Genomic DNA, 50,357 nt, shown 5'->3' on the forward strand with positions numbered 1-50,357 from the left:
GGCCTGACTGGAACTGGAAACGATTCTTCACGGCAGCCTCCTCGGATGGAATGTGCCGTGATTATATGAACCACCTACGACGTAATATGTCGCGCTTGTCTTCCAGCGGAAGATTGGCGCTAATCAGGTATTAGAAAAAGCGGGCCTACATTAAAATATACGCCCGGCGCTAATCTTTCCCCGGCACCTCAGCGACCCGAACTACGGCTTCAGAACCAGCCCTCACCCCGTCTTCGGCCACCCTCTCCCCCGTGGGGGGCTGTAGCTCTGCCCATCGATGCTCTCGAGCACGTACTTGGAACCGTAGAGGATGGAGAGCTGCTGCTTGAGCCCCTTGAAGTTCAAGTTCAGGTTGTTGACCACCCGCCGGTCGTCGACATCCGAGGAGGTGACCGCGGCTTGACATTTGCCGATTTAAAAACAAAATAATTAACATACTCTCAACAGGTTACGACATCCCCTACCCTTCCCTGGACGCGGTAGCCGCCAGCCGCGGAGAGGTATCTGCGCGTTCATGCCACGGATTTACCGCCGGAAGCCGTTCCGGCACAGGCTGCCCGCACTGCGGGACGAAGACACGAGGTCACTATGGACGGTTCCAAGGTTTACGGCGTCTGCCCCCCATCTCTCTTTTCGACCAGGAGCCGAAGTTCGGGACCGGTAACGGAAGGGGACCGCTGGCTGCTGCGGACGCTGGTACGGGGAATGGGGCAGCCCGCCATCAGGGCGACCCTGTGGGACGACAAGGATATCGTCACCGGTTCCGGCCCCCGCCTGGTCATCAACAACCGCCTGACGCTCTTTCGGCTGATGATCAACCCCACCCTCTACTTCGGCGACGACTACGCGGCGGGGAACATTACGGTCGAAGGGGGGCTGATCCCCTTCCTGGAAGCGGTCAACCGCGCGGCATCTCGCCCCGGCGAGGTGCGTCGCCGCTCCCCGGGCCGCCGCGGGCGGGGCACCATCAACTCGCTCGCGCAGTCCCGCGACAACATCCACCACCACTACGACCTGGGAAACGAGTTCTACCGGCTCTGGCTGGACGACGAGATGCTCTATACCTGCGCCTACTTCCCGCGCCCCGGGCTCTCCCTGGAGGCGGCGCAGCGCGCCAAGATGGAGCTCATCTGCCGCAAGGTGGGGCTTCGCGGAGGGGAACGGGTGATCGAGGCGGGATGCGGCTGGGGGGGGCTGGCCCGCTACCTCGCCAAGTGCTACGGCGCCCGGGTGCGGGCCTTCAACATCTCGAAGGAGCAGGTCGCCTATGCCCGGAAGCAGGCGAAAAAGGAGGGGATCGAGGGTGTCGAGTACATCGAGGACGATTACCGCAACATCACCGGGGAGTGCGACGTCTTCCTCTCGATCGGCATGCTCGAGCACGTCGGTCCCGCCAACTACCGCAGTCTCGGCGCGGTGATCGACCGCACCCTCACCGACCGCGGCTTCGGCCTCATCCACTCCATCGGCCAGGACGTGCCGGAGCCGATGACCGGCTGGATCGGCAAGAGGATCTTTCCCGGGAGCTACCCCCCGACCATCCGGGAGATGATGGATATCTTCGAGCCGTGCGGCTTCTCGGTGATCGACGTCGAGAACCTTCGGCTGCACTACGCCCGCACCCTCGAGCACTGGCTGGAGCGCTTCGAGCGGCACGAGGAGAAGGTCGCCGCGCTGTTCGACGAGAACTTCGTACGTGCCTGGAGGCTCTACCTCTCCGGCTCCATCGCCGGGTTCAGCACCGGGTTGCTGCAGCTGTTCCAGCTCCTTTTCACCCGGCGCGGCAACAACCGGGTCCCCTGGACCCGCGATCATCTCGCCAATTGCGGCGATGACGATGCAACGGTGTGAGGTACTGGTGATAGGGGGCGGCCCCGCCGGCTCCAGCTGCGCCCGCTTCCTCGCCAGCGAGGGGGTATCGGTGCTGGTCATGGACCGGGAGCGTTTCCCCCGCGACAAGCCGTGCGCGGGGTGGATCACCCCTGAGGTGCTGGCCCTTTTGGGAATCGATCCTGTCGCCTACGGCAGCGGAAGGCTCCTGCAGCCGATCCGCGAGTTCCGGACCGGCCTCCTGTACCGGGACGAGGTGGTGACCGATTTCGCCCACACGGTCAGTTACGGCATCCTGCGCAGCGAGTTCGATCACTACCTCCTTTCGGCCGCCGGTTGCCCCACCCTGCTCGGGGAGGCGGCCACCAAGATGGTGAGAAAGGAAAACGGCTGGCTGGTGAACGACCGCATCGAAGCGGCCATCATCGTCGGGGCGGGAGGGCACCACTGCCCGGTGGCGCGCGCCATGGGGGCGGTACCGAACCGGGAGTCGGCCATCCTCGCCATGGTGGCGGAGTTCCGGCTCCCCGAGCGGGAGCTCTCGGTATCGTATCTTCCGGCTGGGTGCGTGGAGCTCCACTTCACCCCCGACCTCTCCGGCTACGGGTGGCTCTTCCGCAAGGGGTGCTACCTCAACGTGGGATTCGGGGTCTATCCCGGCTCCGGAGTGCGGCTCCAGAGCCAGGACTTCTGCGCGCACCTGCAGCTGCGGGGGGATATCCCGCTGGATCTGGCTCCGCATCTCAAGGGGCACGCCTACCTCCCCTACCGCAGGGTGGGGGGACGCGAGGTGGTGGCCGACCGCGCCATGCTGGTAGGTGACGCCGCCGGTGTCTCCTCACCCCAGAGCGGGGAGGGGATCCTGCCGGCGGTGGAGAGCGGAAGGATGGCGGCCCGCACCATCCTGGAGGCCGCCGGCGACTACCGCCGGGAGCGGCTGGAGCCGTACCGGACCTCACTCAGGAAGCGCTTCGGCGCCCACCGCGCGGACGCACCTTCGGCCCCGGCCACCCTCAGGAAACTGGCGGGGGCCGCCATCCTGTCCAACGGCTGGCTGACCCGCCACCTGGTCCTGGACCGGTGGTTCCTGCACGCAGACGAGACCTAACCCGGGGGGTGCGATGAAAAACCTGGCCCGCTTCGCCGCTGCTGCCGCCTTGACACTGGCCCTTCCCCTGCCGCTTCACGCCGGCGGCACCTACTATCCCTACCAAACCTACGACGACTACTACAAAAAGCACTCGGTGGATGCGCCCCCACCCCAGCCCGCGCCGCCTCCGCCGGCTCCCCTCCCGGAGACCCCCGCCTCGCGACCGCAACAGCCGATCATCCTCCGGGAGCCCCCCGAGTTCCTTTTCCCTCCCGGCCTGGGGTTCGGGGTGGCGGTGGCGGTTCCCTACGAGCTCTTCTACCTTCCCAAGGAATACTACCTGCTGACCGGCGGGACCTGGTACCGCGCCCGCTCGTGGCAAGGGCCCTGGCTCGCCACGCCGGCGGGCCACCTCCCCCCCGAGATCCGCAAGCAGAGCCTCTCCAAGATCCACGAGCTGAGAAACAAGGAATTCAAGAAGTACTGGAAGGATAAGGAGCACTACCAGGGGAAACGGTACCGCCCCGGGGAGGAGACCCGCATTCCGACCAGGCACGAGAAGGAAAGGGAGAAGAAATAAGGCCCCCCTCTGGACTGCTCTCCCCGCCTCGGAGGGCGGGCGGGAACTCCATATTCCCTCGCCCTTTTTGCGGAGCAGGCATCAACACCCCCTCGCCCTCCGGGAGAGGGGCGGGGGTGAGGGAGGGGTCAAAACCGCCCTCACCCGGCCTCCGGCCACCCTCTCCCCTAAGGGGCGAGGGTATATTAAGGAGGGCCTACGGCCCCTGAGGGGGCGAAGGTATGAGAGGAGGGGCCTGCGGCCCCTGAGGGGAAGGTGTAATCAGAAGGGGCCTGCGGCCTGAGGGTGCGAGAGCATATCGAGGATGGTATTTGCTGGCCTAACTGGCCACGATGCTGCCGCCTCAGGTGAAGCCGGAGCCGACCGTGCAGGCGTAGCAGTGCTCGCCTACCGGTATCGGAGTCCCCGGGAGCGGCAGCTCCACGAATTCGGAGATCAGGCCTGCCGCGCCGCCGTGGGGGAGCTCGGCCGCCAGGTTGAAGTCGCAGTCGTAGAGCCGCCCCCGCCAGTCGACGCAGATCTGGCTGCGGCACATGAGTCCTTCCACCGCGCAGGGGTTGAATCCCCCGGAAAGCCGGGAAAGGTAGCCCTCGAGGTTGCCGGAGCGCTCGAGAAAGTCGCGGAAGCGTCCCAGGGGGACGTTGGCGAAGGTGTAGAGCGAGTTGAACGATACCCCGGCCTTGCGGGCGAGGTCGGCGCGAAATTTCTTCTCCGCCCCCCCCTGCGGGGCCGGCAGAAAGGCCCCCGCCGGGTTGGAAACCAGGTCGAGCTCCAGCCCGCTCCCCTCCACACCGTACCCCAGGGCATTGAGCCTTTTCAGTGCCGCGAGGCTTCTCTCCCACACCCCGGCTCCCCGTTGCGCATCGGTCTGCGAGGCGTTGGAGGCGGGAAGGGAGGCGACCAGCACCACCTTCAGCTCCCGGTAAAGTTCCACCAGGGCCGGGGCCCGCTCTAAATCGAGGAGGTTACTCCGCACGATGAGGGTCGGGGTCAGGGGGGCCAATGAGGAGACCAGGTAGTCGAGACCGGGGACCAGCTCCGGTGAGCCTCCGGTGATGTCGATTACCCCGAAGGAAAAGCGCCGGGCGCAGGCCACCACCTCCTCCATGGTCTCCCGCTCCATGACCTCGCGGCGGTTCGGCCCGGCCTCCAGGTGGCAGTGGGCGCACGACAGCCCGCAGGCGAGGCCGACGTTGACCTGCAGGGTGCGGGTCGACTCGCGGGTGAGTTGGAGCCCGTTTCGTTTCAGGGCCTCCTGGAACGGCTCCACGGCGGATCTTTTATGGACGACGGTCATTCCTTCCGCCCCCTACAGCGACAGCTTCTCGGCGATCTTGCGCATCTGGACGCCGTGCACCAGCGAGGCGCCGCCCCGAATGGCGTTCACCACGTGGACCGCCTCGGTCATCTCGCCCAGGTTCGATCCCTTCTCCAGGCAGGCCCGCGTGTAGGCGTCGATGCAGTAGGGACACTGCACCGCGTGGGCCACCGCCAGCGCGATGAGCGCCTTTTCCCGCTCGGTCAGCTCCCCTTCCGCGAACACCGCTCCGTAATAGTCGAAGAATTTGGCCGCCAGTTCCGGGGCGTCCTTGCCGATTTCGGAGAATTTTCCGAGGTCCTTGGGATCGTAATAGGTTTCCATGTGAGTTCCTTAGAAGAAGACATGCCGCCCGGCAAGGGCCGGATGGATCTAGGGCCGTCCAGATTTCAGGCGCAATGGTAGTCGGCTGTGCCGCCAAGATATCCAAATCGGCGCTTCAGGTAAAGCTGAATCCGTGCCCGGAAACCACGGCCGCCTTCGGCAGCCGCGCGGCTCAATTTACTCTCATACTTTTCGGGCATCAGTATCAACGAGTCTCAACCGGCCACCTATGACAATCGCGAATTTTCCATTGTCAGCTCACAACTTGCCAGGAACTCTCCCGGGGCCTGGGACGAAAAACTTGTCTATCGGGTTGAAATCATTGTGAACCCAATTATACTTTTGCGGAACCTTGAGTCATTACCGGGAGGAGATATGGAGAACGAAAGCAGGAGAAAATTCCTCGGGGTCTGCGCAGCCGGGGCCGCGGTGGTCGCCGCGGGGGGCGTCGCCTATCCGGTGTTCCGCTACCTGGCGCCCAAGGCCGGCGAAACAGGAACGGAAAAGGTGGTCTTCGCCGAAACCGACGTTCCCGAGGGGGAAGCCAAGTTCTTCCAGTATGCGGGCTCCTCCGCCGTGGTGGTGAGAACCAAGGCCGGGCAGCTCATCGCCCTCTCCGCGGTATGCACCCACCTCGGCTGCATCGTCCAGTGGGAAAAGGAGCAGCAGGATTTCCTCTGCCCCTGCCATGCCGGACGTTACACCCCCGACGGCACCGTCATCTCCGGACCGCCCCCCAAGCCGCTGGCCAAGCTCCCGGTCGCCGTGGCGGAGGGAAAAATCACCATCGGCTGATCTGCCGACAGCCAATCCAACGCACCATCCTGAAGGATTTGGAGGTTACATGCCCCTTTTAAAACGGGTGTACGACTGGATCGACCTGCGCATCGGCGCACGGGAGGTCGTGAAACAGGAACTGACCGGCTATCTTTTGCCGCGCAACATCAACGAGTGGTACTCGCTGGGGAGCGTGCTGCTGGTGATCTTCGCCCTGCAGGTGGTGACCGGGATGCTCCTTTTGGTCTACTACGTGCCGGACGCCGACAAGGCGTTCAAGAGCGTCTCCTACATCATGAACGAGCTCCCCTACGGCTGGCTGATCCGGCTCTGCCACGCGGTCGGCTCCAACATGATGGTGGCGGTGCTCTTTCTGCACATGCTCTCCACCCTCACCATGGGGAGCTACAAGAGCCCCCGCGAGCTCAACTGGCTGACCGGCTTCACCACCTTCGCATTGGTGCAGGCGATCTCGCTGACCGGCTACCTCCTCCCCTGGAGCCAGCTCTCCTTCTGGGCCACCACGGTAGCCACCAACTCGGCCTCGGCCGTCCCGGTGATCGGCCCCTACATGGTGGAGTTTCTGCGGGGAGGGAAGCTCGTCGGGCCTCCGACCCTGGGGCGGTTCTTCGCGCTCCACGTGGCGGTCATCCCGGTGGTGATCGCGCTCCTGATCGCCCTGCACCTGTTCGTCTTGAAGCGGACCGGGATCTCCACTCCCCCCTTCGGCTCCAAGGAGCCGACCAAGACCTGGCCCGGCGACGTCTACCGCTACGAGAGCCACCCAGGCGGGATCCCCTTCTTCCCGAACTACGCGCTGACCGACTTAAGCTCGATCTCCATCTACTTCGCGCTCTTTCTGGCGGTGGTCTTCTTCGCCCCCAACCTCCTTTTCACCCCCGACTCCTTCGTGCCGGCCAACGCCTTCAAGACGCCGGCCCACATCAAGCCGGAGTGGTACTTCCTGGCCAACTACCAGACGCTGAAGATCTTCCCGAGCGAGCTCTTGGGGATCTCCATCCAGGCCGCCGCCGGGACCTTCCTGGCGCTGCTCCCGTTCATCGACCGCGGCCCCGAGAGGCACCCCCTGCGGCGCCCGATCTTCCTCGCCTGCGTGATCGCCGGCATCCTGCTCTGGTTCGGACTAACCATATGGGGGCACTACTCATGATCCGGAAACTACGTGAACTCAAACCGGCCCTCTTCGCCGCCGCCCTGACCGGGCTCCTTTTCGCCGCCGCCTTACCCGCCGGGGTCCGGGCCGAGACCGCCCCGACCCCTCCCCCGACGCCGGAGACGGTCTGCATCCAGTGCCACTCTTCGCTGCCCGACCGGCTGGGGGCACCGGTGGCTCTCTGGAAGCAGAGTATCCACGCCGAGAACGGGATCTCCTGCAACGGCTGCCACGGCGGCGATCCCAAGAACGCGGCCGACGCCATGAACCGCGCCCGCGGCTTCCTGGGGGCACCCAAGGAGGAGAACATCCCGGCCTTCTGCGGCCGCTGCCATGTCGGGGTCATGAAAGACTACCTCGCCAGCGCGCACGGCAAGAGGCTCGGCAAGGGGGGGCCCCACTGCGTCACCTGCCACAGCAACCACAAGGTACTGAAGGCGTCGCTCGACATCATCAACGAAAAGACCTGCACCCAGTGCCACACCTTCGAGCGGGCCGCCGCCATCAAGGCCGCCATGCAGCAGACCGAGGGGTACATCGTGCAGATCGACCGCCGGATCGGCGCCCTGACCGCGGTGGGAGTCGACACCGAGACCCTCGGCAAGAGCCTCTTCTCCCAGCGTAACCGTTTCCACACCCTGTTCCACGATGTGGACGTCAACCGGGTGAAGAGCGAGTCGACCCAGATCAACGCGGAACTCGGCAAGATCGACAAGCAGCTGAAAGCGATCGAGGACCAGCGGGCCGGCCGTAAGGTGATCGGAGCCTTCGCCGTAGCGGTGGCCCTGGTGCTGGCCGTCCTCTTCCACCTGCTTCGGAAAACCTACGACTAGACGCTGGCCGAAAACCCGGCCCCCCATGACCTCCACCGGGTCCACCAAAAAACCGAACGGGGAGCGAGACATCTCGCTCCCCGTCTTAGTTAATACCCCCTCGCCCGGTGGCCGAAGGCCCACATAAATATCCCCTCGCCCCTTCAGGGGGTGGCCGAAGCCGCCCATCATACCCTCGCCCCTTCAGGGGAGAGGGTGGCCGAAGGCCGGGTGAGGGCAGATTTTCAAAGCCTCCCCCCTCCCCTCCCCCCCGGTGGAATCTTCCTGAGCCCGAAGAGAAACTTGTCGTACTGCACCTGCCCCTCGCAGGTAAGGGGCCGGGTGATCTTGGCCAGTGGCAGCGGCGGAGGGGGCCCGTAGAGCACCCCCGGCGGCACGTTCCTGGTCACCACGCTCCCGGCCACCACCACCGCCCCCTCCCCGATGGTCACCCCGTTCAGGATGGTGCAGTTGGGGCCGATGAAGGCCCCCTTCCCGATCACCACCTTCCCCACATCGTCGTCCGAGTAGCGGTCCCCCAGGTAGAAATGGGCGAAGATGGTGCAGCGCAGCCCGATGGTGACGTCGTCCTCGATCACGATGCTCTCCGGATGGATCTCGTCGATGTAGACGTACTGGCTGATCCAGACGTTCTCCCCCACCTGGACCCCCCGCTTGCGATGGAGCCACGGGCGCAGGGAATAACCGCCGGGGGCGATCATCGCGAGCTTTCCCAGGAGCCTTTTCAATAACGCCGCGGTCACCGGTGTCCCCCGCCGCTAGGGCGCCCCCGACGAGCTTCGCAGCTTGTCCTCGACGAAGGTGGTGACCCGCCGGATGCTGTCCAGGTTCTCGGGAGTCAGCTCCTCGTCCTCCACCGAGATCCGGTACTGTTCCTGGATGAAGGAGACCAGCTGCATGATCCCGGTCGAATCGACGATCCCCTCCCTGATGAAGGAGCTGTCGTCCTTCAACCCCGCATCCTCCCCGAAGAGGAAGTTTTCCACTACGTACCTGCGAATCTCTTCCTTCAGACTCATCTCCATCCTCCTTTAATTGCGTGACGCTCGTCCCCTCCCCTTAGTCGTCCAGGGTGACCGCCTCGATCAAGAGCGGGGGGAGGTGCAGGTAGCGCGTTGTGGTCCTCTTGGTGTCGATGTCCCGGTAGACCATCTCCACCTGCGCCGCGGTCAGCTCCAGGCAGTGGGCCACCCACTCCGCGGGAATCCCGTGGTTGCGGGCGAAAAGACAGAGGTCCATCTTCTCGTAGGGGAGCGCGAAGTAGAACTCGTCCTGTCCCTGGGCGAGCGAATAGGTGTCGGTGGTCGGCTTTCTGCGCCGGATCTCCTCGGGGATCCCGAGGTAGGCGGCCAACTGGTAGACCTGCGATTTGTACAGGTGCGCGATCGGCTTGATGTCCGCGGCGCCGTCACCGAGCTTCACGAAGAACCCCTGGTCGTATTCGAGGCGGTTGGGGGTCCCGGCGACCGCGAAGTGCAGACGGTCGGCGTGGTAGTACTCGAGCATCTTGCGGACCCGTTGCTTGAAGTTGGTGGCGGCCACGATCTCCAGGTAGGGGGTGATGGGAAGCCTCTTCCTCATCCTCGTCCCCTCCGGGGATTCCGCCACCAGGTGGAAGGCGTTGATCCCCGCCCCTTCGCTGATCCCGGAGATGACTATCTTGGACTTCCACCCCTCGCTGTACTCGGGAAGGACCATCCTGACCGCTTTGTCGTAGCGCTTGTAGAAGCCGACCGCCTCGAGGATGCCGGAGATATCCTCCCGGACCGTCTCGATCCCGAGCGAGGAGGCGAGGAGGCCGCTCAGCGTGAGCGTCTCGTCCGCCGAATGGCGCTCCGGCATCTCGAGGCCTAAGACCCGCTCCTTCCCGAGGGCGCGGGCTGCGAGGGCCACCGTCACGCTGCTGTCGATCCCCCCCGAAAGCCCCACCACGAGCCCCCGCCTCTTGACCCGGGACAGCATGAGCTCCCGAATCCTGGCGCAGATCCGCTCCGTCTCCAGCTCCGGATTAATCCTGAGCACGTCCCGCGAAAACCCACCCGTAGCGCTCATCGCACCCCTCCACGAGGTATCGCCCTCTCACCTCACACCTTCCCCCATACTCCCCCTGAAGTACCTTAGGGTGGGCACCCCGTGCCCACGCGGACCAACAGGAAAATGGCGGGCAGAGGGCTGCCCACCCTACGATTGATCCCCTACCCCCGGTTTTGCGCCGTCTGCCGAGAGCCCTCTGCGCCACCGAGGATCGCCAGGCACCTCCCACGGTCGATCTTGCTGCTCGCGTACTTCGGGAGCGCCTCGACCATCTTGATCTCAGCCGGGAGCTTGTGCCGGGGGAGCTTCCCGAGGCAGAAGGCGAGCACCTGGGTGGCGGTCGTCTCCCGGCTCAGGGGAGCCGCCACCGCCACCAGCTTCTTGCCGAGCAGCGGGTCGTCCACCCCCATCACCGCCACCTCCAGCAGCAGGCCGGTCGCCATCAGGGCGTCCTCGACCTCCTGGGGGTCGATCCGGTGCCCACCGACCTTCACCAGGTCGTCCTTGCGTCCGACCACGAAGAGGTAGCCGTCGTTATCCTGGTAGCCGAGGTCGCCGGTATGGTAGCCGTGGTGGTCGAGGGCCCGCTCGGTGGCCGCCGCGTCCTTCCAGTACCCCAGCATGATGTTGGGACCGGAGGCGACCAGCTCCCCGAGCTCCCCGGCCGCCACCTCGCGCCCGTTCTCGTCCAGGACCCGCATGGTCACGCCGGGAATGGCACGGCCGATGGACTCGATCTTGTGGGGAAGGAGCTCAGGCTCCACGTAGGTGAGCCGGGCCGCCGCCTCGGTGGCGCCGTACATGACGTAGAGCTTGGTGTGGGGAGGAAGCGCCTCAAGGAGCTGTTCCTTGATCTCCCGGGACATGTGACCGCCGGCCTGGGTGCAGTAGCGAAGCGAGGAGAGCCGTTCCCTGAAGGCCAAGAACGGTGAGCGGTGCAGAAGGTAGGCGTAGGTCGCCGGCACGCCGGAGAAGCCGGTTACCTTCTCCTCGGCCATCTGCCGGATCACCGAGGCGGGATAGGCGAAGTTGTTGTTGACCACCACCGTCCCTCCCACCGCGAAGTGGGTGTTGAGCAGCGACTTACCCATCACGTAGAAGAAGGGAAGCACCACCATCTGGATGTCCTTGTGGGTGAGGTGCAGGTATTGGACGATGGAGGAGGTGTTGGCGACGATGTTCTGGTGGGTGAGCATGACCCCCTTCGGCTTCCCGGTGGAACCGGAGGTGTAGATGATGCTCGCCAGGTGGTGGGGGGCGACGGCAAGAGCCGGGTTTTCCGGGCGGCCGCGGCGGATCAGTTCGTCCCAGGAGGAAACCCGGACCCCGGTGGACTCCCAGGGGCGGGTCGGGCTCTTCACCAGCATGAGGGGGATCTTGAATTGGGCGGGACCCAGGTCGTGTAGAAGCTGCTCGCTCTTCGCGCCCGACACCAGGGCGGCGGGCTTTAGCTCGGTCAGCACCTCGGCGAGGCTCTCCGGCCGGGTATCCGCGTTGAGCGGGACCGCCACCGCCCCCGCCTTCAGAATCCCATAGTAGCTCACCACGTACTCGAGGCTGTTCTCCAGCAGGATCACGATGCGGTCGCCCCCCTTGATCCCCTGGTCGAGAAGCCAGAGGGCCAACTGGTTCGCCATCTCGTTGATGCGGGCGTAGCTCACCCGCTCCTCGTCCTGGATGAAGGCGATGCGGTCCGGGTAGCTGACCGCGCTCATCTCCAGGAACTTATGGACTGCCTGAACGTGAGAAAGATCCATGGCGGAGCCCCCCTTTGGCGATGGCATTTCCATAGACCACCCGATCCGGGGCGACCGGCACGACGGGACGTTGGGAGTCGCGGGCCACGAACTGGCGGTGCAAAAGCTGGGTCGACAGCGCGCCTACCAGGGCCATGTTCTGGAACTCGCTGGAGAACTCGGCTCCGGCCTGGCGGAATTTCGCGTAGAGGCGGCTGATCTTTTTGGCGTTGAAATAGCCGGTACCCCGCAGGCTCTCTTCGGAAAGGAGGTCGTCGACGTAGTCGATGGGGGCCCCCGGAACGAAGAGTTCCCGGATGGGCGCCCGGTACGGCTGCTTCGGACGGTGGGTGATCCTTTCCGGGATCATCCCCTTGAAAGCCCGCTTCAACAGGTACTTTTCGTTGAGGGCGCGGATCTTCCAGCTGGCCGGGAGCCGGAAAGAGAAGTCGATCACCCGGTAATCCAAAAACGGGTGACGCATCTCGATGGAATTGGCCATCCCCACCCGGTCCCCCTGGGACGAAAGGAGGAAGTTCGCCAGGAAGATCTCCATCTCCAGCACCTGCGCCCGGGCCAGGGGGTCGCGGTGCCAGAAGGATGCCGGCAGCAGAGTGGCCAGATCGTCGAACGGATCGTACGAGGAGAGCGCCGCGCTGCACTCCTCGGAAAGGAAGCCGAGATTACGGCGGCCCCCCTCCCACCGGACCCGGTGCGAAAAGAACGGATCGTCCAACTCCTCGGGCTTCACCGCGAAGAACTCCTGCAGGAAGGCGCCGCCCCGGGAGGGATTGGTGAATACGTACGGATACAGGCGCTGCAGCAGAAGCGGGCGCCGGACGGAAGCCGGATGGCGTCCCCAGTACTGGCGGATCTTGGCCTCCTTGTAGATGTTGTAGCCGCCGAGGATCTCGTCCGCCCCCTCCCCCGAGAGGACCACCTTGTACCCTTCCGAGCGGACCAGCCGGGAGAGGATGAACATGGGGACCGGCGAGGTGCGCAAAAGCGGCTTCTCGCAGTGCCAGACGGTCTGCGGGAAGAGGCTGCGGATCTCGCCGTTGCCGATGGTCACCCGGCGGTTGTCGGTCCCCAGGTAGTCGACCAGCTCCTTTTGGAAGGGGGTCTCGTCGAACCCTCCGGTCTCGAAACCGAGCGAGAAGGTCTTCAGGTGGCTCCTGCACAGGCGGGAGATCAGCATGGAGATGATCGACGAGTCGAGGCCGCCGCTCAGGTAGGCGCCGACCGGGACGTCCGCCCTCAGCCTAAGCCTCACCGCGTCGGCCAAAAGCTCACGCAGGTGCTCCGCCGCCTCCTCGAAGCTGAAGGAGGGGCGCGGAAGCGGGTGGAACGGGATCTGCCAATAGGGGCGGTCCAGCGTCTCGCCGGCGCGGTAGATCATGTAGTGCCCCGGGGGAAGCTCGCGGATCCCCTTGAACACCGTCCTGCCGGGAAGCGTGCTCCAGAAGACGAAGACCTGGGAGAGCGCCTCGAGATCGATCCCGCGCGGACCGTCCACGGCGGTAATGGCCTTGATCTCGGAGGCGAAGATGAGCCCACCTCCCCAAAGGGAGTAGTAGAGCGGCCGGATGCCGACCCGGTCCCGGGCCAGGAAGAGCTCCTTTTTCACCGAGTCCCAGATGGCGAAGGCGAACTGGCCGTTGATCATCTCCAGCGAGGCGGGGCCGTACTCCTCGTACAGGTGCAGGAGGACCTCGGTGTCGGTCTCGGTGGTGAAGCGATGTCCCTTGGCGACCAGGTCGGCCTTGAGCTCGATGTAGTTGAAGGCCTCGCCGTTGTAGACGATCCAGAGGGTGCCCGTCTCGTTGCAGATCGGCTGGATGCCGCTGTCGATCCCGATGATGCTCAGGCGGGCGTGCCCCAAGGCTACGTCGTCGTCGAGATAGACCCCCGACTGGTCAGGTCCGCGGTAGCGGAAGGCGGAGATCATGGCCGTGATGCGGGTGAGCGGGTCCGGCTCCCGGACCGAGACATTGACGATACCGGCAATTCCGCACAAGGGAGCGCTCCTTTCCTTGCCTTTGAGGAGGAAGTTCCTGTTCGGTTGCAGCCGTAAGATTAACCCCTTGCGGGGCGACATCGGGGGAACGGTGAGAGTATACCAATGAATTAGAGGATTCCAATCACTAAAAACATTAAATGTCCCGCCCCCTCCAACAAATATCAAATGGCGCCAGGAAGGTGTCGGCCTGCCGTTTCCCTCCCCTTCAAGCCGTAGGTGTGGACAAGAGTCGTAGGGTGGGCCCCCCGTGCCCACGCGGTGCCGACAAGCGATGGTGGGCAGGGGGCTGCCCACCCTGCGAATCAAGGTGTTGGTGTCGATGGGGCCGCCTCAGCGCGCGAGAAGGCTTATTAGGTGACGACCGTCACAAACCCAATACACCCTCCCGTGCTAAGGTCTCCAAAACTCGAAAACCGAATCCGATAGCCGACAATACTAAAACTTTCGCGAGGAAGTGACGGAAAGCCTACAGGGTCTCACCGAGACAGCCGGGTCGCCGAAATATCAACCGATATCCAGGCCCCGGCTTTTTTGCGTCTGGAACCTGGGGACCGAACGCATCCGGAGCGGGCGGCGCCCCAAGCAGTCGAGATCGCCAAAGTGGCGTCGAGCCACCGGCGGACTATGAGGAGGAAATATCGAAGATGAGTCAACGAGGCGAAGTAAACAGTAACGCGCTGGTCCGGCGATGGGGGAGCTTCTTGCTGGTCCTTCTCACCCTGACCGCGGCCACCCTGCAGTTTGGTGCCCGCCCTGCCGAAGCCGCCCAGGCCACCCTGACCTGGAGCGCCCCCACCACCAACACCAACGGCAGCACCCTTACCGACCTGGCCGGCTACAAGGTTTACATAGGCTCGGCCAGCCACGGCTATCAGCAGAAGATCGACGTAGGCAAAGTAGCGAGCTACACGGCAAGTAACCTCACCGCGGGAAGCACCTACTATTTCGCCGTCACCGCCTATGACACCGCAGGGATCGAGAGCAGCTACTCCAACGAGGTAAGCAAGACCGTTGCGGTCTCCACCTACACCGTCACCGCCACCTGCTACGCCGGCGGCACCCTCACCGCAGTCGGCAACAGCAATGTCAGCACGGCCACCAACGGCACCACCACCATCACGAGCGTCACCGTACCGGCAGGAAGCAGCCAATCCTTCACCATCACCCCGTCCAGCGGCTATGCCATCAACGGGGTGAGTGTCGACGGCAACGGTATCGGAGCGGTAACCAGTTACACCTTCCCCTCGGTCAGCGCCAACCACACCATCGCCGCAAGCTTCGTGGCGGCCAGCACCTCCACCGGATCCACCGGATCCACCGGCTCCACAGGCGGCGTGGTCTTCGCGGTGAACAGCGGGGGAGCGAGCTACACCAACTCCTCCGGGCTCACCTACAGCGCCGACACGGCCTACAGCGGCGGTTCCCCCGGCGGGACCACCGCCACCATCAGCGGGACCACCGAAGGGACCCTCTACCAGACCGAGCGCTACGGCACCAACTTCTCCTACAACATCCCGGTCGCCAACGGCACCTACAACGTGACCCTCAAGTTCGCCGAGAGCTACTTCACCGCCTCCGGCAAGCGTATCTTCTCGGTCGCCGTCAACGGCACTACCGCGGTGAGCAACCTCGACATCTACGCCAAGGTGGGGGCCAACGCCGCCTACGACGTCACGGTCCCGGTCAGCGTCACCAACGGGGCGATCAACGTCGTTCTCACCGCCTCGGTCAACAACGCGGAGATCCGCGGCATCAAGGTGGCCACCGCCACCAGCACCGCCCCGGCCAGCGGCACGCTGGCCTTCGCCACCAACGCCGGCGGATCGAGCTACACCAGCGGCAGCACGGGGGTTACCTACCAGGCCGACGCCGATTACAGCGGCGGCACCGTAGGCGGGACCACCGCCACCATCAGCGGCACCAGCGACGGGGCCCTCTACCAGACCGAGCGTTACGGCAATTTCAGCTACGCCATCCCGATGGCCAACGGCAACTACAACCTGACCCTGAAGTTCGCCGAGAGCTACTTCACCGCCTCCGGCAAACGCGTCTTCAACGTCACCGTCAACGGCGCCACCGTGCTCAGCAACCTGGACATCTACTCCAAGGTCGGGGCCAATGCCGCCTACGACGTCGTCATCCCGGTCTCGGTCACCAACGGGACCCTCAACGTCACCTTCACCAGCGTCATCAACAACGCCGAGGTGAGGGGGCTCCTGGTCAAGACGTCCTAACCCCTCCCGTCGTCCCATAGTCCCCCCTCCCCCTGCGGGAGGGGGCGGAGGCTACGTTCCCCCTCCCCTGGAGGGAGGAGGGCAGGGGTTGGGGGAAGCCTCCAGGGAGTACCGGAGGCCGCCCATCCCCCCGTGCAAAGCCGACGCTGCCGGCTCAACGAAACGACCGATTGCCGATGCCCAGCATCAGGATAGACAAGGAAGGAATTACATGAAAAAAGGCACTAATAGCACCCTGCACCATTGGCGGGTGATCATCTTCACGGCCCTGGTGGCGCTGACCGCCTACGCCACCGTCTCCCACGCCACCTACTCGCTCCCCAGCGACCGCTCCTATCCCTGGGCGGGGAACGTCGGCGTGGTGGGAGACATCCCCAACCGCACCACCATCTACACCACCCTCTCCCCCTCGGGGGGGGATGACACCTCCGCCATCAAGAGCGCCATCTCCAACTGCCCGCCGGGCCAGGTGGTCCTATTGAAGAGCGGCACCTTCATGATCAGCAGCCCGGTCGTGGTCAAATCCGGCATCACCCTGAGAGGGGCCGGCATGGGCTCGACCATCATCAAGGGAGCCTCCGGGATGGGGGGCGCCTACCTGATCGGCTTCAGCAACGGTGCGGGCTACGGCACCTCCTATTCGATAGCCGCCGGGATGGGCAAGGGTTCCACCACCATCACCACCTCCTCCGCCCACGGCTGGAGCGTCGGTGACGTCATCCAGATCGACCAGTTGAACAACGCCTCCGGCAACCCCGTCGTCACCAACGTCGGCAACAACGGCACCTGCAGCTGGTGCGGCCGTGCGAGCGGCACCCGTTCGCTGGGGCAGTTGGACAAGGTCGTCGCCGTGCCGAACTCCACCACCGCGACCCTCGAGATCCCGCTCACCTGGAACTACTCTGCCAGCCAGAGTCCCCAGGCCACCAAGATCAACGGGACCACCAGCAACGCCGGCATCGAGAACCTCACCGTCGACAACAGCGCGAGCGGGTCGAGCTCCCAGACCAGCGACGGCGGCACCATCGCCATGTACGGCACCACCAACTGCTGGCTTTTGCGCGTGGAGGCGATCGGCTCCTACGAGACCATGGTGAGGGTGAAGCAGGCGTACCGTAACACCGTCCGCGGCTGCAAGTTCCACGAAGGAGTCCCCGCCCTGCCGAGCAACGGCACCGGCTATGCGACCAGCAGGGCCTACGGGATCTGGATCGGCCCCGGGTCCGGGAACCTGTTCGAAAACAACCAGCTCTACCACCTGTTCATGCCTCACAAGCTCGACGGCCCGACCTCCGCGAACGTATTCGCCTACAACTACATCACCCAGCTCTACTACACCAATACCAACTGGAACCTGGGGGTGTTCGAATTCCACGGGGCCCATCCGTCCATGAACCTCTTCGAAGGGAACTATGGCGACGGTCGGCTCTTGGCCGACGACGTGTGGGGAAGCTCCAGTCACAACACCTTCTTCCGGAACCGTCAGACCCTCTCCCCGGGCAAGACCGGGGCGGGTTGGGACATGGACCTGCAGAAGAACGCGCAGTACTACAACGTGATCGGCAACGTGATGGGGAGCGGGGTTGAGAACCTGTACGAGGCGAACAACATGACCCTTTCCGGGCAGCTCTCCATCTTCCGGTTGGGCTACACCGGCGACGGAGACGGCGACGCATCCGGCAACGACAGCCAAGTAGCCGCCACCTTGCTGCTGCACGGGAACTGGGACAGCGTGAACAAGACCGTCATGTACAACGGCTCCAACGACACCGTGTTGCCGCAGAGCCTGTACCTGACCGGCAAGCCGGCCTGGTGGGGGACCATGCAGTGGCCCGCCATCGGCCCCGACGTGAGCCCGATGTACCCGAGCGCCCCCGGTGCCGGCAACGGCACCCCCTGGGGCGACAACGCCAACGGCACCAGCAACGCCACCCCTTCCGCCCCGACCGCCCTGGCCGTGCAGTAGGCGAGGCAGACGTTATGACCCAAAAAGCCGCCGGGGAAATCCCCCGGCGGCTTTTTCTGATGACTGTAGCGACTAGTATGAATAATTTGGCGCTGGCGGAATCGAGGACGTCGACTAAATAAAAAATTTGGTTCCGACGGAACCGGGATCGTCGATTCGAGAAATTGCTCGGCGACGCCAAAACCGAAACAGTCTAATAAAAATGGGCGGGTGATCGAAACGGTCATGGAGTGGGGAAGCAGAGCCGCTCCAGGCCGTCGAAGTCGAGGCCGCTCTCGGCCAGCGACCGGATCAGGGCGAGCTTCTCGGCGTCCTCGGCGGTGATCTTGGAGACGTCCTCGCTGATCATGTTGTGCAGTTCGGTGGTGGTGTGGCTCTGGGTCCTCAGGTACGGGATCCGGCTCGCGTCGAGGATACGCTCGGTGATCTCGCTCATCGGGGCGATCCCCGGGACGATCAGCCCGACGATCTTCTCCCTGAATTCCTTCATCTGGTAGAGGTTCGCCAGGGTCACCAGCAGTTCGTCGCGGCTGGAGGTGACGATCAAAAGCGAGGAGTCCTTCAAAAGCTCGGTGACCCGCTGGGTGGAGGCGGCCCCGATCTGGACGTGGTTGATGATCCTCCCGGCGTCGCGCCGGTTGCCGTGCAGGGGGAGATCCAGCAGGTGGGAGATCCTCCTCAGGGTCGGGTTGGCCAGGGTCGGCTGGTAGTCGAAGCCGGCCATCACCCCGAACCCCTCCCCGTCGAAGGCCCTCCGCAGGTAGTCCAGGGTAGTCTCCCTCTTGTCCGCCCTGATCTTGTTGACCAGGAGCGCCCTGACCGCCACCTCCTCCTGGCGGAAGAGGGCCAGGTTCATCTGCACGTTGTCCACCACGTTCCCGAGCCCCCCGCCGGTCACCATCACCACCGGCGCGTCCACCAGCCGCGCGATGCGGGCGTTGGAGAGCTTCATGATGGAGCCGACGCCGGGATGCCCCGATCCCTCGATGACGATGAAATCGCAGCGCTTCTCCAGCTCGGCCAGCGCGGCCTGGATATCCTCCGCGAGCCCCTCGACCCGGATCTCCCCGTCCACCACCTTGCGGGTGGTCCCCGGGTGCACCACTACCGGGGACATGAAGGGGAGCAGCCGCGTGAGCCCGAAGACCCGCGCCATCAGCACGGCGTCCTTGTCGTACCAGCGCCCCTGGTAGAGGGCCGGCTTGGGCCCCATCGGCTTGAGGAACCCGATCCGGGGGTACTTGCTGCGGGCCAGGTGCAAAAGCGAAAGGCTGGTGGTGGTCTTTCCTACGTTCTGCCCGGTCGCCGCGATGAAGATCTTCCTTGCCATCTGCTCCCTCACACTTCGATCCTGAACTGCGCCCCCCCCTCGACATTGGCCGCCGTGAGGGTTCCCCCCATACCCTTCTCGATGATGTTCTTGGCGATGAAGAGCCCGATCCCGGTCCCCTTCCCGAGCTCCTTGGTGGTGAAGTAGGCGTCGAAGACCTTGCCGATGATCCCGGCCGGGATGCCGCCGGCGTTGTCGGTGATGGTGACCACCGAACGGCCGTTTTCGGCGAAGACCTTCACCTCGATCACCGCCCCGTCCGGGGGGTGCTCGCCGAAGGCGTCCTTGGCGTTCATCAGGACGTTCAGGAGCACCTGCCGGTACTCGTTGGGATACCCCTTGATGCTCGGCCCGCCGTCCTTGGCCAGCCGGACCTCGATCCCGCGGTAGCGGAAGCTCTCCTCCACCAGCGACAGGGTGCGGGCCACCGCCTCCCCCACGTCGAAGACGACCTTCTCGCGGTCTGGAGAGGAGAAGTCCCGGAAGTCGTCGATGGTCTGGGAGAGGTGGCGGACCACTTCCATGCATTTGGCGATGTTGCCGTCCACGAACTCCTTGGTGCAGATGCCGTGCTCGAAGCCGAGCCCGATCTCCTGCACCTTGAGCCCCAAGACGTTCAAGGGCTGGCGCCACTGGTGGGCGATGTTGTTGAGCATCTCCCCCATGGCGGCCAGCCGGCTTTGCTGGATCATCATCTGGTCCTTCTGGCGCAGCTCCTCGGCGGTCTTCAGCCGCTTTTCGGTCTCCCGTTCGAGCTCCCGGTAGGTCTCCCGCAGCCGCGCGTTCTGCTGGGCGAGCTCGTTTTGCACCCTCGTCAGCTCGAGCCGCTGGCGGTAGAGATCGCAGAAGACCTGGACCTTTCCCCTGAGGATGGCCGGCTCGATCGGCTTCATGAGGTAGTCGACCCCGCCCAGCTGGTACCCCTTGAAGAGGTGCCGCTCCTCCTTCATCCCGGCGGTGACGAAGATGATGGGAAGCTGCCGGGTGCGGGGGTTGCTGCGCATCAGCTCAGCGGTCTCGAAGCCGTCCATCTCCGGCATCTGCACGTCCAGCAGGACCAGGGCGAAGTCGTGGTACAGGGTCTGCCGGAGCGCCTCGTTGCCGGAGTTGGCCTTGACCAGGTCGAGCCCCATGTCCTTAAGGAGCGCCTCCAGTGAAATCAGGTTGTCCGGTCGGTCGTCCACGATGAGGACCGGCACCGTCTCGTTTCCATTCATGATCGCTTCGCCTCCGAGAGGTTTATCAAAAGCTGGGGAAGGGCGGCCAGGGTGACCAGGTGGTCGGGCGCCACCGCCATGAGGGCGGCCTGCGGCATGGCGCTCGCCACCGCGTCCGCCGGCTCCTGGATCACCGCGAGCCCCCCCTTGTCCTTGATCCGCCGAAGCCCCCGCGCCCCGTCCTCCCCGGCCCCGGTCAAGACGACGCCGACCAGCTCCTCCCCGTAGGCGTCGGCGGCGGTCTCGAACAGGACGTCGACCGAGGGGCGCGCGAAGTTGACGGGGGGGTCGGTGGAGAAACCGAGCCGCCGGTCCGGCTCCACCAGGAGGTGGTAGTTGGGGGGGGCCAGGTAGACCGTCCCACCCACCGGGATATCCTGTTCGTCCGCCTCCTTCACGTGCAGGGCACAGATCCGGTCCAACAGCATCGCGAGCCGCGCCCCGCTGTCGGGGCTTACGTGCTGCACGACGAGGATGGGGAGCCGGAAGTCGGCCGGGAGCGCTCCCAAAAGGGGCTTCAGGGTGGTCACCCCGCCGGTGGAGATCCCGATCGCCACCGCGTGGTAGCGAAGGCGTTCGTCAGCCATACCGTTTCCTGTAGATCCGCGTCTGCGGCTCGACCTCGAGGTAGTGCGGCCCCTGGGGATAGCCCTCCAGGGTCTCCTTGGTCCCCAGGCAGAGAAAGCCCCCCGGCGGGACGCAGGAGTCCAGGAGAGAGAGCACCCGCCCCTTTAACTGCCGTTTGAAGTAGATCAGGACGTTGCGGCAGAGCACGAGCTGCATCTCCCCGAAGGCGGCGTCCACCCCGAGGTTGTGGGAGGCGAAGACGATCTCCTCCCGCAGCGAGGGATCGATCAGCGCCCGGTCGTACCCCGCGGTGTAGTAGTCGGAAAAGGAGCTCCTGCCGCCGCTTTTCTGGTAGTTGCCGGTGTAGCGCCTCATCTCCCGCAGGGGGAGTACCCCCTCCTTGGCCTTCTCCAGCACGTAGGGGTTGAGGTCGGTGGCGTAGATCCGGTAGTGCCCGGCGAGCCCCTCCTCCCGGAAAAGGATGGCGAGCGAGTAGGCCTCCTCGCCGGTGGCGCACCCCGCCACCCAGGCCTTCACGAAGGGGTAGGTCTTCAGGTGGGGGACCACCAGCTCGCGGATGGCCCGGAATACCCAGGGGTCGCGGAACATCTCGGAGACGTTGACGGTGAGCCCCCGCAAAAGCCCCTCGAACAGGTGGGGCTCCCGCAACAGCCGCGGCTGCGCCTCGGCAAAGGTGCCGAAGGGGGAGTCGGCAAGCCACTGGAGCATCCGGCGCCTGAGCGAGGCCTCGGCGTAGCCGGTGAAATCGTAGCCGTAGACCCGGGCGACCCCCTCCAGGAGGAGCTCCATCTCGATACCGGTCAGATCGTCGCGTTCGCTCGCCATCGGATTCCATTCACCCCTGGTTGTAGAGCCAGACCCTCAAAAGCGACAGCAGGCGGTCCAGGTCCACCGGCTTGGTGATGTAGTCGCTCGCGCCGGCCTTCAGGCAGGCCTCCCGGTCCCCCTTCATCGCCTTGGCGGTCAGCGCGATGATCGGGAGCCTTCCAAAGCGCGGGTCCTGGCGGATGCGGCGGGTCGCCTCGTAGCCGTCCATCTCCGGCATCATGATGTCCATGAGCACCACGTTGACGTCGGTGTTCTCCTCGAGCCGCTCCAGCGCCACCTTGCCGTTCTCGGCCTCCACCACCCGCATCCCCCGCTCGGTGAGGACGCTCGAAAGCGAGAAGACGTTGCGCATGTCGTCGTCCACCAGGAGCACCTTCTTGCCGACCAGGAGGCTCTCGTTGTCGAGGGCGGTGCGGATCATCCTCTGCTTGTCGGGGGGAAGCCGGCTCTCCATCACGTGCAAAAAGAGGGTCACCTCGTTCAGCAGGCGCTCCGGGCTCTTGGCCCCCTTGATGATGATGCTCTCCGCGTACTGCTGGAGCCGATGGGCATCCTCGCGGCTCAGCTCCTGGCCGGTGTGGATGATGACCGGGACCCGCCGGCTCTCCTCCATGGTGCGGATATGCTCGAGGAGGTCGAAGCCGGACATGTCGGCGAGGCCGAGGTCCAGCACCACGCAGTCGACCGGCTCGGCGGTAAGGAGCCCGATGGCCCGGGCGCCGGAGTCCGCCACGGTGATCGCCACGTCCCGCTGCTCGAGAAGGGTCACCAGCGCGGCGGCTTCCCGCTCGTCGTCCTCCACGATCAAAAGCTTCCCCACCGTCCGGTCCACCGCCTCCTCGACGGCCCCCAGCACCTGGTCGAGCTGCTCGCTTGTCACCGGCTTGGTCACGAAGCCGATGGCCCCCATGGCAAGCGCCTTCTGCCGCTCCTCGAGGCAGCTCAGGAAATGAACCGGGATGTGCCGGATCTCCGGGTCCTCGGTGATCCGCTGCATCACCCCCCAGCCGTCGGTGCCGGGAAGCATGACGTCGAGGAGGATGGCGCTCGGATGATAGCGCCTGGCAAGGGCCAGCGCGGAGTCGCCGTCGGCCGAGACCAGGGCGGCGAATCCCCGTTCCCTGACCCGGTCGGCCAAAAGCCTCGCGAAGATCGGGTCGTCCTCGACGATGAGGATGGCGCGGTCGCCGGCGTTCATCTGCTCGCGGTCGTCGGGGACCGGGGGCGCCGCTGGGGGCAGGCTCCGCTCCTCTGCTGCCGCGGCAAGGTGCGGGTAGCGGGGGGGATACAGGCCGTGATCGGCCGGCAATCCGTGCGCCGCCGCGGTCGGGGGAGAGAGGGGAAGGTAGAGGGTGAAGACGCTCCCCTTCCCTTCCTCGCTGGCGATCAGGACCTCACCCCCCATCCCGCGGGCGAGCTGCCGGGAGATCGAAAGCCCCAGCCCGGTGCCGCCGAACTGGCGGCTGGTGGAGCCGTCGGCCTGCTGGAAGGCCTGGAAGATCAGCTCGTGCTTGGCGGGGGATACCCCGACCCCGGTGTCGGCCACCTCGAAGGCGAGCGCCGGGGTGGCGAGCGGGCTGTCGGGGCCGGGGAGATAGGTCCGCAGCCGGACCGCTCCCTCGCGGGTGAACTTGATCGCGTTGGAGAGGAGGTTCTTGACGACCTGGAGGGTCCTCTGGCTGTCGAGGGTCACCGCGGCGGGGACCCCCTCCTCCACCGTGATGCTGAAGCCGAGCCCCTTCTGCTCGGCCATGGGCCGGAAGGCGGCGCAGAGCTGGTCGCAGAGTTCGACGGGACTCGAGGGCTCGTAGAGGAACTCCAGCCGTCCCGACTCGATCTTGGAGAGGTCGAGGATGTCGTTGATCAGGTTGAGGAGCTCGGTCCCGGCGGCCTGGATGGTCGAGGCGTACTCCACCTGCCGGGCGGTCAGGTTTCCCTCCTTGTTCTCCCGGAGGTTGCCGGAGAGGATCATCAGGCTGTTCAGCGGGGTCCTCAGCTCGTGGGACATGTTGGCCAGGAACTCGGACTTGTAACTGGAGACCTGCTCGATCTCCCGCGCCTTCTTGGCGAGCTCCCGGGTCTTTTCCTGCATCATGCGGTTCTTGGCCTGGATCTCCTCCCGCTGCTGCTCGAGCAGCTGGGCGCGCTCCTCGAGCTCTTCGTTGCTTTGCTGGAGCTCCTCCTGCTGGACCCGGAGTTCCTCCTCCTGGGAGCGGCTTTGGGCGAGGAGCTCGTCGATGAGGTGGCGGGCCTGGCGGCTGGAGATGGCGATGGCCAAAAGCTCGCTCGCCTGGTCCAGGAACTCCCGCTCGCGGGAGGTCAACTCGTGCAGGGTGGCGAGCTCGATCACCCCCACCAGAGTCTTGTCGTGCACCAGCGGCAGGGCCGCCAGCGCGCGGGGGGTCGCGGTCCCCAGGGCCGATCCCACCTTGAGGTAGTCGTCGGGGAGCCCATCCCGGTAGATGGCCCGCCGCTGGCGCCCCGCTTCCCCGGCCAGCCCTTCTCCCAGGGCCAGCACCCGGTCGGGAAGCCAGCCGCCGGCGAAGGCGTAATCGGCGGCCGGGCGGAGGGTGCGGCTCTCCTCGTCGTAGAGATGGAGTACCCCCGCGCCGGCCTTCAGGTAGTCGGCCAAGAAGGCGAGCGAGGCGGAGAGCAGCTCCTCGAGGGGGCGATCGGCGATGGTGCTCCGGCTCAGGTCGCTCAGGCCGCTCTTGATCCAGTTCTGGGCCCGTACCCGGTCCTGGGACTCCTGGAGTTCGGCGTTACGCTCGAGGAGGTCCTCCTCGGCCCGGGTCCGCTGGACGACTTCCCGCCTCATCTGGCCGAAGATCGCCAGCAGGATGACGGTGGCAATCAGTCCCCCCGCCTCCATCACGTGCATGGTGTTACCCATCTCCGCCTGTTTCCGGGCACCGCGCTCGCGCAGGAGCTGTTCCTCCTCCCCCTCCATCTGGGCGATCATGGCACGGATGTTGGTCATCGGGTTGTTGGCGAGATGGGTCATCACCATGGGAGTCGCCGCCTCGAGCCCCTTGCTCTTCCTCGCCGCCACGGTCTCGTCCAGCTGGGCCAGCTTCCGATCGATCATGGGATCCATCATGTCGAGTCTCATCTGCTGGTTGCTGTTGTCCTTGGTGAGGGTTCTCAAGAGGGAGCGCTTTTCCCTGATGGTGGAGAGGGCCTTGCGGTAAGGTTCGAGGTAGGCGGGGCTTCCGGTGATGAGGTAACCGCGCTGCGAGGTCTCCGCCTCGGTGAGGGCGGCACCCAACTGGTTGACCTCGGCAATGACCGTGTAGGTGTGGGTCACCCAGTAGTCAGAATCTTGGAGACCTCCCATGCTGAGTGTAAAGAGATAGCCGATGCCGGCAAAAAGGCCTAAGGCCACGGCAAGACCTATGTTGACGAACCACGCTCTAGTTTGACCCGGCATCCGTACTCCTGGAGATTCAGTCGGCGGTGACTTTCAGACAGATCCCTATTATACACGAAAAATCATTGAGGAAATGCCGGTGACGCTCAGAGCGAGAGAGCCGGAAGGGGAACCGCGATTTTCGTCGAGAATGAGTGGTGGAAGAAACGGAAGCGGCGGGGAGGATTCCCGGGACGGCGCTGGCCCGGGAGAGCGTCGGGGGAGTACTCGGCAGGGACTACTCGGCGGGTTGCACCAGCATCCCGGTCTTCTCCTTCTTCACGATGTCTCCCACCTTGACCTTCCCCTTGGTGATCTGCCCTTCGAAGTAGTGCTGACCGACGAGACGAAGGACCTTGACCTCGCCGACCTTCATGACCACCTCTCCCTCCTTCTTCCGGGCCCCTTGGGCCATCAGCGGCAAGGCTACCACGGTGAGGACGAGGACCAGCAGGGTGACTAACGTGACGGTACGCTTCATGACTGCCTCCTTTGCTTTTGATGTTGGTTGCTCACGGACACGGCGGACGCATGTTGGCATTTTCAAATTTTTGTATGCCGGCTCCCTTTGGCAACCGCCCAACCGCTCCTAAAAGTCACCCCCTGAAACGGAAAAAGGGCCGCCCGGAATCTCCGGACGGCCCTTTTGTTTTTTACAGGAAAGAGGATCTTAGATCCCCGCCTTCTCCCTGATGATGGCGGCCTTGTCGGTCCGCTCCCAGGTGAACTCGGGGAGCTCGCGGCCGAAGTGGCCGTAGGCGGCGGTCTTCTTGTAGATCGGACGGAGCAGGTCGAGCTGCTCGATGATGGCGCGCGGGCGGAGGTCGAAGACTTCGCGCACGATCTCGGCGATCCGCTTGGAAGAGATCTTGCCGGTGCCGTTGCAGTCGACCATGACCGAGACCGGCTCGGCGACGCCGATGGCGTAGGCCACCTGCACCTCGCACTTTTCGCAGACGCCGGAGGCGACCAGGTTCTTGGCCACGTAGCGCCCCATGTAGGCGGCCGAACGGTCGACCTTCGAGGGATCCTTGCCGGAGAAGGCCCCGCCGCCGTGGGCGCCGTGCCCGCCGTAGCTGTCGACGATGATCTTGCGGCCGGTGAGGCCGCAGTCGCCCATGGGTCCGCCGAGGACGAAGCGCCCGGTCGGGTTGATCAGGAAGCGGGTCTTGGCGTCGAGCAGGTTGGCCGGGATGATCTTCTTGATGACCTCCTCGATGATCCCCTCCTTGATGGTCTCGTAGGAGACTTCCGGGGTGTGCTGCGAGGAGATGACGACGGTGTCGACGTGAACCGGCTTGTCGTCGATATACTGGATGGAGACCTGGGACTTGGAGTCCGGGCGGAGGAAGTCGAGCGTGCCGTCCTTCCTGACGTCGGCCAGGCGGGACACCAGCTTGTGGGCCAGCAGGATCGACATCGGCATCAGCTCGGGAGTCTCGTTGCAGGCGAAGCCGAACATGAGCCCCTGGTCGCCGGCCCCCTGCTCCTTGAACATCCCCTCGCCCTCGGTCACGCCCTGGGCGATATCGGGGGACTGTTTGTCGATGGAAGTCAGGATCGCGCAGGTTTCCCAGTCGAAACCCATGGCGGAGTCGTTGTAGCCGATCTCGCGGATGGTCTCGCGGACGATCTTGGGATAGTCGACGATGGCCTGGGTGGTGATCTCGCCGGCAATGACGGCCATGCCGGTGGTGACCAGGGTCTCGCAGGCCACGCGGGACTTGGGATCCTGGGTCAGGATGGCGTCGAGGATGGCGTCGGAAACCTGGTCCGCGACCTTGTCGGGATGGCCCTCGGAAACCGACTCGGAGGTGAAGATGAAGTCCTTCATTTCCATGTGGTGAAACCCCCTTACAAATATCTCCAGCGGTTTTATACGAAGCTTGGGACTATATAGAGCTTCCCCATCTTTGTCAATAATTAAATAGAGCCAATCAGGGCACTTGGTACGGAAAAAACCGAGACGGGATCAGGCGGGAAGGAAACGGCGGGACCCCCAAAGGGCGGTCCCGCCGGCGCCGGATTATTCTTCGATGAGACGAGCGGATTTGATGACCACCGGCTCCACCGGGACGTCCTGGTGGCCACCCTTGTTGCCGGTCTTGACGGCACGGATCTGGTCGACCACATCCATACCCTCGACCACCTGGCCGAAAACGGCATAGCCGAAACGGTCCGGGGTCTTGCCGCTGTTGTCGAGGAAGGCGTTATCGACCACGTTGATGAAGAACTGGGAGGTGGCGCTGTCGACCATGTTGGTGCGGGCCATGGCGAGGGTGCCGCGCTTGTTCTTGAGACCGTTCATCGCCTCGTTCTTGATGGCGAACTTGGTCTTCTTCGGCTGAAGATCGGCGTCGAGGCCGCCCCCCTGGATCATGAAGTCCTTGATGACGCGGTGGAAGACCAGGCCGTCGTAGTACTGATCCTTGACGTAGGAAAGGAAGTTGCGGGTGGAGATGGGGGCCTTGTCCTTGAAAAGCTCTATGGTGATGTTCCCCATCGAGGTTTCCATGAGGACCTGCGGGTTCTTCTCTTCAGTCATTATTCGCTCCTTTTTCTACCTTAGTTGATTCATTGGGATTACCATTTAGAATCTTCATTATCATACCTCGCCAGCGAGGTGAATCAAATTTTCCAACGATGTCAACCGTTACCGCCAGGAGTTACCGATGAGATTGCCGAAGCTGGCCCTCGTGGCCGCACTCTGTTTCACCGTTTTCATGACCGCTTCCGCCCGCGCCGAATCACAGAACCGCTTCGCCAAGGTGGGCGAGCGGGCTCCCTACTTCGCCCTCGACGCCCTGGTGAGCACCGAGCCCGGGAAGGAATTCAAGAAACTTTCCATCGACGACTACCGGGGTAAGTGGCTGGTCCTCTTCTTCTACCCCATGGACTTCACGGTGGTCTGCCCGACCGAGATCCGCGGGTTCAACCAGGCGGCGGGTGAATTCAGAAAGCTCAACGCCGAGATCCTGGGAGCATCCATCGATACCAAGTACACCCACCTCGCCTGGGTCCAGCGCGGCGACCTCGGGATGCTCCACTTCCCGCTACTCTCCGATGTCAAAAGGGAAACCGCCCAGGCCTACGGCTGCCTCGACGATAGCGAAGGGGTGGCGCTGCGGGGGCTCTACATCATCGACCCGGACGGGGTCCTCCAGTACCAGCTGGTGCAGAACATGGACGTCGGGAGAAGCGTCGAGGAGACGCTGCGGGTCCTGCAGGCGCTGCAGACCGGCTCCCTCTGCCCGCTGGGGTGGAAGCCGGGGGAGAAGACGATCAAGAAGCCATAAAACCGAGGAACAAGTTCTAGGTTCTATGTTCTATGTTCTACGTTCCAGGTTGTGAAGCCATTCAACTCTGAAAAGCGCAGGGGCCCGGGTTAGCCCATCATGGCGCGCATCTTCGCGAAGAAGCCCTCGGCACTTTTCGCCTCCTCATCGGGGGAGGCCTCCTTCACCACGCCGCTTTGCTGCACGTTCAACACCGAGGCGGGGATCTCCTCCAGGAAACGGGAGGGGATCCTCTCCTGGAGCTTGCCGTACTTCTTCCGGTACAGCGTGCGGGTCATGACCAACTGCTTCCTGGCCCGGGTGATCCCCACGTAGCAAAGCCTCCGCTCCTCGTCGACCGTGAAGTCCTCGTAGATCGCCCGCTTGTGCGGCAGGATCTCGTCCTCCATCCCGACTAGGAAGACGAAGGGGAATTCGAGCCCCTTGCTTGAGTGCAGCGACATGAGGGTCACGGCGTCCAGCCCGTGGTCCTTCTTGTCTTTTCCCGAGAAGCGGTCCTCGTCCATGAGCGACACCTTCTCCAGGAATCCCCCCAGCGTCGGCAGCGGCACCCGCTCCTCGTAGGAGGCCATCGAGTTGATGATCTGCTCGACGTTCTCCACCTTGCGCCGGGCGGCCTTCTGGTCGTCGATGGTGCGGTAGATCTCCTCCTCGATCTTGAGCCGCTCGAAAAGGGCCTTCCCCTTCTCGGCGAGCCCCCCCTCCTCCTTGAAGGCCACCGCCGCATCCAAAAGCGTCTGGTGGAAGGCCAGCACCTTCTCCTTGATGTTGTCGGCGATCCCCTCGATCTCACCCACCCGTGCGAAGGCCTCGAAGAGGGGGCACTCCTTTTCGATCGACCACTGGTTGATGCGGATCACGGTAGAGTCGCCGATGCCGCGCCGGGGGAAGTTGACGACCCGTAGAAGGGCCACTTCGTCCAGGGGGTTGGCGATCACCTTGAGGTAGGAGATGGAGTCCTTGACCTCCTTGCGCTCGAAGAACTGGGTGCCGCCGACCAGCACGTAGGGGATGTCCTCGAAGCGGAGCTGCTCCTCGAAGGCGCGGCTTTGCGCGTTGGTGCGGTAGAGGATGGCGAAGTCCGAGTAGGAGAGGTCGTGCTTGAAACGCTCGAGCTGGATCCGCTCCACCACGCTGGTCGCCTCCTCCTCGTCGTCCTGCACGATGCAGAGGTCGATCGGCGGCCCGTCGCCGGAGGCGGTCCAGAGCTTCTTCGCCTTTCTCACCTTGTTGTTGCGGATGACGCTGTTGGCGGCCTCCAGGATGTTGCCGGTCGAGCGGTAGTTCTGCTCCAGCTTGATGGTGCGGCACCCTTTGAAATCCTTCTCGAAGTCGAGGATGTTCCCGACGTCGGCGCCGCGCCAGCCGTAGATCGACTGGTCGTCGTCCCCCACCACGCAGAGGTTTCCGCACCCCTTGGCCAGGAGGTTCACCAGCAGGTACTGGGAGGAGTTGGTGTCCTGGTATTCGTCGACCATGATGTGGCTGAAGCGCTCCTGCCAGTGTTGGAGGACCGGCGGGTGGTTCTGCAAGAGGTCGGCGGTCAGCATGATGATGTCGTCGAAGTCGATGGCGTTGAAGGCCTTCAAGGCCGACTGGTAGCGGGGATAGACCAGGGCGGCCATCATGTCGACGTCGTCCAGCGGGCTCGGGATGTAGCGTTCGGGGGGAATCAGCTTGTTTTTCGCCCCCGAGATGCGCCAGATGATGCTCTCGGCGTCGTACTTGCGGCCGTCGGTGTTCACCTCGCGGACGATCTGGCGCACGAGCCCCACCTGGTCGGCGGTCGAGTATATGGAGAAGTTCTTCTTGTAGCCGAGCCTCTCGATGTCGCGCTTCAACACGCGCACGCCGAGCGAGTGGAAGGTGGAAAGCACCACCCCCTTGGACTCCTTGCGTCCCACCAGCGCTTCCACCCGCTCCTTCATCTCCTTGGCGGCCTTGTTGGTGAAGGTCACCGCCAGGATCTGGTCGGACGGCACCTTCTTGTTGAGGATCAGGTGCGCGATGCGGTAGGTGATGACCCCGGTCTTCCCGGAGCCGGCGCCTGCCAGCACGAGGAGCGCCCCCTCGGTATGCTTCACCGCGGCGAGCTGTTCGGGATTTAATCGGGAAAGGTCCAGCATCTAAAAAGCCTCTTTGGTTCGAAAATGACCGCCCATTGTTACCAAATGCTCCCGTCCAAGGCAAGGAGGCGATTACCATGCCATTTCATTTGCCCCCACCCTGTGCTATAAAAGCTGACCGCCTTCTAATCGTCATCCACCGCAAGGAGTTTACCAAAGATATGGACGCCACCGCCGCAGCCCGCCGGATCAAGGAGCTCTCCAAGGAGATCGAGCGCCACAACCGGCTCTACTACGAAAAGGACATGCCGGAGATCACCGACGCCGAATACGACGCCCTCTTCCGTGAGCTCCAGCAACTGGAGACCGATTTCCCCGAGCTGGCCCTCCCCGACTCCCCCACCCGCCGCGTGGGTGGACGCGCGCTGGAAAAGTTCGCCCAGGTCCGCCACAGCACCCCGATGCTCTCGCTGGAGAACGGCTTCACCGAAAAGGATCTCACCGACTTCGACGACCGGGTGAAACGCTTCCTCGGGCTCTCCTCCTCGACCACGGTGGCCTACGTCTGCGAGCCGAAGATGGACGGGGTCGCGGTGGAACTGGTCTACGAGAACGGCCTCCTCTCCATCGGCTCCACCCGCGGTGACGGGGTGGTCGGCGAGGACGTCACCGAAAACCTGAAGACCATCCGGAGCATCCCGCTCAGGCTAAGGACCGCCGAGCCGCCGGCGCTTCTCACCGTGCGGGGCGAGGTCTACCTGCCGCTGGCCCCCTTCCAGAAGTTCAACCAGGAACGTGAGGAGGCGGGCGAACCTGCCTTCGCCAATCCCCGCAACGCCGCGGCCGGGTCGCTGCGCCAGCTCGATTCCAAGATCACCGCCAAGAGGCCCTTGAGCATCTTCTGTTACGCGTCCGGGTTGTGCGAAGGGATCGAATTCGACTCCCAGAGCCACTTCCTTGAATCCATCCCAAAGCTCGGCCTGCCGGTCAATCCCAAGATCCGGCTCGCGAACGGGATCGAGGAGGTGCTCGCTTACTACCGCGAGATGATGGAGGTGCGCGACGACCTCCCCTACGAGATCGACGGCGTGGTGGTGAAGGTCGACCGGTTCTCCCTGCAGCGGGAGCTCGGTGAGAAGAGCCGCTCCCCGCGCTGGGCGATCGCCTGGAAATTCCCGCCGCGCCAGGCCACCACCGTCATCGAGGACATCGTCCCCCAGGTCGGGAGGACCGGGGTCATCACCCCGGTGGCACACCTGCGCCGGGTCGAGGTCTCCGGCGTCATGGTCTCCCGCGCCACCCTCCACAACTGGGAGGAGATGGAGCGCAAAGACATCCGCAAGGGGGACACGGTGGTGGTCGAGCGGGCCGGCGACGTGATCCCGGCGGTGGTCAAGGTGATCACCGAGAAGCGCCAGGGGAACGAGACCATGCTCCCCATCCCGCTGACCTGCCCGGTCTGCGGCGGCGAGGTGGTGCGGATCGAGGGAGAGGTGGCGGTCCGCTGCATGGGGCTTGCCTGCCCCGCCCAGCTCCTCGAAAGGGTCAAGCACTTTGCCTCCCGCCACGGGATGGACATCGACGGGCTGGGAGAGAAGTACATCGAGCAGCTCCTCGACCTGGAGCTCATCAAGGATGCGGCGGACCTCTATTCGCTGGAGGAAAAGGACTTCATGAAGTTCGAGCGGATGGGAACGAAGCTCGCCGAAAACCTCCGCACCGCCATCGCCAACAGCAGGAGCCGCGATCTTTCCCGTCTCATCTTCGCCCTCGGGATCCGGCACGTGGGAGAGCATACGGCGAAGCTCCTGGCCTCCGCCTTCGGGAGCCTCGAACATTTAGCCAACGCGACCGTGGAGGAGCTCACCTCGGTGCGCGAGGTCGGCCCGCAGGTGGCGGAGAGCATCGTCGACTTCTTCAAAAACGAGAAGAACCGGGAGTTCATCGCCAAGCTCTCGGCGGCCGGCGTCAATCCCAAGGCCGAGGAGAAGCGCGTAGGTGGCCGCTTCACGGGGAAGACCTTCGTCTTCACCGGCTCGCTCACCCGCTTTACGCGCGACGAAGCCAAGAAAATGGTCGAGCAGGAGGGAGGGCATGCGGCCGGCTCGGTCTCCAAGAAGACCGATTACGTGGTGGCCGGGGCTGAGGCCGGGAGCAAGCTGGAAAAGGCCCAGCAGTTGAACGTCAAGGTGCTCGACGAGGAAGAATTCCTGGAACTGATGAAATAGCCGCGAAGCAAGGTAGAATCTACTCTCTAAAGCGACATCCACCGAAAGGAGAAAAAGCATGACTATCGCGCTGGTAACCGGCGGCAGCCGCGGGCTCGGCAAGAGCATGTGCGTTCATTTGGCCGCCAAGGGGCATGACATCATCCTCACCTATAACACCAACCGGGTAGAGGCCGACGACACCGTCGCCCAGATCGAACGGGCCGGCCGCAAGGCGGTGGCTTTGCAACTCGACGTTTCCGACTCGGGCACCTTCGCCGGCTTCAGCGACGGGGTCAGCAAAGCCCTCACCGATACCTGGCAGACCGAGCGCTTCGACTACCTGGTGAACAACGCCGGAATCGGCACCTGGACACCCTTCACCGAGGTCACCGAGGAGCAGTTCGACCGCCTGATGAACATCCATCTCAAAGGGACCTTCTTCCTCTCCCAGCGGCTCCTTCCGCTCATGAACGACGGCGGGCGGATCCTCAACATCTCCTCGGGGCTCGCCCGCTTCTCGCTTCCCGGATACTCGGCCTACGCGTCGATGAAGGGAGGGGTGGAGGTGCTCACCCGTTACATGGCGCTGGAGTTGGCCCCCCGCAAGATCGCCGTCAACGTGCTGGCCCCCGGCGCCATCGAGACCGACTTCGGCGGCGGCACCGTCCGGGACAATCCCGAGGTCAACGCCGCCATTGCCTCCCAGACCGCTCTGGGGCGGGTCGGTCTCCCCGACGACATCGGCGGCGCCGTGGCCGCCATCCTCTCCGACGACTGCCGTTGGCTCAACGGCCAGCGCATCGAATTCTCCGGCGGCATCCACCTCTAAGAATTTCCCTCTTCTGAACGACCAAAGAGGCGGCTACCAATCCGGTAGCCGCCTCTTTCTTTGCTTCCCCCTCCGCCCATCATCATCCCCCATCCTCACCCTGTCCCTCCCCTTGAAGGGGAGGGAACGGAGGTCCACCCTCGCGCCCCTTCAGGGAAGAGGGAACGATATTCCCCCCTCGCCCCTTTAGGGGAGAGGGGGCCGGGTGAGGGAAGATTTTTCTCCCCTACCCCCAAACGACTTTGCTGCCCCTCCCCTTGAAACAAATCCCCCCCCTTCCCTCCTTCAGGTAGGGTGCCCAAGGGAGATTTTTCGTAGGGTGGGCACCCTGTGGCCACGCGCCGTAGCGGCGTTAAGATGAGGACCAACCGTGCTCGCACCAGTTACACACCATTTGACTCGGGTTCTATAATTTATTTCTTGACAGTATTACTTTATTTTCGTAAAGTCCGATCACATCAGATAGCCGACCTTCGCGGTACAGAATACAGATCCATTTCAATTTTCCCGTCGCCGATGGCGCCCACTCCCCGGAGGGATTAAGATGAGCACCGCAGCAGTTGCCACCCCGCAGGTTCCCGAACAGAGCACCGTGAAAGAGATTCTCGAACAGGGTATCGAGGCCGCCAACGGCCCCATCCAGCTCGCCTGCTCGTTCTCGGTGGAAGACCTGGTCATCATCGACCAGATCCGCCAGCACAAACTCCCCATCGGCATCTTCGCCCTCGACACCGGCCGCCTCAACGAGGAGACCTACCTGGTGGCCGAAGGGATCACCGGACGCTACGGCATCGACATCAACTGGTTCTTCCCGCGCCACGAGGACGTCGAGGCGCTCCTCAAGGCCAAGGGCCCCTACTCCTTCCGTGAATCCCTTGAAAACCGCCACGAATGCTGCCGCATCCGCAAGGTCGAACCGCTCGGGCGCGCCCTGGCCGGGCTTAAGGGATGGGTGACCGGGATGCGCCGGGAGCAGAGCACCACCCGGACCGAGCTCCCCACCATCGAGACCGATCTCCTGCACGGGGGGATCGTCAAGGTCAACCCGCTCGCCAACTGGACCGAAACCGAGGTGTGGGAGTACGCCAGGAAAAACCGGCTCCCGGTCAACAAGCTCCACGCCCAGGGCTATCCCTCCATCGGCTGCGCCCCCTGTACCAGGGCCATCGCCGAAGGAGAACACCCGAGGGCGGGACGCTGGTGGTGGGAGAATCCCGAGCACAAGGAGTGCGGCCTGCACCGCTAGCGGTTTTGCGGCGCATCGGCCTTCCCCGCTCACGTCCCCCCCTGGCAAGCCAGCACCATTTCAGCAATCAACCTCCAAAGACGAGAACGCCAAAATGACAAGCAATCTGACCCATCTTCAGCAGCTGGAAGCCGAGAGCATCCACATCATCCGCGAGGTAGTGGCCGAGTTCCAAAACCCGGTCATGCTCTACTCCATCGGGAAAGACTCGGCGGTCATGCTTCACCTGGCCCGCAAGGCCTTCTACCCTGCCCCGCCCCCCTTTCCGCTTCTGCACGTCGACACCACCTGGAAGTTCCGGGAGATGATCGCCTTCCGGGACCGGATGGCCAAGGAGTCCGGCATGGAACTCCTCGTCCACGTGAACGAGGAGGGGGTGAAGCGCAAGGTCTCCCCGTTCACCCACGGCTCCGCGCTCTATACCGACGTCATGAAGACCGAGGGGCTCAAGCAGGCGCTCGACAAGTACAAGTTCGACGCGGCCTTCGGCGGGGCCCGCCGCGACGAAGAGAAGTCCCGCGCCAAGGAGAGGATCTTTTCTTTCCGGAGCGCCAACCACCGCTGGGATCCCAAGAACCAGCGCCCGGAACTCTGGAGCCTGTACAACACCCGCGTGAAGCCGGGGGAAAGCATCCGGGTCTTCCCGCTCTCCAACTGGACCGAGCTCGACATCTGGCAGTACATACACCTCGAAGAGATCCCCATCGTCCCCCTCTACTATTCGAAGGTAAGGCCGGTGGTGGAGCGCGACGGCATGCTGATCATGGTCGATGACGACCGGCTGGAGCTGAAACCGGGCGAGAGGATCGAACATAAGTCGGTCCGCTTCCGTACCCTGGGGTGCTATCCCCTGACCGGGGCGGTCGAGTCCGAGGCGGACACCCTGCCGGACATCATCCAGGAGATGCTCCTCACCAGGACATCCGAGCGCCAGGGGCGCCTGATCGACCACGATCAGGCGGGATCGATGGAGAAGAAGAAACAGGAAGGATACTTCTAATGGCACATCAATCGGAACTCATCGGGAAAGATATCCTTGCCTACCTCAAGAGCCAGGAAGAGAAGTCCCTTCTGCGCTTCATCACCTGCGGGAGCGTGGACGACGGCAAAAGCACGCTGATCGGGAGGCTCTTGTGGGACTCGAAGATGGTATTCGAGGACCAGCTGGCGGCACTGGAGGCGGACAGCAAGAAGGTCGGCACCCAGGGTGGCGCGATCGACTACGCCCTCCTTCTGGACGGGCTCCAGGCGGAGCGCGAACAGGGGATCACCATCGACGTCGCCTACCGCTTCTTCTCCACCGACCGCCGCAAGTTCATCGTGGCGGACACCCCGGGGCACGAGCAGTACACCCGCAACATGGTCACCGGGGCCTCCACCGCCAAGGTGGCAGTCATCCTGGTGGACGCCCGCAAGGGGCTCCTCACCCAGACCCGCCGCCACAGCTTCCTGGTCTCCCTGGTCGGCATCCGTCACATCGTGCTGGCCATCAACAAGATGGACCTGATCGGCTACGACGCCGACAGGTTCGCCCAGATCGTGAAGGATTACCGGGAGTTCGCGAAGCCGCTCGGCTTCTCGTCGATCACCGCGCTGCCGATCTCGGCCCTGAACGGTGACAACATCATCGAGCGGAGCGCCCATACTCCGTGGTACGACGGTCCCACCCTGATGCACTTCCTGGAGACCGTGCAGGTGGAGGATGACCGGGACCAGCAGCCGTTCCGTCTTCCGGTGCAGTGGGTCAACCGCCCCAACCTCGACTTCCGCGGATTCTGCGGGACGGTGGCCGCCGGTACCGTCCGGCCGGGCGACGAGGTGCGGGTAGCCTCTTCCGGGCTCATCAGCACGGTCTCGAGGATCGTCACCATGAACGGCGACCTCGAAGAGGCGGTGGCCGGCCAGGCTATCACCCTGACCCTCACGGACGAGATCGACATCAGCCGCGGCGACATGCTCACCACCGAACAGGCGCCCCCCCTGTACACGCGCCATCCGGAGGCGCAGCTCGTCTGGCTCCACGACGAGCCCCTGCAACCCGGCCAGCTCTACCTCGTGAAGACCACCACCGGCGTCACTCCCGGACGCGTCACCGCCGTGCACTACGCGGTCGACGTGAACACGCTCGACCAGAAGCAGGTCCCCGACCTGAAGCTGAACGAGATCGGCCTGGCGCGGCTCGAGCTCGACCGCCCGGTACCGTTCGATCCCTACCGGGAGAACCGCGACACCGGGAGCTTCATCCTCATCGATCGCTTCACCAACGCGACGGTGGCGGCCGGCATGGTCATCGAGGCAGCACCCATCGACCACTGCCCGTGCGGCTTGACGGAGGTGGAGACTTCCGCAGCCGGGGGCGAGAGCCAGCCGATCCGGCGCATCAGCCTCGGAGAACTGACGGCGACCAACCTGAACGTGGTAGACCTGAGCAAGGAATGGGGAGCCTTCGCCCTGGATGTCTCGCCGAGGCTCATCGAGTACCTGGAAAAGGGAAACCGGGTGCTGTTCCGATTAAGGGAGTTGGTGCAGTTGAACGCTGTTGCGCTGGTAGCCTACGAGAACGGCCTGGCCTTCGAGTTCGACCGGACCGCCGACGGGATCAGCGTGCTGATCTTCAAGAGGGGCACTGAGCCGCCCAAAGGCTACGGCGACGACGGGACCGGGATCTGATCCCTCGACGTTAAAAGGGGACTGGCACCTGACGGAGCCAGTCCCCTTTACCCTTTCACATCCAAAATCGGCAATTGCTGCAATTGTAGGGTGGGCAGCCCTCTGCCCACCGATTGCCCGACTTCCTGCCGATTGTCCGACCCGCGTGGGCACGGGGTGCCCCCCCACCTGGTCTGCCTTCATTACAGCTCTCTACCCACCGCTTTCCTGAGTACTCCCCCTAGAATAAGGCCCCTCAAACCGGAGGGGGCCGGAAGTGCCTCGCCTACGGCAGGATATTCACCTCGGTTCCCACCATGATCTTATGCGCGAGGCTAAGCCCCTGGTCATTGTTCATCACGAAGCAGCCGCCGGTCACCCGCCGGCCGACCCGTTTGGGGTTGTTGTTGCCGTGGATCCGGTAGATGGCCCCTTTCCACGTCCGGTGGGAGAGCGCGATCTTGAACGGCCCCATGTAGTTCAAGGGGTCGCCCGGCGGCACGGCGGAGGGGAGGACGATCCCCCTTTCCCGGAAAACCAGGCGGGAATACGGGGTCGGGTGCCACCACGGGTCGAAGTAGATGCCGGTCACTTTGCCCAGCCCGGTGGGATAGGTTGCGAGACCACGGACCGCCGTCCCGACCGGGTACTCCGCCACCAGGTCCAGGTCGCCTCCTGAGGTTTTTTGATAGAGTTTCAGCCAGTTTCCACTGATGCTGATCTCGATGTAGTACGACGGCCTGGGGCTCTGGAGGGCTTGGTTTTCGGCTGGGACGGGTTGATTTTCTGCAGGGAGGGGTTGGGCGAGTGGTCCGGGAAGTACCGGGAGGAGGATCATGAGGACTGCCAGCAAAAGCGGTCGCCAGCACATGGTAGGTGTCCTTCTTGGGTTACCACCTGCTCTCCCCTCTCCCACCGGGGGAGGGGCGGGGGTGAGGGGAGGTTCTAAAAGCTTCCCTCACCCGGCCTGCGGCCACCCTCTCCCGGAGGGAGAGGGAATGACTATACAAGGGGCGGCGGTGAGGGGGGCAAAGCCTGCTCTCACTTCGCCAGCTTCGCCGTGAGCGCCGGGACGAACTGCATGACGTCGGCCACCACCAGGACATCGGCCACCTCGCCGATGGGGGCATCCTTGTCCTTGTTGATGGCGACAATGAAGCCGGACTTCTTCATCCCCGCCAGATGCTGGATAGCGCCGCTGATGCCGCAGGCGACGTACAGCTTGGGGCTCACCGTCTGTCCGGTGGTGCCGACCTGGTGGCTGTGCTCCACCCACCCGCTGTCGACCACCGGACGGCTCGCGCCCAGCTGTCCCCCGAGCGCCTTGGCCAGGGCGGCGATCACCGGCACGTTGTCCGCCTTGCCGATGCCGCGGCCGGCACTGACGATCACCTCGGCCTTGGCCAAGTCGATCCCTTTGGCCTCGGCGGCCTCGTAACCGACGAAGGTGACCTTGCCGCTGCCTTCCGTTTCCACCCGCTCAACCTGCGGCGCGCCCCCCCCGGTCACCGCCGGGAAGGCGCCCATCTGGAGGGTCAGCACCACGACGGGCGTGGCGGGCTTCACGCTGCGGCGCATCTTCTGGCTGCAGGAGGGAAGCTCGTAGCCGTCTCCCGTGATGCCGATCACCTCCGAGAGCTGCGCGGCCTTGAGGGCTGCGGCCACCCGCGGGGCGAGATCCCATCCGTATGAGGAGTGGGAGAAGACGACGAGGTCGGGCTTTTCCCGCTCCACCACCGCCAGGATCAGCTTCTTGTGCAGGTCGGGATTGTACTCGCCGCAGGTTGCGGCATCGGCAAGGTACAGTTTCCCGCCGCAGCCGGGGAGGCTCTTCTCCTGCCCCACCATCACCATCGCGGTTTCCGCCCCGACCCGCTCGGCAAATCCTTCCAGTTCGTATCCATACTCAAGGAACGAGCCGTCCCTGCTTTCACCTACCAGCAACGCTTTCATGGCATCCCTCCGGGCCGGTCCCTAGCGCAGTACGCCGGTCTTTTCCTTCAGTATCTGGATCAGCTTGTCCGCCTGTTCGCCCACCTCCCCTTCCAGCACGATACCTCCCCCTTTCTTGGCGGGGGCATAGAACGAGGTGGTTACCGCCTTGGCTTCCTCGTGGAGAAGATCACCCACCGGCAGCACGAGGATCTCCTTCTTCTTCGCCTTCATGATGTTGGGGAGGGTCGGATAGCGGGGGGTGTTGAGCCCCAGTTGGCAGGTCACCACGGCCGGGGTCGTAAGCGTTACCACCCCCTTCACCCCTCCCTCCAGCTCGCGCTTCACGGTGACGACCCCGCCGGCGAATTCGAAGCCGACGATGGTGGTGGCGCAGGCGAAGTCGAGCAGTTCGGCCAGCATGACGCCGACCTGGCAGGAGCCGCGGTCCTGGGACTGGAATCCGGTGAACACCAGGTCGTACCCCTCGTTCCTGGCGTAGGCGGCGATGGCGGAGGCCTTCTGCCAGGGGTCCTTCAGGTGGGCGGCGGGATCCTGGATCTGGACGCCCCGGTCGCACCCCATGGCAAGTGCCTTCTTGATCGCCTCGAGCACCCGGTCCGCCCCCATCGAGAGCACGGTCAGCTCCGGATCGTTACCCAACTGCTCCTTCAGCCGCACCGCCTGCTCGACCGCGAACTCGTCGTACTCGTTCATGCGGAAGGCAAGATCGGTATCAGAGAACCACGTCCCGGCGGCGTCCGGCTTGAAGCGGGATTCCATATCCGGCACCTGCTTGATGCAAACGAGAATTTTCATACCGCCTCCTGGAACTGTCGCGCTCGGTCCCCCTGTCCCTGCTCCGAAACCGCAGGCATCGCGGCCGGAAAGCCGTGGGAGCCGTTCTCATTATACAGAATACCCGAGGAGCCACCGGTACGCAACGGCGTAAGGGGGCGGAATTATTTACGCAAGTGGGGGGAAAAAGAGAATGGTCAGGTGGGGACGGCCATGGTCTCGACGCGGTTGCGGCCGTTCTCCTTGGCGCGGTAGAGGGCCTCGTCGGCCTGGCGGAAGAGGGAGTCGATGCTGTCCACCAAAGGGGAGGGATAGGTGGCGACGCCGGCGCTGATGGTGACGGTGAGATGCTGGAGGGGAGGCGGGAAGGTGTTCTCGAGAACCGCCTGGCGGAGGCGTTCGGCGACCATCACCCCTCCCTGCAGGTTGGTTCCCGGGACGACGAGGACGAACTCCTCGCCGCCGTACCGGGCGGCGATGTCGTAGGCGCGCAGCTGCCGCTGGATGATGGCGGCCACCGACGAGAGCACCACGTCGCCGTTTTGGTGACCGAAGGTATCGTTGACCTTCTTGAAGAAGTCGATATCGGCGATGATGAGGGAGAGGCACTCGTTGTTGCGCCGGGCGCGGAGGAACTCGGCCTCGAGCACCTCGGTCAGATACCGCCGGTTGAACAGGTTGGTCAGGTGGTCGATGTTGGTGAGCCGCTTGAGGAGCTCGTTGGCCTTCTTCAGCTCATCCTGCAGCGACTTGAGCTTCAGTTGCACCTTGACCCGGGCCACCAGCTCGCCGGAATCGAACGGCTTGGTGAGGTAGTCGCAGGCCCCCTGCTCCAGCCCGCGGATCTTGGAGCTGAAGTCCATCTTGCCGGTTAGCATGATGATCGGTATCCCCAGAAGGTCGGGGCGGGACTCGACGAGCTGCAGGAACTTGAAACCGTCCATGCGCGGCATGTCGACGTCGCAGATGACCAGGTCTGCCTTGGAATCGATCAGGGTTTTGAACCCCTCGAGGCCGTCGCGCGCTTCTTTGTACTCCTCAAAGAGGCCGACTTCTTTCAAGGTGTTCACGACCTTGTCGCGGATGGTTGCGGAATCATCAACTACCAGGACACAGGACATCTAGATCTCCAACAGCCAATCAACACTCGCCCCGCTTCGCCACGGCAACCGCGCCGGCGCTTTCCCGCCCGCCGTCACTGCCGGCGTTGCGGTCTGATGAACAGGTAGAGGATGAGCAGAAAAGGAAAGGAGGAAAAGGCGGCCTCAAGATTTCCTGCATAGAGCTGCCAAGTCCCGAAGACGATCACCGCTAGTGCGAAGATGATCATAAAGGTGGCGAAAAGCTTTGTCATAGCAGAATAGTAACCAATATCGGCGCTACTTGTCCAGTTCTTTAATAATTCCTGAGAGATACGAAAATAGATTAGCCTTTGCCCAGACTCAGGGAGTGTTCCAGTCCCAACAGAATTTCAGTTCCTCCTCGGCGACAAAGAGCTCGCAGCAGGTCTTTTTAAAGACAGCATCGTTGGCGGCACTGTCAACCTCCTCCTGTACTGCGGTCTCTATCCTTGAGACGGACAGATCCAAAGTTTTCTCAAATACTCCCTCCAAAAACCCCACTCTCCACCCCGCCTTTTGGAGATTGTCCTTGAAGCGGGCTATGTGAATGCTGTTATTGGGTCCATAGTCAACCAGTAGCACAGCTACTCTAGCCATTGCTTCCTCCTTGACTGTTATTCAAAGATGAAACTCGTGTGAGGACTCATAGATAGCTTACCACACGGCAGGGGCAAGTCAGCCCTTGCGCGTATGGGAAGCCGGACGGACGAAGCAAGCAGGCGGTGCGGCTCGTGAAAGGAAGTGGTGGTGGAAGGCTCAGGAACGCGGGCAAAAAAAGAGGGCAACCCGTCGATTGCCCCCCACTGAATCGGCCGGCAGAAGAGCCGATTGCATGATCCTCAGAGGTAGACGATAGCGTCGGAAAGGTCGGTGATCTTTTCGCCACCCCGTTCGGTGACTGCAAAGGTGTTCTCGATCCCGATGACCCCTTCGCCGGGTATCACGAACTTGGGCTCGATGGCGATGGTCTGCCCCGCCTTGAGCGGCATCTTGAACCCCTGGGCGAGCACCGGGAACTCGTCGAGTTCGAGACCGACGCCGTGGCCGACGAAGCGGGCATTCTCCCCCGGCGCCCCCATGAAGTACTCCCCGAGCCCCGCCCGCTCCGCCATGGAGGCGGCGGCCAGGAAGAGTTCCTCGCAGATTGCCCCGGGCTTGAGGTTTTCGGCCAGGTACCCCTGGATGGAGAGGGAGACCTGGAAGGCGTTGACGAGCCGCCCGGAAAGCCCGCCGATGGCGAAGACCCGCGTCATGTCGACGATGTATCCCTGGAAGATCCCCGTGTAGTCGAGGATTACCGGGGTGCCCGCCATGATCGGGGCCAGGGACGGGCCGTGCGGAGACGCCGCGGAGAGCCCCTGTCCGGTGACGGCGCCGTCGAAGAAGCCGGGCATCTCGGCCGAGCCGGAGACCGCGAGCCCCATGAAGAGCTCCTGGTTGAAGGCGCGCATCCTCACGTACCCTTCGCTGCCGGCTCGGCGCAGACGGGTCTCCATCTCGGCGGCCAGGTCGAGCTCCCGCATACCCTCCCTCAGGAACTCGGGGACCTGGGCAAAAACGGCGGCGGTTTTGCGCCCGGCCTCCCGTAACCGCTCCAGCTCCCACGCGCTCTTCACGGAGCGGAGCTCGCGGTTGATGCCCGAAAGGTCGACGAATTCGCAGGCCGGGAAGAGCTTCGCGTAGAAGTGGTACTGCTGCACCGGAAGGACGTCGAAGGTGAGCCCGATCTTCTTCACCCCGCTCCCGATCAGGTGGGGGAGTTCCTTCGAGGAGGGGAAGGGACGGACGTCGGCGACCGCGGCCTCGCTCCTCGCGCGGGAGAGGCTTTTGCGCACCATGAGGACGGGATCGCCCGAGGCGGGGACGTAGAGAAGCGAGTTCTGGCGGGTCCCGGAGAAGTAGTAGATATCGATCGGGAAGACCAGGAAGGCGGCGTCGATCCCCTTCGCGGCCAGCTCGGACTGCAGTCGCCCGATCCGCGACCTGGATTCTTCGGCGGTTACCATGCCACCCCCCACGTCTCTGCGAAGGCGATCTCCCGCAACTCCTTGCGGGGACGCTGCTTCGGTTCCTGTTCGGGATAGCCCAAGGGGGTGATTCCGATCACCCTGATCCCGGCGGGAATCCCGAGCGCCTGCTTGATCCTCTCCTCGTCGAACCACCCCATCCAGCAGGTACCGAGCCCGAGCTCCTTGGCGGCCAGGCAGAGGTGCTCGAAGGCGATGGCGGTGTCGGCGATGTAGTACTCGATCCCGTTCTCCACGCCGGACTCGGCGGGGTCGGCGCAGACCACTATCAGGCAAGGAGCGGTCGCGATCGCCTTTTTTCCCGGGTTGTCGTCGGGGAAGGCCTCCACGAGAACTCCCCGGCGGGCCGGGTCGGTCAGCACCAGGAACCGCCAGCACTGGAGATTCTTCCAGGAAGGAGCCAGGCGGGCGGCATCAAGGACTTGTTCTATTTTTTCACGCTCAACCGGAGCATCCTGGTACTTTCTGATCGAGCGCCGATCTCGTATCGCCTGCAACACATCCATTTCATTACCCTCCATATCGACGTGGAAGTTATAGATACACCATAAACATTGTTTTGTAAATGTCTGTCACCGCGGGAAACAGCGGCCGGGACCGTGCCCCGCCGGAGAGCCGGCCAAAGGTCCGGGGCAGCTGGATGAACAAAGGGGTCATGAGATGGTCGTCTCCGCCGGCCGCACCGCGGCTCAAAGAAGGCGCGTTCTATCGGCATTCATGGGGTCCTGCACGCTCAAAGCGGTTGACAGCTTGACCCGTATGCACTAGATTAAACCTTTATTTTACCCCCCTTAAGAGGAGTGCATGGACGACATTACCGAAGGCGAAGAGATTACCCCGATCGGCGACCTCGCCATCTCGCTCGGCCTCACCACCCGGACCCTCAGGTACTGGGAAGAGGTCGGCATCCTGCAGAGCGTGCAGAGGAGCGACGGCGCAACCCGCGGGTACACCCCTTACTATGTGCGCCGGATCAGGTTCATCATGAAATTGAAGGAACTGGGGCTCACCATCAAGGAGATGCAGGACCTCTACCTCGCCTACGGCGAGGCCAAGCAGACCGAGAGGATGATCCCGCGCCTGATCGAGATCCTCGACGAGCATGTCGAAAAGATCGACGAGAAGATGTCCAAGCTGGACTCGCTCCGGAACGAAATCGTATCCTACCGCCACAAGATGGAAGAGAAGTTTGGAGCCGCCCAGCGCGCCGACAAGTTGTGACCCCTCCGGCGCCGCCAGCTCTTTTGGAGGCGCCTTGACCTTCATCGCCGACCTGCACATCCATTCCCGCTACTCGCTGGCCACCAGCCACGACCTCACCCCCGAATCGCTCTGGCGGTGGGGTCAACTGAAAGGCATCTCGGTGGTAGGCACGGGAGACTGCACCCATCCTGACTGGCTCGCCGAACTCGAAGAGAAGCTGGTTCCCACCCCGTCCGGGTTATTGGCCCTGCGGGTAAGCCCCGACTCCGTGTCCGTGCCCGCCAGCTGCCGCGGCGAGGTCCGCTTCCTCCTGTCGGGGGAAATAAGCTGCGTCTACCGTAAAGGGGGGAGGACCAGGAAAGTGCACTGCCTGGTCCACCTCCCGGACTTCGCCTCCGCCCACCGCCTCAACGCGGCACTCTCCCGCATCGGCAAGCTCACCTCCGATGGGAGACCTATCCTCAAACTCGACGCCCGCGACCTCCTCGCCATGGTGCTGGACGCCTCGCCCCGGGGGCTCCTGATTCCCGCCCACGCCTGGACCCCTCACTTCTCCGTCTTCGGCCGCTCTTCCGGTTTCGATTCGCTCGAGGAGTGTTTCGGCGACCTGACCCCGCACGTGCACGCCATCGAGACCGGGCTTTCCTCCGATCCCGCCATGAACTGGAGGATCTCGGCCCTGGACGGCATCACCCTGGTCTCCAATTCCGACGCCCATTCACCCGGCAAGCTCGGAAGGGAGGCGACCGTTTTCAAGGGGGAGCCCTCCTATCACGGCATCTACTCCGCCATCGTCGATGGGGACGGGGTGGATTCGACCATCGAGTTCTTCCCGCAGCAGGGGAAATATCACGCCGACGGGCACCGCCCCTGCCGGCTGAGGCTCACCCCGGCGCAAACCGAGGCCGCAGGCTACCGCTGCCCGGCCTGCGGAAGAAAGGTCACCATGGGGGTGGAGCACCGGCTCGAGCAACTTTCGGACCGGCCGCCGGGCGAAAGGCCGCCGGGCGCCCCCCCTTTCCAGTCGGTCGTCCCGCTGCTGGACCTGATCGGCGGGGTCCTTAGGGTCGGCACCGCCTCCAAGAAGGCGGAGGCGGCCTACTTTAGCCTCCTCGAGCGGGTGGGATGCGAGTTCAAGGTGTTGCTGGAGGCGCCGCTGGAGGTGATCGAAGAGGCGTCATCGGCGGAGATGGCTGCCGCTATCGGCGCCATGAGGCTGGGTGAGGTGGAAATCGAGGCGGGTTTCGACGGAGAGTTCGGCAAGGTGGCCGTCAAGCCGCTTGCCCCCTGCCGGTAGCCCCGACGTCCCCCCTCCCGTGGAGGAAGGGGGGATCGGAACGGTGGTAATAGCTTATTTCAGCAGTTCGTCGAAGCGCTTGGTGTCGGCGCCGACCACCTGCTGTCCGTTGATGTAGAAGGTCGGGGTCCCTTGGACTCCCATCTTCCTTGCCAGCGCCAGGTGCTCCTGGGCCAGCGCCTTGACCGCCTCGGTGGGCGGCTTGGCCCCGGCCGGGATCTCCTGTCCGAGCATCATCGAGTCGTAGGCCTGCACCTTGTTGTCGGCGCCGAGGATGTACTCGACCTTGGTGATGGCCTGGGGATGGGCCAGCGGCGAGAAGAAGATGTACTGGGTCACGTCGTTTCTCTTGGTGAAATACTCGTAGGCCTTGCGGCAGTACGGGCAGTCGGGGTCGGTGAATTCGATCACGGTCTTCTTCCCGTCCCCCACCTTGACCGCCTTGTCCAGCGGCAGGTCCTTCACCAGCCGTGCGGAAAGGGCCCCGCGGCGCTCGGCCGTCTTGCTCTTGAGGTCCTTGCCGACCATCTCGCCGATGATGACCAGCTGCTTCTCGGGGTAATAGTAAAAGACGTTCTGGCCGGAATCGATCTCGTAGACGCCGGGGATCTCGCTGGGAAGCACCGCGTCGACGGTGGGGACCTGCGGGAATGCCTCCCTCAGCGAGGCCTCCACCTTCTGGGTATCGGTTTTGGTATCGGCAGCCGCACACGGCAGTGCCGCCCCCGCCAGCAGCAAGAAACCGCAGAGAAATCCGGTCAACCTGCTTCCAAAGTTCATGCCAATCCTCCCTCTAGTCGTGTGAAGTATGAATGGCGGCCAATCGGCAGCCAGGTTCGCTACCTTATCACAACCTGCGCTCATTTGTTCCATCCTTTAATCTCTTTCCTTAAAGTTTCCCCAATTGCTAGATGCTCCCCCCTGCCGGGCCAGGTGGCGGCCGCTAGGAGCGGTCGCCCTGCCTGAAAAAGGGAAGCAGCCGGTCGTAGGTGGCCAGCAGCGCCTCGGGAACGACCCGGATGTCGGCCACCACCGACATGAAATTGTTGTCCCCGCTCCAGCGGGGTACCACGTGGATATGGAGGTGTTCCTCCACGCCTGCCCCGGCGGCCTTGCCAAGATTGATCCCTATGTTGAAGCCGTCGGGGTTCCCCGCCTCGACCAGGACCCGGCGACAGAAGGCCACCCCCCTGAAGAGGGCCACCATCTCCTCACCGGAAAGGGTGTCGAGGTCGCAGGTGTGCCTGACCGGCGCCACCATCACGTGTCCGTTGACATAAGGGTAGCGGTTCAGCATGACCATCACCAGTTCGGTCCGGTGCAGGATCAGCAGCTGGCGGTCGTCACCTTCGCGGCAGAAGATGCACTCCGGCTGTTTCGACTCGGTGATATACTCCATTCTCCAGGGGGCCCATAACCGCTCCATACCCTTTCCTCCCGTTAGCGTCAATCTTCAGTAAAACAGCGGATGTCTCCCGCCACGGGCGGTTTTTCCGTGAAAACGGGCCTTTCCGCAGCCGGTCGGTTTACATTTCTTTAAAACACCTGTTCTATTTTTGTGAAAACAACTTGACACGGGGGGGCGATAGGTTTATTTATCCCTAAGTGCTCATCATGAGCCCCTCCTTCGACAACACTTAAGATTGTACCGGCTTCCACCGACCTGGTCTGCTTTATTTTATACTTTCCTCTTTTCCCTGACACTTCCCGGCCAGAATTCGTTCTCCGTTGGCGGGGGCGTCTGTCGCATCAGCATATCTAATTCAGGAGGTAGCAATGGCAAAAAAAATTGATGCACTCGAATATCACTCCATGGGCCGCAAGGGGAAGATCGAAGTCGTTTCCACCAAACCGTGCCTTACCGCCCGCGACCTGTCGCTCGCGTACACGCCGGGAGTCGCCGAGCCCTGCCTTGAGATAGAGAAGAATCCGGAAGACGCCTACAAGTACACCGCCAAGGGGAACCTGGTGGCGGTGGTTTCCAACGGCACCGCGGTGCTGGGTCTCGGCAACATCGGCGCCATCGCCGGAAAGCCGGTCATGGAGGGGAAAGGTATCCTCTTCAAACGGTTCGCCGACGTGGACGTCTTCGACCTCGAGGTGAACTCGGAGAACCCGGACGACGTGATCAAGGTGGTCCAGCTCCTCGAGCCGACCTTTGGCGGCATCAACCTGGAGGACATCAAGGCCCCCGAGTGCTTCTACATCGAGGAAGAGCTTAAGAAGACCATGAACATCCCGGTCTTCCACGACGACCAGCACGGCACCGCCATCATCTCGACCGCGGCCCTCATCAACGCGCTCATGCTGGTGAACAAGAAGATCGAGAACATCAGGATCGTGGTGAACGGCGCCGGTGCGGCCGGTGTCGCCTGCGCGAACCTCGCCATCTCGCTGGGCGCCAGGCAGGAAAACGTGATGATGTGCGACACCAAGGGGGTCATCTACAAGGGGCGCACCGAGGGGATGAACGTCTACAAGGAGCGCCTGGCGGTGGACACCGAGCTGCGCACCCTGGAGGACGCCATGAAGGGGGCCGACGTCTTCATCGGCGTGTCGGCCAAAGGGGCGGTCACCCCGCAGATGGTCCGCGACATGGCCAAAGACCCGATCATCATGGCCATGGCCAATCCGGACCCGGAGATCACCCCGGAAGAGGCGCTGGCGGTGAGAAGCGATGTCATCATGGCCACCGGCCGCTCCGACTATCCCAACCAGGTGAACAACGTGCTCGGCTTCCCCTTCATCTTCCGCGGCGCACTCGACGTCCGCGCCTCCACCATCAACGAGGAGATGAAGGCCGCCGCCGTCATGGCGCTCGCCGAGCTCGCCCGCGAGGACTGCCCGGACTCCGTCTGCCGCGCCTACGGCAACGAGAAGTTCTCCTTCGGCCGCAACTACATCATCCCCAAGCCGTTCGACCCGAGAGCCCTTCTCAAGGTGGCCCCGGCGGTCGCCAAGGCCGCCATGGATTCCGGCGTGGCACGCCAGCCGATCGAGGACATGGAGAAGTACGTGGAGAGCCTCGAGGCCCTGCAGGGCAAGGCGAAGGAGACCATGCGCTTCATCATCAACAAGGCCAAGTGCGATCCCAAGAAGATCGTCTTCCCGGAAGGGGACAACGAGAAGATCCTCAAGGCCGCCTACGCCATCGTGGAAGAGGGTATCGCCCAGCCGATCCTGATCGGCAACCGGGCCAAGGTGGAGGCCAAGATCGCCGAGATGGGGCTCGACCTCAACCTCCCCATCATCGACCCGGAAGATTCGGAGCTCACCGAGGGGTACGCCCAGGAACTCTACCGGCTGCGCCAGCGCAAAGGGATCACGCTCTCCGAGGCCCGCAGGATCATCCGCCGCAAGTCGAGGAACCACTTCGGCTCCATGATGGTCCGCATGGGGGACGCCGACACCCTCCTCTCCGGTATCGACGCCCACTACCCCGAGACCATCAGGCCGGCCCTCGAGGTGATCGGGAAACAGCCGCAGCTGACCGGCGTCCACGGGATGTACATGATGATCTTCAAGAAGGGGATCTACTTCATGGCCGACACCACGGTGGAGATCGACCCGACCGCCGAGGAGCTGGCCGAGACCGCCATCCTGGCCGCCGAGAAGGTACGCCTGCTCGAGATCGAGCCGCGGGTCGCCATGCTCTCCTTCTCCAACTTCGGCTCGGTGAACCATGAGCTGACCCTGAAGGTGAAGAAGGCGGTCGAACTGGTCAAGCAGAAGGCGCCTGACCTCGAGGTGGAGGGCGAAATGCAGGCCGATACCGCGGTGGTCCCGGAGATCCTTACCAACTACTCCTTCTCCACCCTGACCGGCCCGCCGAACATCCTGATCTTCCCGGACCTCAACTCCGGGAACATCTGCTACAAGCTGCTGCACCGCCTGGGGGGCGCCGAGGCGATCGGCCCCATCCTCATGGGTATGAAAAAGCCGGTCCACGTCCTCCAGAGGGGCGACGACGTGACCGACATCGTCAACATGGCAGCCATCGCCGTGGTGGACGCCCAGAGCCAGGAATAGTCTCCCCCGGTTTCTACCGGAGCAAAAAAAGAAAGGGACCTCGCGAGGGGTCCCTTTTCTTTTTTTCACCAGTGGAATCGTCCGCTCAGTCAACTTCCCTCCCCTTCCCTCCCCTTCACGACGGGAGGGGCGGGGTGAGGCTGGAGGGGAACCAAAGGGACCGGGGAGTGGCAGCCCGTCACCGTCGGGTAAGCTCGGGAAAAGAGGGGCAATATCATGAGGAAGGGGAGGCTTTTCCTTTCCTGATTAGCGCCAATCTTCCGCTGGAAGACAAGCGCGACATATTACGTCGTAGGTGGTTCATATAATCACGGCACATTCCATCCGAGGAGGCTGCCGTGAAGAATCGTTTCCAGTTCCAGTCAG

43 protein-coding genes and 1 riboswitch are annotated in these 50,357 nt (G+C 63.7%); of the genes, 17 read left to right on the forward strand and 26 right to left on the reverse strand.

Annotation, left to right across the window (positions count from 1 at the left end):
• Window positions 1-222: 222 nt before the first annotated feature.
• Window positions 223-363 (reverse strand): hypothetical protein, encoded by a 141-nt coding sequence (locus ACYVL5_RS19570; protein WP_460597262.1) that lies wholly within the window; start codon window positions 361-363, stop codon window positions 223-225.
• A gap of 225 nt (window positions 364-588) precedes the next feature.
• Here ACYVL5_RS19570 and ACYVL5_RS19575 point away from each other — a divergent pair, with 225 nt between their 5' ends.
• Genes ACYVL5_RS19575 through ACYVL5_RS19585 form a run of 3 tightly spaced genes read left to right on the forward strand, consistent with a single transcriptional unit; the run spans window position 589 to window position 3,500 of the window.
• Window positions 589-1,851 carry a class I SAM-dependent methyltransferase gene (locus ACYVL5_RS19575; protein WP_460597263.1) on the forward strand — a complete coding sequence of 421 codons (1,263 nt, stop codon included), beginning with the start codon at window positions 589-591 and terminating at the stop codon, window positions 1,849-1,851.
• The gene (locus ACYVL5_RS19580; protein WP_460597264.1) at window positions 1,838-2,938 is read left to right on the forward strand and encodes an NAD(P)/FAD-dependent oxidoreductase; all 1,101 of its coding nucleotides are present in this window, start codon (window positions 1,838-1,840) and stop codon (window positions 2,936-2,938) included. The genes ACYVL5_RS19575 and ACYVL5_RS19580 overlap by 14 nt, the downstream gene beginning before the upstream one ends.
• A 13-nt stretch (window positions 2,939-2,951) precedes the next feature.
• Window positions 2,952-3,500: a hypothetical protein gene (locus tag ACYVL5_RS19585; RefSeq protein WP_460597265.1), complete on the forward strand. Its 549-nt coding sequence runs from the start codon at window positions 2,952-2,954 to the stop codon at window positions 3,498-3,500.
• Between the two features lie 343 nt (window positions 3,501-3,843).
• On the opposite strand, the gene arsS is transcribed toward ACYVL5_RS19585, so the two are convergent.
• Together arsS and ACYVL5_RS19595 are read right to left on the reverse strand one after the other, a co-directional pair.
• A complete protein-coding gene (gene arsS / locus ACYVL5_RS19590) occupies window positions 3,844-4,797 on the reverse strand; it encodes a radical SAM/Cys-rich domain protein (RefSeq protein ID WP_460597266.1) in 954 nt (317 codons plus the stop codon).
• 12 nt (window positions 4,798-4,809) lie between these two features.
• Window positions 4,810-5,142, reverse strand: coding sequence for an arsenosugar biosynthesis-associated peroxidase-like protein (locus tag ACYVL5_RS19595; RefSeq protein WP_250678665.1), 333 nt, complete (start codon window positions 5,140-5,142; stop codon window positions 4,810-4,812).
• A gap of 375 nt (window positions 5,143-5,517) precedes the next feature.
• Between ACYVL5_RS19595 and ACYVL5_RS19600 the strand changes: the two genes are divergently transcribed.
• Genes ACYVL5_RS19600 through ACYVL5_RS19610 form a run of 3 tightly spaced genes read left to right on the forward strand, consistent with a single transcriptional unit; the run spans window position 5,518 to window position 7,926 of the window.
• Window positions 5,518-5,937 (forward strand): QcrA and Rieske domain-containing protein, encoded by a 420-nt coding sequence (locus tag ACYVL5_RS19600; protein WP_460597267.1) that lies wholly within the window; start codon window positions 5,518-5,520, stop codon window positions 5,935-5,937.
• 49 nt (window positions 5,938-5,986) lie between these two features.
• Window positions 5,987-7,090 (forward strand): cytochrome b, encoded by a 1,104-nt coding sequence (locus tag ACYVL5_RS19605; RefSeq protein ID WP_460597268.1) that lies wholly within the window; start codon window positions 5,987-5,989, stop codon window positions 7,088-7,090.
• The gene (locus ACYVL5_RS19610; RefSeq protein ID WP_460597269.1) at window positions 7,087-7,926 is read left to right on the forward strand and encodes a cytochrome c3 family protein; all 840 of its coding nucleotides are present in this window, start codon (window positions 7,087-7,089) and stop codon (window positions 7,924-7,926) included. The genes ACYVL5_RS19605 and ACYVL5_RS19610 overlap by 4 nt, the downstream gene beginning before the upstream one ends.
• Before the next feature lie 224 nt (window positions 7,927-8,150).
• Here the strand turns inward: ACYVL5_RS19610 and ACYVL5_RS19615 are convergent, their stop codons facing one another.
• The 5 genes from ACYVL5_RS19615 to asnB form a co-directional block, all read right to left on the reverse strand.
• Window positions 8,151-8,669, reverse strand: coding sequence for an acyltransferase (locus tag ACYVL5_RS19615; RefSeq protein ID WP_460597270.1), 519 nt, complete (start codon window positions 8,667-8,669; stop codon window positions 8,151-8,153).
• A gap of 15 nt (window positions 8,670-8,684) precedes the next feature.
• On the reverse strand, window positions 8,685-8,945 hold the full coding sequence (locus ACYVL5_RS19620; protein ID WP_460597271.1) for an acyl carrier protein: 261 nt from the start codon (window positions 8,943-8,945) through the stop codon (window positions 8,685-8,687).
• Window positions 8,946-8,985: 40 nt separating this feature from the next.
• The gene (nadE, locus tag ACYVL5_RS19625) at window positions 8,986-9,978 is read right to left on the reverse strand and encodes an NAD(+) synthetase (protein ID WP_460597272.1); all 993 of its coding nucleotides are present in this window, start codon (window positions 9,976-9,978) and stop codon (window positions 8,986-8,988) included.
• Between the two features lie 143 nt (window positions 9,979-10,121).
• Window positions 10,122-11,717: a class I adenylate-forming enzyme family protein gene (locus ACYVL5_RS19630; RefSeq protein ID WP_460597273.1), complete on the reverse strand. Its 1,596-nt coding sequence runs from the start codon at window positions 11,715-11,717 to the stop codon at window positions 10,122-10,124.
• On the reverse strand, window positions 11,686-13,713 hold the full coding sequence (asnB, locus tag ACYVL5_RS19635; protein WP_460597274.1) for an asparagine synthetase B family protein: 2,028 nt from the start codon (window positions 13,711-13,713) through the stop codon (window positions 11,686-11,688). Before asnB ends, ACYVL5_RS19630 begins: the two co-directional genes overlap by 32 nt.
• Before the next feature lie 427 nt (window positions 13,714-14,140).
• Window positions 14,141-14,217: riboswitch (cyclic di-GMP riboswitch) on the forward strand.
• Between the two features lie 143 nt (window positions 14,218-14,360).
• On the opposite strand from asnB, the gene ACYVL5_RS19640 reads away from it, so the two are divergent.
• Together ACYVL5_RS19640 and ACYVL5_RS19645 are read left to right on the forward strand one after the other, a co-directional pair.
• On the forward strand, window positions 14,361-15,950 hold the full coding sequence (locus ACYVL5_RS19640) for a malectin (RefSeq protein WP_460597275.1): 1,590 nt from the start codon (window positions 14,361-14,363) through the stop codon (window positions 15,948-15,950).
• Between the two features lie 211 nt (window positions 15,951-16,161).
• Complete coding sequence (locus tag ACYVL5_RS19645; RefSeq protein ID WP_460597276.1) at window positions 16,162-17,916, forward strand: pectate lyase family protein; 1,755 nt, start codon at window positions 16,162-16,164, stop codon at window positions 17,914-17,916.
• A gap of 223 nt (window positions 17,917-18,139) precedes the next feature.
• Here ACYVL5_RS19645 and ACYVL5_RS19650 read toward each other — a convergent pair whose 3' ends face one another.
• The 8 genes from ACYVL5_RS19650 to ACYVL5_RS19685 form a co-directional block, all read right to left on the reverse strand.
• On the reverse strand, window positions 18,140-19,246 hold the full coding sequence (locus ACYVL5_RS19650; protein ID WP_460597277.1) for a phosphotransacetylase family protein: 1,107 nt from the start codon (window positions 19,244-19,246) through the stop codon (window positions 18,140-18,142).
• Window positions 19,247-19,254: 8 nt separating this feature from the next.
• On the reverse strand, window positions 19,255-20,463 hold the full coding sequence (locus tag ACYVL5_RS19655; protein ID WP_460597278.1) for a hybrid sensor histidine kinase/response regulator: 1,209 nt from the start codon (window positions 20,461-20,463) through the stop codon (window positions 19,255-19,257).
• Window positions 20,460-21,050 (reverse strand): chemotaxis protein CheB, encoded by a 591-nt coding sequence (locus tag ACYVL5_RS19660; protein ID WP_460597279.1) that lies wholly within the window; start codon window positions 21,048-21,050, stop codon window positions 20,460-20,462. Before ACYVL5_RS19660 ends, ACYVL5_RS19655 begins: the two co-directional genes overlap by 4 nt.
• Complete coding sequence (locus tag ACYVL5_RS19665; RefSeq protein ID WP_460597280.1) at window positions 21,043-21,876, reverse strand: CheR family methyltransferase; 834 nt, start codon at window positions 21,874-21,876, stop codon at window positions 21,043-21,045. Before ACYVL5_RS19665 ends, ACYVL5_RS19660 begins: the two co-directional genes overlap by 8 nt.
• A 10-nt stretch (window positions 21,877-21,886) precedes the next feature.
• Window positions 21,887-25,309 (reverse strand): response regulator, encoded by a 3,423-nt coding sequence (locus ACYVL5_RS19670; protein ID WP_460597281.1) that lies wholly within the window; start codon window positions 25,307-25,309, stop codon window positions 21,887-21,889.
• A 217-nt stretch (window positions 25,310-25,526) separates the two neighbouring features.
• Complete coding sequence (locus ACYVL5_RS19675) at window positions 25,527-25,769, reverse strand: hypothetical protein (RefSeq protein WP_460597282.1); 243 nt, start codon at window positions 25,767-25,769, stop codon at window positions 25,527-25,529.
• 189 nt (window positions 25,770-25,958) lie between these two features.
• Window positions 25,959-27,128, reverse strand: coding sequence for a methionine adenosyltransferase (gene metK, locus ACYVL5_RS19680; RefSeq protein WP_460597283.1), 1,170 nt, complete (start codon window positions 27,126-27,128; stop codon window positions 25,959-25,961).
• Between the two features lie 186 nt (window positions 27,129-27,314).
• Window positions 27,315-27,833 (reverse strand): peptidylprolyl isomerase, encoded by a 519-nt coding sequence (locus ACYVL5_RS19685; RefSeq protein WP_460597284.1) that lies wholly within the window; start codon window positions 27,831-27,833, stop codon window positions 27,315-27,317.
• Window positions 27,834-28,011: 178 nt separating this feature from the next.
• Here ACYVL5_RS19685 and ACYVL5_RS19690 point away from each other — a divergent pair, with 178 nt between their 5' ends.
• Window positions 28,012-28,584: a peroxiredoxin gene (locus tag ACYVL5_RS19690; protein ID WP_460597302.1), complete on the forward strand. Its 573-nt coding sequence runs from the start codon at window positions 28,012-28,014 to the stop codon at window positions 28,582-28,584.
• An 89-nt stretch (window positions 28,585-28,673) separates the two neighbouring features.
• Here ACYVL5_RS19690 and ACYVL5_RS19695 read toward each other — a convergent pair whose 3' ends face one another.
• Window positions 28,674-30,710, reverse strand: a complete 2,037-nt coding sequence (locus tag ACYVL5_RS19695; protein WP_460597285.1) for an ATP-dependent helicase — start codon at window positions 30,708-30,710, stop codon at window positions 28,674-28,676.
• Window positions 30,711-30,871: 161 nt separating this feature from the next.
• Here ACYVL5_RS19695 and ligA point away from each other — a divergent pair, with 161 nt between their 5' ends.
• The 5 genes from ligA to cysN all read left to right on the forward strand — a co-directional run bounded on the left by ligA (window position 30,872) and on the right by cysN (window position 37,605).
• Complete coding sequence (gene ligA, locus ACYVL5_RS19700; protein ID WP_460597286.1) at window positions 30,872-32,878, forward strand: NAD-dependent DNA ligase LigA; 2,007 nt, start codon at window positions 30,872-30,874, stop codon at window positions 32,876-32,878.
• A 58-nt stretch (window positions 32,879-32,936) separates the two neighbouring features.
• Window positions 32,937-33,689, forward strand: a complete 753-nt coding sequence (locus ACYVL5_RS19705) for an SDR family NAD(P)-dependent oxidoreductase (RefSeq protein ID WP_460597287.1) — start codon at window positions 32,937-32,939, stop codon at window positions 33,687-33,689.
• A 544-nt stretch (window positions 33,690-34,233) separates the two neighbouring features.
• The gene (locus tag ACYVL5_RS19710; protein ID WP_460597288.1) at window positions 34,234-34,935 is read left to right on the forward strand and encodes an adenylyl/phosphoadenylyl-sulfate reductase; all 702 of its coding nucleotides are present in this window, start codon (window positions 34,234-34,236) and stop codon (window positions 34,933-34,935) included.
• Window positions 34,901-35,935, forward strand: coding sequence for a sulfate adenylyltransferase subunit CysD (gene cysD / locus ACYVL5_RS19715; RefSeq protein ID WP_460597303.1), 1,035 nt, complete (start codon window positions 34,901-34,903; stop codon window positions 35,933-35,935). Before ACYVL5_RS19710 ends, cysD begins: the two co-directional genes overlap by 35 nt.
• Window positions 35,935-37,605: a sulfate adenylyltransferase subunit 1 gene (cysN, locus tag ACYVL5_RS19720; protein WP_460597289.1), complete on the forward strand. Its 1,671-nt coding sequence runs from the start codon at window positions 35,935-35,937 to the stop codon at window positions 37,603-37,605. Before cysD ends, cysN begins: the two co-directional genes overlap by 1 nt.
• Before the next feature lie 265 nt (window positions 37,606-37,870).
• Here cysN and ACYVL5_RS19725 read toward each other — a convergent pair whose 3' ends face one another.
• The 7 genes from ACYVL5_RS19725 to ACYVL5_RS19755 form a co-directional block, all read right to left on the reverse strand.
• Window positions 37,871-38,455 (reverse strand): L,D-transpeptidase, encoded by a 585-nt coding sequence (locus ACYVL5_RS19725; RefSeq protein ID WP_460597290.1) that lies wholly within the window; start codon window positions 38,453-38,455, stop codon window positions 37,871-37,873.
• A gap of 170 nt (window positions 38,456-38,625) precedes the next feature.
• Window positions 38,626-39,537, reverse strand: a complete 912-nt coding sequence (locus ACYVL5_RS19730; RefSeq protein ID WP_460597291.1) for an electron transfer flavoprotein subunit alpha/FixB family protein — start codon at window positions 39,535-39,537, stop codon at window positions 38,626-38,628.
• A 21-nt stretch (window positions 39,538-39,558) separates the two neighbouring features.
• A complete protein-coding gene (locus ACYVL5_RS19735; RefSeq protein WP_460597292.1) occupies window positions 39,559-40,335 on the reverse strand; it encodes an electron transfer flavoprotein subunit beta/FixA family protein in 777 nt (258 codons plus the stop codon).
• A 176-nt stretch (window positions 40,336-40,511) separates the two neighbouring features.
• Window positions 40,512-41,435 carry a PleD family two-component system response regulator gene (locus ACYVL5_RS19740; RefSeq protein WP_460597293.1) on the reverse strand — a complete coding sequence of 308 codons (924 nt, stop codon included), beginning with the start codon at window positions 41,433-41,435 and terminating at the stop codon, window positions 40,512-40,514.
• A 321-nt stretch (window positions 41,436-41,756) separates the two neighbouring features.
• Window positions 41,757-42,032, reverse strand: a complete 276-nt coding sequence (locus tag ACYVL5_RS19745; RefSeq protein ID WP_460597294.1) for a hypothetical protein — start codon at window positions 42,030-42,032, stop codon at window positions 41,757-41,759.
• Between the two features lie 242 nt (window positions 42,033-42,274).
• Window positions 42,275-43,441: a M24 family metallopeptidase gene (locus tag ACYVL5_RS19750; protein ID WP_460597295.1), complete on the reverse strand. Its 1,167-nt coding sequence runs from the start codon at window positions 43,439-43,441 to the stop codon at window positions 42,275-42,277.
• Window positions 43,435-43,968, reverse strand: a complete 534-nt coding sequence (locus ACYVL5_RS19755) for a nitroreductase family protein (protein WP_460597296.1) — start codon at window positions 43,966-43,968, stop codon at window positions 43,435-43,437. Before ACYVL5_RS19755 ends, ACYVL5_RS19750 begins: the two co-directional genes overlap by 7 nt.
• A gap of 298 nt (window positions 43,969-44,266) precedes the next feature.
• Between ACYVL5_RS19755 and ACYVL5_RS19760 the strand changes: the two genes are divergently transcribed.
• Both ACYVL5_RS19760 and ACYVL5_RS19765 read left to right on the forward strand, forming a co-directional pair.
• Window positions 44,267-44,683, forward strand: coding sequence for a helix-turn-helix domain-containing protein (locus tag ACYVL5_RS19760; RefSeq protein ID WP_460597297.1), 417 nt, complete (start codon window positions 44,267-44,269; stop codon window positions 44,681-44,683).
• 34 nt (window positions 44,684-44,717) lie between these two features.
• A complete protein-coding gene (locus tag ACYVL5_RS19765) occupies window positions 44,718-45,962 on the forward strand; it encodes an endonuclease Q family protein (RefSeq protein ID WP_460597298.1) in 1,245 nt (414 codons plus the stop codon).
• Window positions 45,963-46,016: 54 nt separating this feature from the next.
• Here the strand turns inward: ACYVL5_RS19765 and ACYVL5_RS19770 are convergent, their stop codons facing one another.
• Window positions 46,017-46,742, reverse strand: coding sequence for a DsbC family protein (locus ACYVL5_RS19770; protein WP_460597299.1), 726 nt, complete (start codon window positions 46,740-46,742; stop codon window positions 46,017-46,019).
• A 163-nt stretch (window positions 46,743-46,905) separates the two neighbouring features.
• Window positions 46,906-47,388 (reverse strand): HIT family protein, encoded by a 483-nt coding sequence (locus ACYVL5_RS19775; protein WP_460597300.1) that lies wholly within the window; start codon window positions 47,386-47,388, stop codon window positions 46,906-46,908.
• A 350-nt stretch (window positions 47,389-47,738) separates the two neighbouring features.
• On the opposite strand from ACYVL5_RS19775, the gene ACYVL5_RS19780 reads away from it, so the two are divergent.
• Window positions 47,739-49,991 (forward strand): NADP-dependent malic enzyme, encoded by a 2,253-nt coding sequence (locus tag ACYVL5_RS19780; RefSeq protein ID WP_460597301.1) that lies wholly within the window; start codon window positions 47,739-47,741, stop codon window positions 49,989-49,991.
• The last annotated feature ends 366 nt before the right edge of the window (window positions 49,992-50,357 follow it).

The sequence above is a fragment of the Geomonas sp. Red276 genome, assembly GCF_054784495.1.

Bases quoted from the DNA above. Each gene is read 5' to 3' on its own strand.
- ACYVL5_RS19575 (WP_460597263.1), top strand. From the start codon at position 589: ATGGACGGTTCCAAGGTTTACGGCGTCTGCCCCCCATCTCTCTTTTCG.
- ACYVL5_RS19580 (WP_460597264.1), top strand. From the start codon at position 1,838: ATGCAACGGTGTGAGGTACTGGTGATAGGGGGCGGCCCCGCCGGCTCC.
- ACYVL5_RS19585 (WP_460597265.1), top strand. From the start codon at position 2,952: ATGAAAAACCTGGCCCGCTTCGCCGCTGCTGCCGCCTTGACACTGGCC.
- arsS (WP_460597266.1), bottom strand. From the start codon at position 4,797: ATGACCGTCGTCCATAAAAGATCCGCCGTGGAGCCGTTCCAGGAGGCC.
- ACYVL5_RS19595 (WP_250678665.1), bottom strand. From the start codon at position 5,142: ATGGAAACCTATTACGATCCCAAGGACCTCGGAAAATTCTCCGAAATC.
- ACYVL5_RS19600 (WP_460597267.1), top strand. From the start codon at position 5,518: ATGGAGAACGAAAGCAGGAGAAAATTCCTCGGGGTCTGCGCAGCCGGG.
- ACYVL5_RS19605 (WP_460597268.1), top strand. From the start codon at position 5,987: ATGCCCCTTTTAAAACGGGTGTACGACTGGATCGACCTGCGCATCGGC.
- ACYVL5_RS19610 (WP_460597269.1), top strand. From the start codon at position 7,087: ATGATCCGGAAACTACGTGAACTCAAACCGGCCCTCTTCGCCGCCGCC.
- ACYVL5_RS19620 (WP_460597271.1), bottom strand. From the start codon at position 8,945: ATGAGTCTGAAGGAAGAGATTCGCAGGTACGTAGTGGAAAACTTCCTC.
- nadE (WP_460597272.1), bottom strand. From the start codon at position 9,978: ATGAGCGCTACGGGTGGGTTTTCGCGGGACGTGCTCAGGATTAATCCG.
- ACYVL5_RS19630 (WP_460597273.1), bottom strand. From the start codon at position 11,717: ATGGATCTTTCTCACGTTCAGGCAGTCCATAAGTTCCTGGAGATGAGC.
- ACYVL5_RS19640 (WP_460597275.1), top strand. From the start codon at position 14,361: ATGAGTCAACGAGGCGAAGTAAACAGTAACGCGCTGGTCCGGCGATGG.
- ACYVL5_RS19645 (WP_460597276.1), top strand. From the start codon at position 16,162: ATGAAAAAAGGCACTAATAGCACCCTGCACCATTGGCGGGTGATCATC.
- ACYVL5_RS19650 (WP_460597277.1), bottom strand. From the start codon at position 19,246: ATGGCAAGGAAGATCTTCATCGCGGCGACCGGGCAGAACGTAGGAAAG.
- ACYVL5_RS19655 (WP_460597278.1), bottom strand. From the start codon at position 20,463: ATGAATGGAAACGAGACGGTGCCGGTCCTCATCGTGGACGACCGACCG.
- ACYVL5_RS19660 (WP_460597279.1), bottom strand. From the start codon at position 21,050: ATGGCTGACGAACGCCTTCGCTACCACGCGGTGGCGATCGGGATCTCC.
- ACYVL5_RS19665 (WP_460597280.1), bottom strand. From the start codon at position 21,876: ATGGCGAGCGAACGCGACGATCTGACCGGTATCGAGATGGAGCTCCTC.
- ACYVL5_RS19670 (WP_460597281.1), bottom strand. From the start codon at position 25,309: ATGCCGGGTCAAACTAGAGCGTGGTTCGTCAACATAGGTCTTGCCGTG.
- ACYVL5_RS19675 (WP_460597282.1), bottom strand. From the start codon at position 25,769: ATGAAGCGTACCGTCACGTTAGTCACCCTGCTGGTCCTCGTCCTCACC.
- metK (WP_460597283.1), bottom strand. From the start codon at position 27,128: ATGGAAATGAAGGACTTCATCTTCACCTCCGAGTCGGTTTCCGAGGGC.
- ACYVL5_RS19685 (WP_460597284.1), bottom strand. From the start codon at position 27,833: ATGACTGAAGAGAAGAACCCGCAGGTCCTCATGGAAACCTCGATGGGG.
- ACYVL5_RS19690 (WP_460597302.1), top strand. From the start codon at position 28,012: ATGACCGCTTCCGCCCGCGCCGAATCACAGAACCGCTTCGCCAAGGTG.
- ACYVL5_RS19695 (WP_460597285.1), bottom strand. From the start codon at position 30,710: ATGCTGGACCTTTCCCGATTAAATCCCGAACAGCTCGCCGCGGTGAAG.
- ligA (WP_460597286.1), top strand. From the start codon at position 30,872: ATGGACGCCACCGCCGCAGCCCGCCGGATCAAGGAGCTCTCCAAGGAG.
- ACYVL5_RS19705 (WP_460597287.1), top strand. From the start codon at position 32,937: ATGACTATCGCGCTGGTAACCGGCGGCAGCCGCGGGCTCGGCAAGAGC.
- ACYVL5_RS19710 (WP_460597288.1), top strand. From the start codon at position 34,234: ATGAGCACCGCAGCAGTTGCCACCCCGCAGGTTCCCGAACAGAGCACC.
- cysN (WP_460597289.1), top strand. From the start codon at position 35,935: ATGGCACATCAATCGGAACTCATCGGGAAAGATATCCTTGCCTACCTC.
- ACYVL5_RS19725 (WP_460597290.1), bottom strand. From the start codon at position 38,455: ATGTGCTGGCGACCGCTTTTGCTGGCAGTCCTCATGATCCTCCTCCCG.
- ACYVL5_RS19730 (WP_460597291.1), bottom strand. From the start codon at position 39,537: ATGAAAGCGTTGCTGGTAGGTGAAAGCAGGGACGGCTCGTTCCTTGAG.
- ACYVL5_RS19735 (WP_460597292.1), bottom strand. From the start codon at position 40,335: ATGAAAATTCTCGTTTGCATCAAGCAGGTGCCGGATATGGAATCCCGC.
- ACYVL5_RS19740 (WP_460597293.1), bottom strand. From the start codon at position 41,435: ATGTCCTGTGTCCTGGTAGTTGATGATTCCGCAACCATCCGCGACAAG.
- ACYVL5_RS19745 (WP_460597294.1), bottom strand. From the start codon at position 42,032: ATGGCTAGAGTAGCTGTGCTACTGGTTGACTATGGACCCAATAACAGC.
- ACYVL5_RS19750 (WP_460597295.1), bottom strand. From the start codon at position 43,441: ATGGTAACCGCCGAAGAATCCAGGTCGCGGATCGGGCGACTGCAGTCC.
- ACYVL5_RS19755 (WP_460597296.1), bottom strand. From the start codon at position 43,968: ATGGATGTGTTGCAGGCGATACGAGATCGGCGCTCGATCAGAAAGTAC.
- ACYVL5_RS19760 (WP_460597297.1), top strand. From the start codon at position 44,267: ATGGACGACATTACCGAAGGCGAAGAGATTACCCCGATCGGCGACCTC.
- ACYVL5_RS19770 (WP_460597299.1), bottom strand. From the start codon at position 46,742: ATGAACTTTGGAAGCAGGTTGACCGGATTTCTCTGCGGTTTCTTGCTG.
- ACYVL5_RS19775 (WP_460597300.1), bottom strand. From the start codon at position 47,388: ATGGAGCGGTTATGGGCCCCCTGGAGAATGGAGTATATCACCGAGTCG.
- ACYVL5_RS19780 (WP_460597301.1), top strand. From the start codon at position 47,739: ATGGCAAAAAAAATTGATGCACTCGAATATCACTCCATGGGCCGCAAG.